Origin of the sequence: Aureivirga sp. CE67, assembly GCF_015767245.1 — a bacterium.
GTDB lineage: Bacteria > Bacteroidota > Bacteroidia > Flavobacteriales > Flavobacteriaceae > Aureivirga.
The window spans coordinates 1-54,770 of the sequence record NZ_JADOTV010000026.1 but is presented as its reverse complement, the minus strand read 5'-3'; the positions used below and the strand labels follow the sequence as shown (position 1 = coordinate 54,770).

Here is a 54,770-nt window from a genome sequence, read left to right as displayed (position 1 = left end):
GAAATTATACAGTGCAGTCTTCTGTAACTTCAACTTTACCTGATGGTGTCACAGTTATTGAAGATACATTATCAGATGATCCAGAAGATGTAACAACAGAAACGGAAGATCCGACAGTTACTATTTTAGAACAATTACCAAGTTTAGAAGTTGTAAAAGTAATTTCTGAAATTAATAATGAAGATGACGGAATTTTAAATGCTGGAGATGAAATTGTTTATACAATTACTGTTTTAAATAATGGAAATGTAACGTTGTCAAATATCAATACAGTAGATACGATTGAAGATTTCAATGGAAATCAGACAGTTTTAGATTTAACTTTTGTTTCTTCATCAGACGCAAGTGTAGAAGGAACTTTAAAAGTAAATGAAATAGCAACGTATACAGTAAGTTATATTTTAACACAAGAAGATGTTGATTCTGGTGCTATTAAAAACTCTGTGACAGTAACTGGTGAAACTCCGCTAGGAGAAGAAATTTCAGATGTTTCAGATGATGATGACGATACGGATGGAAATACGGAAGATGATAAAACAGAATTAGTAATTCCTGATACAGTAAGTTTAGATGAGCCAAGTTTAGATGTTGAAAAAACAGCAGAAATTCAAGATAATGGAGATGGTAAATTAGGAGTAGGAGATACGATTGTTTATACTATTTCTGTTGAAAATATTGGAAATGTAACTTTAGGGAATATTACTATTGAAGATATCTTCACAAATGCTCTTGGAGAAACTTTAACATTGACTTCGGAACCAGAATTTTTAGATGCTACTTTAGGAAGTACAGAGGGGATTATTCAGGTTGGAGAAATTGCTATTTATACTGCAACTTATATAATTACACAAGAAGATGTAGATGTTGGAGGTGTAAACAATGTTGCAATTGCAAGCGGAGAAACTCCAAATGGAACGAGTGTTACAGATGCGAGTAATGATGGAGATGATACAGATGGAAATATTGAAGATGATCCAACAGAAATTATTTTTGATTCTTTATTTGAAATTTCATTATTAAAAGAAGTAGATAATTTAAGTCCAGTTGTAGGAAACAATGTAATCTTTACAATTACATTAATGAATGAAGGAGATGTAACTGCTACAAATGTTACTATCTCAGAAATTATTCCTTCTGGATATGAATTTGTAAGTGCAGAAGCAACTTTAGGTACTTACTCTGAAACTTCAGGAGAATGGATTATTGAAACACTTCCTGTGACTGCTGTAGAATTCTTAGAAATTGAAGTGAAGGTTCTAGGAGATGGAGATTATGAAAATATTGCAGAAATTACTTCTTACCAAGGAGGAATGGATAGCGATTCTTCAAATAATACAGCTTCAGCAAGTACAGAACCACAATGTTTATTAATCTATAACGAATTCTCGCCAAATGGAGATCAGGTGAATGATACTTTCATCATCGATTGTATTGAAAGATATCCAAATAATAGACTGGAAGTTTACAACAGATGGGGAACAAAAGTTTATGAGAAAAACGGGTATCTAAACGAATGGGATGGAACTTCAAAAGCAGATGCTACCATCAAAGAGTCTGATAAATTACCAGTAGGAACATATTTCTATATTTTAAATTTAAATAATGGAACAGAGCCTATTAAAGGATGGTTATATATTAATAGATAAAAACGAAGAAAGCTTTGAAAACAATATTTAATACATTTAAAAAACCATCTTTTTATAAATTATTAGGATGTGTAATTATAGCATTAATCACGAATATTGAAAGTGGTTTTGCACAACAAGAGCCGCAGTATACACAATATATGTATAATACAATGGCGATAAATCCTGCTTATGCAGGGCAAAGAGATGTACTGAGTATTTCTGGATTATACCGATCACAATGGGTCGGTATATCTGGAGCTCCAGAAACACAATCTTTCGGAATTCATTCGCCGCTTAGAAATAAAAAAATGGGACTTGGGCTTACGGTTGTAAATGACAAAATCGGTCCTGCAAGTGAAATTTATGTAAATGCAAATTTCTCTTATACTTTATTACTAAATGAAAATGATTTAAAATTATCTTTTGGTGTAAAAGGAGGTTTCAATCATTTGAATATGGATTGGAACAAAGGAAAAATTAAAAACCAAGATCAGTCTTTTAGAGAAAATATTAGCCAATATTCTCCAACGATTGGAGCAGGTTTTTACCTTCATAACAAAAAATGGTATGTAGGTCTTTCAGTGCCAAGTTTTTTAACTACAAAACAGTTTAGAGAAAATGAATATGCTGTAGGAAAAGAAAGATTACACTATTATTTAATTGGTGGTTATGTGTTTGATTTAAGTGAAAATTTAAAATTCAAACCTTCAACATTCTTAAAAGCTGTAGCCGGAGCACCTTTAACGGTTGATCTTTCTGCGAACTTTTTATTGTATGAGAAATTCACAGCTGGTTTAGCATATCGTTGGGATGATTCTGTAAGCGGATTAGTAGGTTTTCAAGCAACAGAAGATTTATTCATCGGTTATGCTTATGATTATACAACTACAGATCTACAAGATTACAACAACGGAAGTCATGAAATCATGCTAAGATTTGAGTTCAGAAAAGATTCCCCTTATTTATCACCAAGATTCTTTTAATTATATTGAAAATGAAGAAAATATTTATCATAACACTTTCATTTTTCTTTTCTGTGTCTAGTTTCGCACAGAAAGGAAAAATGAAAAAAGGAAATAAAAAGTATCAAAATTTAGCCTATATAGAAGCAAACGAAAAGTATAACGAAGCTATAGAGGCTGGAGAAAATTCTCCGGAAGTATACAAAAGATTGGCCAATACTTATTATTTTAATAATAAAATGGAAGAGGCAATCAAATGGTATACAGCACTTTTTTCAAACAAAGAAGTGGAGATTGAGCCAGAATATTATTATAGAATTGCACAAGCTTACAAATATGTGGAGAACTATAAATATTCAGATTTATGGATGCAAGAATTTGTAGCTAAAAATCCTTCAGATTCTCGTGCGAAATTATATTTAGAGTCTAAAGATTATTTGTCTAAAATCGATAATTTTTCAGGACAAATTATTTTGAAAAATGCAGTTTTCAATAGTGAAAAATCTGATTTTGGAGCATTTTTATATGAAGATGAAATCTATTTTGCTTCCAACAGAAAAAATGGAAAGAAGTATAAGTGGAATAATGAGCCATTTTTAGATATTTATAAGACAGATTCTACACAAGCGAATTCTGAACTTTTCAACAAAAAACTTAATACAAAACTTCACGAATCTTCTATCGTTTTTACGCCAAATGGTGAAATTGCTTTTTTTACAAGAAATAATATTGTGAAAAATAGAGAATATGTAGATTCAACAGGAGTGAATCTTTTGCAACTTTTCAGAGCTAAAAAAGATGGTGAAGGAAATTGGGGTGAAGCAGAGTTGGTAGAAATTAATAATGAAAATTATAGTATCGCACATCCAACGATTAACAATGCTGGAACGAAGATTTATTATGCTTCAGATATGCCAGGAACACTTGGTAAATCGGATATTTTTGTTTCTACTTTAGATAGTGAAGGAAATCTTGGAACTCCAAAGAATTTGGGAGAATTAGTAAACACAGAAGGACAAGAAACTTTTCCTTTTATCAATGAAAAAGGAGATTTATTTTTCGCTTCTAACGGACATGTTGGACTTGGAGGTTTGGATAATTTTGTGATTCGCGAATTTGAATTTACAAAATCTCTAGAAGAACCTTTATATGTTGAGAATATGGGAATTCCTGTAAATAGTTCGAATGATGACTTTGCTTATGCAGAATATTTGTCAAAAAACAGAACAGGATTTGTTTCTTCAAACAGAAAAGGAGGAAAGGGAAATGATGATGTTTATACTTTTAAAGTTCCAAAATGTTACCAAATTATCGACGGAATTGTAAAAGAAAGACAAACGGATGCTATTTTGGTTGGAGCAAAAGTTGCTTTGATGAATAAAGAAAATCAAAACGATCATCAAGAAATGATTTCTAAAAACGATGGAACATTTTCTTTCAAAGTAGATTGTGAAAAATCGTTTAGAGCAATTGGATCAAAAGAAGAATATTCCCCAGATCATAAAGATGCTTATGTGCCTAGAAGAAAGAAGAAAACTTTCATTACGCTTAAATTAAATCAGTTACCAAAAATGGAAACTATCGTGATGGTGGATACAAAAGGGGAGCAGCAAATTGTGGATGTAGATTTAAATAAATTCAAAAAAGGACAAAATTTACGTGAACTTCTAGGTCTGAAACCTATCCAGTTTGATTACAATAAATCTTCAATTCGTAAAAGTTCAAGAGAAGAATTATTGAAAATAATCCAAGTTTTAAAGAAGTATCCAAAAATGCGAATCAAAGTAGAGTCGCACACAGATGCTCGTGGAAAAGCTTCTTATAATTTAAGATTATCAAAATCTAGAAACAAATCGACGGTAGATTTCTTGATTAAAGAAGGAAAAATTGATCCTAGCAGAATTGAAGGAGAAGGATTCGGAGAAACTCGAATTTTGAACAAATGTAAGGATGGTGTAAAATGTACTGACAAAGAACATGAAGAAAACCGTAGAAGTGATTTCATCGTTTTAGATAACTAAAAACTTCTCAATGAAATATCAAAAAAGACTATTTAAGCATCCATACTTAAATAGTCTTTTTTCTTTTTGGGCAAATCCCTCCATTACATTTCGGGTCGGGCTTTCCGTTTCTAGTTTTGCTTTTTTCGAAAAAGAATTTCTATGTCAGCCGTGGGCTTCCGTTGGTCGCCTCCGTTTCCAAGAAATTCTAAATTTCGAAAAAACAAAAGCTATCCACTACAATCCCTTTTGCAAATGCAACTTATTTTATTGTGTGAGACCTAATCTATCATGTAATTCTTCTAAAAAATAATAATCCTCTTCTGTTACAGAATATTGATGAGAAATTTGATTTCTTATTTCTTCTAGTTTAACCATCCACTTAGTCTTATTATTTTTACTAGCATTTTTTTTCTCTTTTGGATCAGCATACTTATATTCAAATATTTTCCAGTTATTTAACGCAATACTTCTATAGGCTATGAGAGTCAGGCAGTCCCAATTATCAACTTCATCTTCAATATTTTCAATCTTTTGATTTTTTTCAAAAGCTAAATCATTTGCTTTTTTTGCAGTCTGATGAGGTACGCCTTTTTTAAACCAATTTTCGCCAAATTCTTCTTGTAATATTTCTTTAAAATTTCTTTTGAAAGATAATTCAATATCTCCTATTAATGTAAAAGATTTTGAATTAAATTCTTTTGCTTCTTTTTTTATGTAATCATCTAAACCATCTGGAGTAAACTCTTCATGAGAATCTCTTACAGCAATTTGTAAAGTTCTCCAATATTTTAAATATCCACCTGTTCCGTATGCTTTTCGTAAAGATTCACTAGTTTCTTCATCGATGTTTTTAATGAAATTAATTGCAGTATCTAAATATGTTTTGGTTTTTTCAAAATATGTATTTGAACAATTTTCTTTACTTAGAGATTTATTATCTATTAACATATTTATAATATCATCTTGTAGTTTTATAAATGCATATATACCCTTATTAATTAAAATGATACAGTTGTCGGAGTTCCAAACTTCAGGTATACTATCTTTTATATAATTAAAAGTTAAACGTAAAAAACTAGACAAATGATCAAATGTATTATCTAAATTCCCATCATATATTGTTCCTAAAGATTCAACTTTATTTTTAGTAACTTTTCCAAGAAAATTACTTTGATTTAATGATTTATCAAAAGCCTCTTGTGTTATTGTTCTTCTATCTTCACCAATAGAAATTTTATCAAATAATGCCGAGTTTCTATTTTCACCTAATGTTATTGAAATTCTAGATCTTAAGGCTTTGTGTTGTTCTAAATAGTTTTCTGAAGTCCATAATAAATCTGCATTCAAAGTTGTTCTTAAGTTTTTCGAAACCGCTTTTTGATTTTCGTTAATTTGCATGAACAATTTAACTTGTTCTTCTCTTTCAAGATTAACAAATGCTACAACTGGTATTGAATTTTTAGACTTATATTCTGAATTTGCATATCCGTATAATCGATGTTGACCATCTATTATGAACGCTGATCTATATTTTTTAGGTAAATGTAAAATACCTACATCAGAAATTGAATTTTTAACTTGTGTATTTGCTCTGTCAAATTTCAAATCTTTTTCAGAATTAATACTGATAATAATGGAATTAGGAAAATAACCTTTTTTCTTATCAATGAATTCATGGACAGACTTTAGTCTTGACCTTTGTATAATTCTTTGATAAGTTGGCATCATATTAATATTTGCTTTATTTCTATGAAGTACATAACCTATTTTTAATAATTTTTCTGGTTCAATAGAGAAAGAAAAATATGTTTTCCCGCCCATTTTTCCTTTAATAGCAGGAATTTGATTATTTATTTCTGGAATTTCTTGCCCACTGAATAATGATCCAAGTAGTTGGTATCTAGATGAATATCCGATTTGTTTTTGCATATCTGAATAATATTTTATGATTTCATCGTCAAAATGAATACCATTAATATTATTCAAGAGCTTTTTGTCATTTTCCGAAATTGAATAATCTTCTGTAGCAAGTATAAATTTAAATTTAAGCTTTTGGTTTGGATATAAATGGTTGATTGTAGTTCTTAATCCTCCAATAATATTTTTAATTTCATTTAATTCATTTTCAAATGAACTTTCTTTATTTTTTTCGATTGAAGATTTACAAATAATCAATAATATAGTTTCATCATCTTTAGCAAAAACATCGATTTTTTTTGATAAATTTTCATCATTTTTACTATAGTTTAGCTTAAATTCGGAGTCAATATTCATTGTTTGAAAGCCAAGAGATGCAAATAAACACCAAACTTTATCTTTAAAAAGAACTACCTTTTCTTTTTCTTTTTTAAGTCTTTTGGAGTTTTTAAATTTTTTATCTAGTTCCCAGCCATCTTTTATTAAATTATTGTATTCATCAATATTTTTATTAAGAATAGATTTGTTTATGAATGTTTTTTTTCTAAGTCTAAGATTTTTCTCTAGATCTTTATCTGAAATAAGTTGTTGAAGTAATTGATTAATAATTTCTTTTTTCATAATTGAATATTTGTGAAAATAAATTCATTGACTTTTTTTCTTGAAGCTCCTTTTCCTCCAACACTACTACTTCTTTGAACTTTATATTTTTTTCCCAAATTCGAAAATAGTTCATCAACACTTTCATGAGCTGCATTAGTTAATATGTAATATGCTTTTTTATTATTTATTTCTTGTAAAAAATTTGCTAAACGTTTTTGATCTTCCCATAAAAATATCTTTTGATTATATTTTACAAAACCATTATTTTCATGAGCAACAGTATATGGTGGATCTAAAAACACTAAATCATTTGTTTTAATATTATCAATAATTGAATAAAAATCTTTAGAATGAAACTCAACATCATCTTTTAATAAAGTACTAATTTTCATAATATTTTCAAATTCAAAAAGATTTTTGGTTTTTTTATATCCATAAGGAACATTATATTTTCCTTTTAAATTTACACGATATATACCATTAAATGATGTTTTATTTAGATATATAAATCTAACTGCTTTTAAAGTAGCAGTTTTAGGATTTGAGCTTCTAATTTTATAATAATCTTCTTTTGTATTTTTAAGTTTTTCTAGCTCATTAATTATAATTTTTGGGTTAGATTGGATTTGTTTATATGCATTGATTAATTCATTGTTAAAATCAGATAAATACGATTTTCCATTTATTAAATTGTTTGATTTAAGGTAGATAAATATTGAAGCTCCTCCTAAAAAAGGTTCATGGTAATTGTTAAATTCCTTAGGTAAATATTCTTTTATATTTTTTGTTAGCCATCTTTTTCCACCAGCCCATCTTAAAAAAGGTTTTACTTTATTTTTTTCAGTCATTTTTTAATAGCATAAGCGTTTTTTTGTGTTTATATTAAGTGTGAATATAATAATCTTTTTTAGATAAAAAGAAAATATATCAACCAAAATTAAATGAATTTAAAAGAATAAAAATGTGGAAATCCGTAAAAAATAAAAATATTAATTAAAGTAGTAAAGAAGGATATTACTTTTTGGAATTTTTTTACTAAGGCTATTTTATAATATTGATATTGAAAGTTTAATTTTTTTACTCAAAAATCTTTTCCACGAAAACTATCTATAACTACACCACCAAGAAGTCGAGTTAGATTAATCCAACTTGGATCTAATGCAAATTCTGTCATATGTTTTGTAAGATGATCATATGCTTTTTGATTCGTTCTCAAAATATGACCTAAAGACATAAAATGATCTACAAGTATTGACTTTTTTACATTTTCAAAACAATAGATATTACCGAAATTTCCATTGCCAGAAACTAATTTTTCGCCATCTTCATTTCCTCCCCAAGTAAGAAAAGGCGTTAAGAAAATTAAAACAGGATTCGCGTTTACAGCAATGCTCCCATATTTTAAATCTAGCAAAGTTTTCAATAAAGCTTCTTGATGTTCTTTTTTTGTTTCTTTGTCAATCAAAATCATACAAGTCAGCGTTCCATGTAGTTTTGTATTGCAAAATTTTGTAGCTGTTTCTAAAAATATATTTACATCATCTGGGACATCTAAAACAACTTCATTCATGATTTGACAAAAAGCTTCTGTTTTTACAGCATAACTATCATGTGCAACATTTTCTATAAATATAAATTCTGAGCTTTCGCAATCACATTCAGGTTCACAATTACAATCAGCTTTTAAAATTTCAGAATCTGGATGTTCTTCCAAAAATTGCTCTTTTATTTTATCCGAATTTGGATAATAGGTCCCAGAAGCTGGAGTGTTTTTAGTAATTGCTTCTTTTAAAGTTTGTAAGAAAATAGCGCGTTGTTTCCATTTTTTAGAAGTAATAATTGTTTGTGGACGACCACACAAAGCACCTCCATTTAATTTTGCAGCAGTTGCAATATGATTTGCATGATGTTCCATTTCTTTTTTAGTCCAATCTCTTATTCCAGGAACAACAATTAACGGATTATTTCCTCCACATTCCGAAATTAGATGTGTTTCTGTAGCTCTAGAAATGATGTTTGCATTTTCGTAACCACCCGTAAAATATATTTTAGAAAGACCTTCTAATTGTGTCATGTTTTTACCTTCGCCAAAATCACAGAAAGCAATTGCTTTTTTTTGAATCAAAGGAGCAAAAACTTTGCGCCAAATTTTATCTGTTTTTTTGTTTAACTCATGTGATTTGAAGATTACAACCGAATTTTCAAGATATAAAGCTTTGATAATTTCCAGTGTGGAACTATAATTTCCGGCTCCAAGAATTGCAATAATTCCAGCTTTTTTTTCTAAAGGATTTATTTGTCTTGGTTTTCCTTCAATGTGAAGATGAAAAGTTTGTGTATTCGCTAAAAGTTTTTCTTTGATATCGAGAGGATGAACTTCCACATCATAAAAAGTATCATTGATTTGATGTATATTTTCAGGAGCAGGCATTTTTCCTTTAGACAAAGATTCGTAGAGGTGTACGCAAGCATTGATAATTGTAGCAAGTGGATAGACAATTCCAGCCAAACATTCTGGAACTCGATAATATGCTCCTTTTGCAAAATTATTTTTGTTTTCGAGTTCTAATTGCCCTAATTCGTCTGCATGTTTTTTTAAATTATCCTTGATTTCTTCTAGTAAATACAAACGTTCATATACCGAAGTTTCGCTCCATTTTTTTGCATCTACATACTCAAAAGCTTCTTTTGCTGTCATTCTTCCGAAATTTAAAATCTTCGTTTCTTAAATTTCGGAAAAAAACAGCTTAAAAACTAATTCGTTTTATTGATATTCTTTCATTTTGTTTCTTAAATATTTTAAATATATGTAGGGAGTAAGTTGAAAAATAAACTAGATTTGCGTAAATAAATAATAAAAAATCATGAAAAAATATTTTTTAACATTACTAGTTTGTTTAATAGCAAGTGTTGCTAACAGTCAAGAGTCTGGGAATTATTTTTTAGTTGTTGATAATGATACTATTCCAGTTTCTTTAGGAGAAGAGTTTAAATTTAAACCAAAAAGAGGAAAAGAAGTTTCTATGAAATTGATTCAGCCAAATGAATTAACTTTTTCAGATTCGATGATTTCTTTTAAATATCCAAAAAACGGATCTGTGTCTGTTACAGATATAGGTAGTGGAATTCAACAATTAATGTTTGCAACCGCTACAGGAACAGGATATATGGTTCAAGAATATACAACGATGGATCCTTCGAGTTTAGTTCGTTTTATGTTGATGGAAATAACAAAAGAAAGTTTGAATTATGGTTATACTAAAACTGAAAAACCATTTAAAAAAGAATTAGCAGACGGAACTATTATTGAAGGAATAGAAGCAGTCATGGAGTATAGAGGAGAAGTAGAGACATTTATTGTGGCTTCTTACGGGAAAAACAATAGTGGTCTTATGATTATGACAATGCAAATGAATGAAGGTGAAAAAGAAAGAGAAGTTATTGATCTTTTTTTAAATACATTGAAAATCAAGATATAAGTAATATTTAAATAATAATTACAATAATTTAAAAAGCATAGATATATTAACTATGCTTTTTTTTATAAAAAAAATATGAAAATAAAATTATACCTTGGACTAATTCTTCTTTGTACTATAATTCTTGGATTTTATTATTATGAGAATTATAAACAAGAAAAACACTTTCAAAAAAATAATTATGAGTTTGAATTAAAACCACTTTCAGAGGTGTTTTTGAAAAAAGGATCTTATGCATTTTATGTAAAATTAAACAATAATGATTCTTTTCTTGATGATCATATTTATCTAGAAAATAAAATAGCATCCGAAAAGAAATTAATTGTTCTTGAAGAAAAGAATACAGGATTTGGTGGGATTACTATGGAATCCATTTTATCTGGAGATTTTCAATATGTTTATAAAGGAGAACTGGAACTTGAGAATGATGAAAAATTTTTGTTAGAAACAAAAATTACAAATCCAGAAATCAAAGCTGTTAGTTTTATAAATAAAGAAAAGCTTTTTAATCCAGATGATATGAAGGATATTTCTTTGCCATCATCTATTTTAGAACTACTGTTTTATTATTCAGAATGGATTCTATATCCTATTATTTTATTTAGTCTAATCCGTATTTTAATTATCATAAGAAAATAAAAATAACCCCCATGTTTCTATATTTTAAATACAAAAAAGTAAAAATTTATACAGAAGAAAATAAACAAATAGCTTGTCCGAATTGTAATGAAAAAGGAGGAATGTTATTTAAAGTTTATAAAAAAATCTTCTCCATTTTTTGGATTCCGACTTTCCCTTTAGGAAAAATTGGAAAAGCAGAATGTTTGTATTGTCAATCGGAGTTTAAGAAAAGTAAAATGTCTCCAGAATTAATTCATGGTTATGAGTTAGTAAAAGACAAGAAAAATATAAAAGCTACAGATTTTAGTGGATTAATAATTCTATGTGGTTTTATTTCTATGGTATTTTTAATGGATGATGGTAGTTATGAAGAAAAAGAAAAATTATACTTAGAAGCTCCAAAAAAAGGAGATTTGTATAGTTATAAAATAAACGATAAACATCGATATTCTTATTTAAAAGTAGAAAGGGTAAGCGAGGATTCTATTTTTGTGATACCAAATTCAAAATATTCTTCTAGAATTATGAAAATGAGAAGGATAAATAAAGCTGAAAATTATAATCCGAATTTGAAATATGGAATTTCTAAAGATGAGGTATATAAGATGTATCAGGAGGATAAAATCTTTCAGATTTCAAGAAAAAGTGGAGAGGAATAATCTATAAAGATTCAGGAGGTTTTATATTAAAAGAACTTCAAAGTGAATATTTTGTTATCAAGTGTAAAAGATATTTACTATTTAGAATAATAACACTATATTTGCGCCATTATTTAAATACAATAAGATTTAAGAAAAATGGCAACAAATAGAACATTTACGATGCTTAAGCCTGATTCATTAGAAAAAGGACACACTGGAGCAATTTTAGAAAAAATCTCTTCTGCAGGATTCAAGATTGTAGCGATGAAACAAACGCAAATGACTACAGCAGATGCTGAAGCTTTCTATGCAATTCACAAAGAGCGTCCATTCTTTGGAGAGTTAGTTGAGTACATGACTAGAGGACCAATCGTTGCAGCGATCTTAGAAAAAGAAAATGCTGTTGAAGATTTTAGAGCTTTAATTGGAGCTACAAACCCAGAAGAAGCTGCTGAAGGAACTATCCGTAAACTGTATGCTGCTTCTATCGGAGAGAATGCTGTACACGGATCTGATAGCGACGAGAACGCTGCTATCGAAGGAGCATTCCACTTCTCAGGAAGAGAAATTTTCTCATTATAATATTAAGGAGAAACAAACATATAAGAAAAATCCATCATTAATTTGATGGATTTTTTTTGTTTGGAATCCATTTTTCTTGCATATCAAAGCTAACTAAGAATACTTTTACATTCATCTTTCCTTCAAATTCTTGCTTGATTTCCTGATACCATTTAAAAGATTGCTCATTGATACTTTCAGGAACTTCCGTGAACCAATTAATGATTACATAAGCATCGTAATTTGCATTTGCAGTTTTATTTTCAGTATAAAGAGGAGAAATTATTTTCGTCCAATTTTCTAGAGAATCAGAAGAATCCGTCTCACTTTTATTGACGTCATTAATGTCTGAAATAATATTAAAACACTCTGATAAATTTGCTCTGTTGATTACTCTTTCTTTGTTTTTATTGAAAAAATAAATTTCAGGAAAATTAAATTTATCTTCTTTTATAAGTTTATTCATCACTTCAAAACTTGCTAAAGTATACAAATCTGTATTTTGATAATTTACATTGCGTTTGTCTAAATAAGTTTTTAAAGATTCTGGTGTTTGTGGATCTGGTTTTTCAATGTTAATTTCTTTTACACCACCACAAGAAAAAATAAATAAAGAGATAAAAAGTAATAAGGTAATTTTTTTCATGTTAATTCGTTAAATTTAAAGCAAAATATTAGCAAAAATTATACCTATTTATGATTATGAAAAAGTATCTGTTTTTATTGTTTGTCTTGTGTTCTTTAGGAGTTTTTTCTCAAAAAATGAGAATACAAAATTTGTATAGTAATCCTCAAAAAGATTTTAGCTTAGTTTATGCTGTTGGAAATTATATAAAACTTTCTTTAGATGGTTACAAATGTGAGGAATTATTAGTTAAATCTGAAAATGCTGAAATAAAATCGAATGAAAATTGTCAACTGGTACTTATACCAAAACAAAAAGATTTTATCACTTTGAAGTTTTATAAAAATGAGCAGAATCAAGAGGTTTTTATTACTGAAGAAAAAATAAAAGTAAGAGAAAATGTGGAAATGACACCTATTCTAGAGTATCGTCATCAGGTGTATAAATCAAAAATTTCCTTAAAAGATTTTTACCCTAAACATTCTAAAATTTCATTTACTACTACAGATCTAGGTTGTTTAGATTTTAATCGAGATTCTTTTGTGAAAAAGTACAATATATTAATACAAAAAAAAGATGGAAAATTAATTTCTTTTGAGAATATCGGAGCAAAAATTATTCCTGAAGCTATTAATGAAATGAAAGATTTGGAAGTAGGAGATAGAATGGTATTTCACAATATTATTTTTTTATATGGCGATAAATCTAAAACTATAAAAGTACAACCATTAGAATTTGAAATTATAAATTAACTCTATGAAAAAATTACTTTCAATCATCAATTTTATAATATTTCTTTTTTTATCCTTGATTCATTTTTTTTGGTTAACAGGAAGTACGCTTTGGTTAGAATATGCTATTCCTACAAATGAGAACTACGAAAAACTCTTAGCTCCAACCAATTTTGACACTTTATTTGTTGGATTGATGTTGTTGTTTTTTGCCATTATATATTTGTGGAAATTTCAAGGAAAAGAAATTCAAAACAAAGTAATCAAATTCTTTTATTGGTTTGTTCCGATTATTTTTATTATTCGCTCTATTGGAGATTTTAAATATTTAGGATTTTTTAAAACAGTGACAAATACATCTTTTGCAAAAGCAGATTCTTTTCTTTTTGCACCACTATGTTTGTTTTTAGGAATTTCAGGTTTGATAATTGTTTTAAATAAAAGAAAATATGCGAAATAAATTAATTCTGATTTCCGGGATTGTATTTCTTTATTTATTAAGTTGTTCGAATAAAACTGAAGAAATAAAGAATTTGACTGACTGTAAAAATACTCAAGAATTATTGATTGTTTCAGATACAATTCCAAAAGTAAAACTAGATTTTTCGCAAACAAAAGATTCTATTTATAAAAATATTGAAAGGAATTTTGGTCGTGCTATTTGTTCTGAAAATGTTTTTTTTCAAATAAAATCTAGAAAGGAGTTTATAACAGCAAATTTGTTTCAAAATTGTAAAAAATCATTAGCGCATTCTAGTTTTAATACGATTAATCTTAGTAATAAAGATGAGGTTTTAGTTAATGAAAGTTTTTATAATTCGATAGATTCTATTCCGAATTGGTTTCCTAAATATTATGAAAATAATTTAAATATACATTCTTCAAAATTCTCTTTAGAATGGGAAGATGATATAAAACTAGAAACGATTGAAAAAACAATTTCCTATTTAAAAAATGGCTATTTAGAGTTTATTGAAGATTATGTGAAAAGACATTTTCCGGTTTCTCTTTGTGATTTAAATGAAAATGAACTTTCTAAAATAAAAGAACAATTTCCATTTTATATTAGGTTTGAAGATTTAGCAAGTTTTAAGAAAAAAACACTTCAAGATTATAAACTTTCAGAGGATAAAAATAAAAGCTATAAAACAGTAAAAATAGAAATAAGAAAAGAAAGAACATCTCTGAAAAATCAAAATTTAGATAGTATTTCAAATCAATTTCAAAAAGTACTTTTAAATCGAATTTTTCCATTTTGGGAAGGAACTCCTTGGTCTTTTGAAGGACATACTTCTGTTCCGAATGAAGGAGAAATTGCTTGTGGATATTTTGTTTCTACAACACTTCGAGATCTTGGTTTAAATTTAAACAGATATAAATTGGCGCAACTTTCTCCAGAAAATGAATCAAAAAATCTGGCGATAGAAACAAAAGTTATTGAAATAGAAGCTGATGATACACAGTCTAAAATTGATAAAATCCAGAAAGCCTTACCTGTTGGAATTCATTTTATTGGATTTGATACTGGGCATGTAGGTTTTATTTTAAAAGAAAATGAATCGCAACTTTTTTTAATTCATTCTAATTATTTGGATGGAAATGGAGTAGGAATCGAAAATGTTTGGGATTCTGAAGTTTTTGATGCTTTTTCAAAATTTTATTTTGTTGAGCTGAGTTCAAACGAAAAACTTTTGCAGTATTGGGTAGAAGGGAAGGAGATATTGATAGATAAGATGTGAAAAACAGAATTCTTAAAAAGAAAATATTTTTAATAAAAAATTTTGAAAACCTTTAGAATAACTACTTTTTTGGGATTAAAAGAAAGTTAATCGAATTGATAAATTAGTAATTGTTGCTAATTGTTTTTACCTTGAAAACATGATGAAAAACTACACTTTTTTAATTTAAATAGTTTGGTTATGAAGTATGCGGTCATCATTTGTTTTCTTTTTGTTTTTTCAAGTTTCACTCCAATAGAAAATCAAAAAGAAGAAGTTAAGAAAGTCGAAAATGTCGGTTTTGTTAACTGTAAAGAAGGAAATAATGCTGTTTGGTCCAAAGTTTTTGGAGATAAAGCGACAGAAAATTTATTTGTTCAACAATGTTTAAACGAAGGACGTAATCCAGTAGTTGTTTATGTCAATTAAAAATTCAATTTTATAAAAAAAAATCCAGAGATTAAACTCTGGATTTTTTAAGAATAGTTGATTTGATTGTGACTGCTTAAAGCATTTATTTAATAATTAATTTTTCTGTTTTAAACTTTTTGTTTTTTGCTATAACATTTACATAATATACTCCTTTTGAAATACCATCTAAATCAACTTTATGATCTGTTTTTAGTTTTTGTTTTAATACAATTTTTCCTGTCATATCATAAATGAAAATATTTTCAACTTCTAAATCTGATTGGATTAAAATATAATCATTAGCAGGATTTGGGAATATGTTGATTTTTGAAATACTTTCATCAGTTATAGATAAGTCAGTTACTACATTTAGAATAAATTCACAAGTGTTTTGATTTCCGAAGCTATCTTCAATTGTGAATGAAATAGTGTGTGCACCAATTTCTAATTCAGTTGTTGCTTCAGGAGATTGAGTTACGATTTCTTCACCACAACCATTTAAAATATTTAATTCAGAAGTAAAATCTTCTAAAGTGTAAGTAGTATTTTCATCTACTAAAATATTTTTTGTTTCAGGACAAGTAATTTCTGGTGCCTCAGTGTCTATTATTTCAAAATCAAAATTGAAGCTAGACGTGTTTCCTTTTTCATCTGTAAAAGAAATTTCTATAGTTGTTGTTTCAGTGATGATAGTACCTGGACTAGGGTTTTGAGAAATGATTATTTCAGAACTACAATTATCAGATTCTTCAAAATCCATAATATTTGTAAAGTCTTCTAGTACTGTTTCACAATTTGTTACTAAATCAAATGTTGAATTTAAAATACTATGCTCAAAAGTTGGAGCTTCGGTGTCTTCAATATAAATTGTTTGTGTAGCCGTAGAAATATTTCCACTTTCATCTTCGAAACTCCAAGTTATAATGTGTATTCCTTGCGTATCAAAAATTAAATCATCTTGATTATGTGTTACAGTTACAAGATCACTACAAAAATCAACAGCAGAAGGTATTGTTGTAATTTCAACTTCACATTGTGCGTAAACATCTTCAATTACTGGCGCATTTGGACCATCAATATCCTCTATAATTACGTTTTGTATTGTTGTAGTTATATTACCATTTTCATCTTGAAAAGACCAGTTAATAGTATATTCTCCTACTTGATTAAATACTAAATTATCTTCTGTTGTTCCAATAATTTCACCAGAACAATTGTCATTTGTTGATGGATAAGGAATTTCAAAAGCACAATTTCCAGTAAGAGTTTCTAATTCTGGAACTTCTGGAGCTACATTGTCTTCAATGTTTACTTGTTGTGTTGCTTGTACAGTTTCACCATTACCATTATCAAAAGTCCAAGTAATTATTCCAGATTGGTTAAATTCTAAAGAATCTTCTGTAGTTGCTGTAATAGTTCCGAAACAATCAGTATCTAAAGTAGGATGTTCAGTAACAGTTAATGAACAATCCGCTTGTAAATCTGCTAGAGTTGGCGCAACCATTTCTTCAACATTAATAATTACTTGCTGAGTAGCTTGTACAGTTTCACCATTACCATTATCAAAAGTCCAAGTAATTGTTCCAGATTGGTTAAATTCTAAAGAATCTTCTGTAGTTGCTGTAATAGTTCCGAAACAATCAGTATCTAAAGTAGGATGTTCAGTAACAGTTAATGAACAATCCGCTTGTAAATCTGCTAGAGTTGGCGCAACCATTTCTTCAACATTAATAATTACTTGCTGAGTAGCTTGTACAGTTTCACCATTACCATTATCAAAAGTCCAAGTAATTGTTCCAGATTGGTTAAATTCTAAAGAATCTTCTGTAGTTGCTGTAATAGTTCCGAAACAATCAGTATCTAAAGTAGGATGTTCAATAACAGTTAATGAACAATCCGCTTGTAAATCTGCTAGAGTTGGCGCAACCATTTCTTCAACATTAATAATTACTTGTTGTGTTGCTTGTACAGTTTCACCATTACCATTGTCAAAAGTCCAAGTAATTGTTCCAGATTGGTTAAATTCTAAAGAATCTTCTGTAGTTGCTGTAATAGTTCCGAAACAATCAGTATCTAAAGTAGGATGTTCAGTAACAGTTAATGAACAATCCGCTTGTAAATCTGCTAGAGTTGGCGCAACCATTTCTTCAACATTAATAATTACTTGCTGAGTAGCTTGTACAGTTTCACCATTACCATTATCAAAAGTCCAAGTAATTATTCCAGATTGGTTAAATTCTAAAGAATCTTCTGTAGTTGCTGTAATAGTTCCGAAACAATCAGTATCTAAAGTAGGATGTTCAATAACAGTTAATGAACAATCCGCTTGTAAATCTGCTAGAGTTGGCGCAACCATTTCTTCAATATTAATAATTACTTGCTGAGTAGCTTGTGTAGAGTTTCCATTGTCATCAGTAAAAATCCAATTAATAGATCCAGATTCGTTAAATTCTAAAGTATCATCTGTAGTTGCAGTTATTGTTCCACTACAATCATCTAAAGTTGTTGGAATATCTGTCACAGTGATTGAACAATCAGCAATAATATCAGATAAAGTTATAGTAGAAGGAGCTGTAGTATCAGTTAAAATAATTTTTTGAATGATTTCTATAATATTACCGTTGCTTTCTTCAAAATTCCATTGAATTTCATTTTCTCCTAACATTGAGAAACTAGTACTATTAGTTGTAGTTCCTGTTAATTCTTCACCTAATAATGTAGTAATAGTGGGAGGTGTAGTATATTCATAAGTACATTCTGATGTAATATCTTCTAAAGTATATTCATGAGGAGGAATTTCAGTAGTATTTTTAAACACTTCGATTTTACCTACACGTGAATAATTTCCACCAGGCTGTTGTTCCCAATCATAACCAGTAATAATTATATCATTTTGAAAATTTCCATCAAAATCTGCAATATGTAGGAAGTTGGCATTGCTCACATAATCAAGTTGAACATTTGGAGCGTTATAGTATTTACCATTAATTTTTGTGTAAAACTCATTAATTGCATATTGATATCCATTTGAAGGAGTTACATAGTAACCCATAAAAAGAATCTCCAAATTACCGTTATTGTTAAAATCACCAACTTCAATTTTTGCTTTACTATCACTAATAGAACTATCTTGATTTAGAGAAAAATTTCCATTTCCATCATTTTCATATAAAAATAATTTTGAAACATTTTCATCAGATAAAGCAGTAATAATAAGATCATCTGATTCTTCACCAACTAAATTTCCAATAGCAATATTCGCTTCTTTGATGGTTGTAAATTCGATATTAAAAGATGTTTCTGAAAAAGTTTCATCACCATTATTTATGTATAATTTTATATCAATATCTCCATCATTATTAGTTTTTCCTTTCATTAAAATATCAATATCATTATCACCATCAAAGTCACTAAATTCGAAATCACTATCAAAGACATTCATAAGATTTGTATTCATTATCTCTGAATAATTTCCACTTCCATCATTTCTATAGATTTTTGTAGTAAATACGTCGTAATTTTGTTTACCAGAAAGCATAATATCTAAATCTTCATCTCCATCAATATCTATAAATTTAACAGTACCAGAATAGATATCTTGAAAAGGTGTTCCTGTTACTTCAGAGAAATTTCCATTTCCATCATTTTGATAAAGAATTGTATTTCCACTACTTCCACCTAAACCAGTTATGATCAAATCTTGATCGTCATCGCCATCATAATCACCAAATGAAGAACTAGATAATCTTAAATTAGTAATAGATGAGGTTGTTTCTGTAAAATTAGCATTTCCATCATTTAAATATATTTTAGAATGACTTTGCCAGTTTTCATCATTTCCAGAAATAAATAAATCTAAATCATTATCACCATCAATATCTGCTGAACTTATGGTATTTTCATATAAACCAATAAGGTTATTATCTTCAACTTTTTCTAAAACAATATCTAATTGAGCTTCCATAGAACTAGAAATATTATCTACGCTCAAAGAGGCTTTTCCATCTGTTGCTTCCCAGAAATTATATGTAACATCATTACCATCATCTCCATTTAAAGCAAATTTTGTAATTTGATAATCAAAAGTAAACCACTCTTCATCTGTCAGAGGAGTGTCTGTAAGAACTACAGTTAAAATTCTAAATTCTTTTTGAGAGTTTTCATAATTTGGAATTCGAGCGCCATTTTCATTTGCAACAGAAATTCCATTATGAGTTGTTTTGTTTGATGAAGTAAACGATACTTTTTGAGTGTTTGCATCATAAGAAACATTTGATAAATCATTAAAAACATCAAAATCTTCTACTTCTGAAGCTGAAATTAATCCCATTAAATACAATTCTAAATTCGAATACTTAACTGAGTTTCCTCCATTTGCATTTTCACCAAAAGAATCAACAGAATAATTATTATTTCCATTATCAACTAAAGTGCTTTGTTCAAAACCACCTAATTGACCACTGCTGTTTCCTCCCGTAAATCCCCAGTGACCAGGGAAAGAAGTTTCAATAACAAAATTACCCCAATTATGCATTAATTCGTGAAGAGCAGGCCCAGAAAGAATTCCATTTTTTTTAGCAAATTGAATTACACCCTGAAGTTTACCATTTGATCCATATTCAGAAGAATCATCAAAAATTGATTTTCCTAAACCTTCAATATCATTTGAAACATCACGGAATTTTCCAGAATAACCAATGTTTTCAGGAGCTGTTTGTTCATTTAAAACAAAAAAGATAAAATCAAATTCATCATCAAATTCTTGATAAAGTTCTTGAGTAATTTCTTGAAGCTTTGCATTATTGTAAGAAAATTGATCTTCAGATTTCCAAGCTTCATAATCTGAAGAAGACATTTGTAAGGAAGCCACCCTATTATTTGGGTGTACTTCAATAGTATTTTGCGCTTTCATGTTGTATGCAAATAATACTATAAGTGTGAGGATGATATTTTTCATTATAATAAATGTGAAAATTTTAGCAAAAATAATTTATTGTGCTTTTTTATTTTGAAAAATATACTTCTATTTGGTTAAAATATTGAAAAACACTCAATGAGTACTCAAAATATTGCTGTTTAAGGTTTTGAATTAATAGTTGATTTGTGAATATGATTTTAAATTGTAAGTAATCTATTTTTTTAAAATGGGGATTTAATAAATAAAAAAAGCTGAATTCAATTAAGAATTCAGCTTTTTAAATGAAAGGAAAATATTATTAGTCTCCATCTGTATCATTAAATGTTACAGTAGTTTTTGTAGCAGCTGCCATATCAATTTTGACAACTAATAATAAATCTTTTATTTTTTGAACTAAAGTATTGATTTTTGTATCTCCATTTTCAATAGAAGAATTCAAAGAGCTAATGTCGTTTGCAGCAGTGATACAAAGATCAAACTTGTTCTTAATATCACTTGATAATTCACCTTCGTTTAAGATGTTTAAATAATTATCAAAAGCTAAGAAAAGTTGTTTTGTAGCCTCCAATTCCTTTTGGATAATTTCTATGGAATAATCGCTATAAGGACTTTCTGCTTCTTCTAATCCTTGAAAAGGTTTTTCTAATTTTTTTACTTTAATAATCTCTAAAGCAGTAATCATATTATTGATAACCTGACTTTGCATACTTGTTACACCAGTACCTTTATCTCCAATAAAATCGGCTTTAAAAAACATCCATTTATTTTTAATTTCCGTGAACGTATTTTTTAGCTCTAAAATAGTTTCTTTTAAGAAAGTAACTCTTCTTTCCGCTTTTTCTGCTGTTGTAAAATCAGAAATTAAAGCAGTATTATCTTCACTAAAAAGAAGGTATTCTAAAGAAGTAAAACCTTTAGCATTTGAACCTAAACTTTTAATTAAAGCATTGTCAATAGTTTCAGTACCTAAGATTTTTTCTTCAATGATAGAATGATTTACTGGAGCAAAATGCACATTATAATAAGTTACAGTAAGTCCTAACTGTGTAATATTATAAACTTCTAATTGCTTCCAATCTGCAATTGCATTTTTCCATTCAGCTTGTAAAGATTCTAAGTTTTGAACCGTTCTATTTTCTATAAATGTATTTGCTGAAACTTCTAATTTATTGATTTCTACTTCTACTTCTTCAACAAGAGTGGAAATGTTATTTTCATAAATATTAGTCAATAAAATAGCTCTTTCATTAGTCAATAATGTTTCTTGAGAAACAGAATCATCTTCACTACAGCTGATAGCTAGGGTTAAAGCAAATAAACTAAAAAATGCTATAAATGTTTTAGAGATATGTTTAAGTTTCATTTTATAATGAATTGATAAATTTTAATACTTGTTCTCTTTCTTCTTCTGTAAAGTTCATGAATTCTTGCTTCGAATTTTCAGCTTCTCCACCATGCCATAAAATAGCTTCTTCGATGTTTCTAGCTCTACCATCGTGCAATAAATTCGTGTGCCCGTTTACAGTTTCAATTAAACCAATTCCCCAAAGAGGTTGCGTACGCCATTCGTTTCCTGTAGCATCAAAATCTGGTCTATTATCTGCTAAATCGTCTCCCATATCGTGTAATAATAAATCTGTATAAGGACGAATCGTTTGATTTGATAATGCAGCGATAGAATGATTTCCAGTTTCAAATTTCGCAGTATGACAAGCTGTACAGTTTGCTGTTTTGAATAATTCTTTTCCAGCTAAAACATCTTGATCTTCCCAATTTCTTCTAGCAGGAACTGCCAAAGTACTTGAATAAATTACAGTTGAAATTAAATTTTCATCAGTAATTTCAGGACTTCCACCATTTGGAATATCATCACATTCTACATTTGGAGGACAGTTTTCATCTGGAAACAAATAAGAAGTAATTCCCATATCTCCATTATATGCTCCTGCAACTTGTTGTAATAAACTAGGTTGGTTCGACTTCCATCCAAATCGACCTAATTTTAAACTTTGACTTTCTACATCCCAAACTTGGTTAGCTTTTCCTGAAACTCCGTCTCCATCAGCATCTGTTAAATCAACATTTGCTAAAACATCTGCTTCTGGAATTGCCTCTAAAAGTCCAAGACCAATAATTTGATTTCCAACTCTTGGAGATAACATCACATTATCTGAAATTTCTCCTTGTGTTAAATTTGTAAGCGCATAAGTTGGTTTTCTTAAAGTAACACTTTTTCCATCAGGATAGGTCACTACTTTGTCAGTATAAGATATTTCAAAAGCTCCCTCAGTTTCTAAATGATGAATTGACTGATCTTGTAATTGACCACCATAATTTGGCTCCGCTAAAGGACCTCCGTGTGCATCAACACCAGGAATACTTAAACGAATTAATAAACCATGATTAATTTCTCCGTTTGCTAAAGGTGCTCTTCCTCGTCCGTCTTTAAAGTGACAAGTAGAACAAGCTTTTGCGTTGAATAATGGTCCAAGTCCGTCTCTAGCTGTTGTAGAAGCTGGTGCTGTTACCCAGTTTTGTTTGAATAAAGAGTTTCCAACAAAAAAATCAGCATCTAAATGTGAAGCTAAATTTGGAGCAGGCTTACTAAAAGCATCTAAAGATTCGTCAAAAATGGTAGTTTCACCACCTAATAATTCTTCACCAGGTTCTGCAGCGTACTGTGGTGAATTTGTATCATCATCTGAGCAACTTAAAAATGAAATAAGAGTAGTTAGTAGTAGTAGTTTTCCAGTTTTAAAAAAGTGTTGCATAATTGTTTATAAGGTTTGGTTTGATAGTTTATTTTAATCGGAAAAAGCCGTAATAAAAATTACGGCTCTTCCTCTGCAAATACTAATTAAAATATATATTATAGCTTGTAAGCAGCTTGCGCAGCAGTAAATTGATCTCCTAATGCTTTCAATTTATCGATTGCAGCTTGTACTTTTGCGTTTTCAGTTGGAGCTTCACTTGAAATAGCATAATCAAATGGGTTTGAAATTGCCTCCACTGCTGTATCAGTTTCAGAAATTAAAGTTTGGATTTCTGAAGCTAATGTAGGATTCTTTTGGTTTAATAAATCATATAAAGATCCACCGTTGATTCCTTCATAATTACCATAGAATACGTTTTTGATTCCTTGGTAGTTTAAAATAATATCATTGTGTGTGTTATCACTGAAACAAGAATGTTCATCTTCTTGATCGTGGTTTGTTAAAGCAACTTGCATACGCTCTCCTGCTAACTCAGATTTAGATAACTCAGCGATAGAAGCGATTACATTATCAATAGCTTTATCTTTATCCATAGCGATGAAAGTAGTTCTATAAGCTCCACCATCTTTCCACTCGTCTAACATTAATTGTAAGTGATCTACGATTAATTCAGCACAAATGTTTAAGTAAGCTCTTCTTCTAGTTTCTGTAGCTCCATCACCAACAAAATCAGTGTAAGCTCTTTGTCCAGGAATCTTCATTGATGGTGCAGTATCATCTTTACCCCATAATAAATACTCAATTGCGTGGTAACCAATACTAATGTTTGCTTCTCCACCAACTTCGTTTAATCCTTCTAAATAAGACTTACTTAAATCATCAGTAGTAGCGATAATATTATCGATATACTCCTCATCTAATGGCCAAGCATTTAATAATCCTTCTGGTCCATCTTCATCATCAATTGGTCCTTCAGCAAAACGGAAAGCTTCAGTTTGTCCGTAAGGTACACGAGAATCTAACCAAGCTTGCTTAGCAGTTTCTAAAGTAGCTTCTGATGGATTTGCTGTAAAAGCTTCTAAAGCAACTCTTAATTCTTTTGCTTTAGTATGAGAATCTGTGTAGTTTTTGAATACTACATCAGCGTAGTTTACTACTACTTCTTCTTGAGTTACTGTTTTTGAGCTATTGTCATCATCTGATGAACATCCAATTGCTGCTGTCATTAACATTGCAGCTAGAGAAACGCGAATGATATTTTTTTTCATGAATATTTTTATTAAGACTAATTCTAAATGAGCAGCAAATGTAAAATGATTCTAAATAAAAAACAATATTTATTTAGAATAATTTAAAATAAAGTAAAATAAAAATGGGAAACCGTTGAAGATTCCCCATTTTTTTATAAAGCGTTAAGTTTTTAACTTATTGAAATTTAATTATTTGAAATAACTAAAAGTTTCTCCAGCTTCAATTTTTTGAATCGTTTTAAAGATAAGTTTGATCACATTTTCTACATCTTCTTTACGAACCATTTCTACAGTAGTGTGCATGTAACGTAGTGCTAAAGAGATTAATGCAGAAGGAACTCCACCATTACTATAAGCAAAAGCATCCGTATCTGTTCCTGTAAATCTTGAAGAAGCTAATCTTTGGAAAGGAATATCATTTTCTTCCGCAGTTTCGATGATCAATTCACGTAAATTATTCTGAACTGCAGGAGCATAAGAAATAACAGGTCCGTTTCCAGATTTTGTTTCTCCTTCCACTTTTTTATCAATCATTGGCGTCGTAGTATCATGACAAACATCTGTTACAATTGCAACATTTGGCTTGATCGTTTGTGTGATCATTTCCGCTCCACGAAGACCGATTTCCTCTTGTACAGAGTTTGTGATGTATAATCCGAAAGGAAGTTTGATATTGTTTTCTTTTAAAAGACGAGCAACTTCTGCGATCATAAATCCACCAATTCTGTTGTCTAAAGCTCTACAAACAAAGTTATTATCGTTTAAAACAAAAAACTCATCCGGATATGTGATTACACAACCAACATGAACTCCTAAAGCTTCTACTTCTTCTTTTGAAGTACATCCTACATCCACAAAAATATTATCCAATTTTGGAGCTTCTTCTTTCGCACCACCTTTTCTTGTATGAATTGCTGGCCATCCGAAAATTCCTTTTACGATTCCTTTCTTTGTGTGAATATTTACTCTTTTTGATGGAGCAATTTGGTGATCACTTCCTCCGTTACGGATAACATAAATTAATCCTTCTGGAGTTATATAGTTTACATACCAAGAAATTTCATCCGAATGTCCTTCAATAACTACTTTAAAATCAGCTTCAGGATTGATAACTCCAACTGCAGTACCATAAGTATCCGTGATGAAAGTGTCCACGTATGGCTCTAAATATTCCATCCAGATTTTTTGTCCTTCACTTTCGTATCCTGTTGGAGAAGCGTTGTTTAAATATTTTTCTAAAAACGCTATAGATTTTTTATTCAATATAGATTCTGTACTCATATTTATTTTGTCATTTTCTACAAAAATAAGGAATGTTTTTGTGAAAATCTTTGTTTTGATTTTTTTGTTTTAAGAGCTATTATAAATAAATTATAAAATTAAAAATCGTTGTGAATAAAATTTGTTTTTGGTTTTAAAAACTATCTGATAAACACCATTTTTTAACTCAGAAACATTGATCGTTTTAGAAATAACATTTTCTTTAGACAAAATTTCTTTACCTAAATTGTCATAGATTTTAAAGCTTTCTACTTCTTCAGGTTTACTAATATTTAGAATATCTTTTACAGGATTTGGATAAAACATTACATCTTGTAAATCATAAGCTTCTATATCTAATTTTGCTTCTAAGTTTAAATAAAAATAACAAGAAGTAGCATTACCATAAGAATCCTCTACGATTAATTCAATTCCATGAGACCCAATTTCTAATTGTGTACCAGCTTGTGGAGTTTGCGTAATTGTATAATCAGAACATTCTTCAATTGGTAAAATATGAGAAGTATAATCTTGTAAAGTATAAGTTTGATCTTCTTCAATTTTAATTGTAATATCTTCTAAACAATTGAAAACAGGATCTGTATTATCAAAAGGCATCACTATAAAAGTATAAGAAGCCTCATTTCCCTCTTTGTCTGTAAAGAGAATCGCAACTTCTGTATCTTCAAAAATAATCGTATTTGGTGCAGGGGATTGTGAAATTATTATTTGTTCTTCCGAACTACAATTATCAGTTGCAGTCAACAGATTTAAAGCTAGATAATCAGTAAGAGCAAATTTACAATCATCAGTGTGATGTAATGCATGATCTGTTATAAATCCTTCAATAGTAGGTGGAGTTACATCATTTTCACAAGGATCATTTTCCTGAGAAAAAACATTTTTAGTAAAAAATAGAAGACAAATTATATAGATAGTTAGATGTAAGTTTTTCATAGTTTATTCAATTATTATTTGTTGTTGTATTTTTTTATTTTTTTCTTCGATAATAATTTGATATATACCTTTTTCTAGACTAGAGATGTCTACTTTTTCATTAAAATTAGATTTTTTGTTTAAAACAATTTTTCCTAACGAATCATAGATTTTAATTTCTTTTATGTTTTTAGAATCTTTTACAGAAAAATAATTTTTTGCAGGATTTGGGTAAATATGATTTTGGTTTAAAGTGAATTCTTCCGTAGAAAGTGTTTCAACAAAAGAAATATCAAATTCACATGTTACAGAGTTTTCAAAAGAATCTTCTACAGTAATTTCTATTGTTTGTGTTCCAAGTTCTACAACAGTTCCAGTAGGAGGATTTTGCGTAATAGTATAAGTAGAACAATCTTCCACATTTGTTATTTCAGTTGTATAATCTGCAAGAACTGTAGTTGACCCGTCGATATATTCTGTTTTATTTTCTAAACAATCAAAAATAGGTTCATCTTCATCTACTGCAAAAACCATAAAGGATTTTGAAGCTTTATTTCCAGCTTCATCTTCGAATGTTATAGATACTTCAGTATCCTCAGTAATTACTGTTCCAGGTTCAGGAGTTTGATAAACTTCTAATTCTTGACTACAATTATCTGTACCAATAAATATATTTAAGTTAATATAATTAGGAAGAGCTAAAGAACATTCGTCATTTAGTTTTAATGAATGATCAGCTATATAACCATCAACTACTGGTGGAGTTTCATCATTTTCACAAGGATCTGTTTCTTGTGCATAAAAATTTTGAGTAAAAGATAATGTTAATGATAAAGATGCAATTTTAAGTAAATGTACCATAATAGTTTTAATTTTTAACAAAATTACATGTTAAAATATTAAAATAAAATGATAAATGTTTATTTTTAATTGAACATATATCAATTAAACTGGTTAAAAAAGTTAATTAATTGTATTTAAAACAATTAAAGAAACGTTTGATGTAAAATTATTTTTAAACAAATAAAAAGAGAAGAATAGAAGTAGAGGAGAGTGAAAATAAAAAAGGATTAGATCAACTCTAATCCTTTTTTGTGTTTTTTAGTAAAATAACTGCTCAGGGTCAATAGAAAGTTGTTCTATAAAACGAACAGCATTTTGAATATCTTTATGCATCACTCTGTCATTTTCAACAACAGGAACTTCTTGACGGAACATTTGTATAAATGAATCTAAGAAATCCGATGATTTTAATGGTTCTCTAAATTTAAGAGCTTGAGAAGCGTTGAATAATTCGATTGCTAAAATAGTTTCTAAATTATCAACAATTCTTTTCAATTTTGTAGCTGCATTAGCTCCCATACTCACGTGATCTTCTTGCCCATTACTTGAAACAATACTATCAATAGAAGCAGGAACTGCTAATTGTTTGTTTTGACTTACGATACTTGCTGCAGTATATTGAGGAATCATAAATCCTGAGTTTAATCCAGGTTTTGAAACCAAGAAAGCAGGTAAACCTCTTAATCCTGAAACTAATTGGTAAGTTCTTCTTTCAGAAATATTTCCTAATTCTGCCATTGCTATTCCTAAGAAATCTAAAGCATAAGCTAAAGGCTGTCCGTGGAAGTTTCCTCCAGAAAGAATTCTATCTTCGTCTACAAAAATATTAGGGTTATCCGTTACAGAGTTGATTTCTGTAATGAAAGTTTTACTAGCGTAGTGTAATGTATCTTTACTAGCTCCGTGTACTTGTGGCATACAACGGAAAGCGTAAGGATCTTGAACGTGATCTTTTGGTTGTTGGATTAATTCACTTCCTTTTAAGAATTTACGAATTCTCTTCGCAGTTTTTAATTGTCCTTTGTGTGGTCTAATTAAGTGAATTACTTGTTCGAATGGAGAAGAAATTCCATCAAATCCTTCTAAAGAAACAGCTCCTACTAAATCTGCTAAATAAGATAATTTATAAGATTTTATTAAAGAATGGATTCCGTATGCACTCATAAACTGTGTTCCGTTTAATAATGCTAATCCTTCTTTAGATTTTAGAGTGATTTTTTTCCAGTTATTCGTTTGTAATAAAGCGTCACCAGACATTCTATTTCCACCACAAATAACTTCTCCTTTTCCAATAAGAGGTAAAGAAAGGTGTGCTAAAGGAGCTAAATCTCCAGAGGCTCCAAGAGAACCTTGTGTGTAAACAACAGGAATAATATTGTTGTTGTAAAATTCAATCAATCTTTCAACAGTTTCAAGTTGTACACCTGAATGTCCGTAACTGATAGATTGAATTTTTAAAAGTAGCATGATTTTCACGATTTCTGTAGGAACTTCTTCACCAGTTCCACAAGCGTGACTCATTACAATGTTTTCTTGTAGTTGATTTAACTCTTTGTCATTAATTTTTACATTACATAAAGAACCAAAACCAGTATTTATACCATAAATAGGCTCTTTTTGTGTAGCCATTTTTTGGTCTAAATAAGCTCTACATTTTAAAATTCTTTCTTTAGAATCATCTGATAGAGCAAGTTTTTTGTCTGAATAAATAATGTCGTAAATAGTTTCTAAATCTAGTTGATTAGAACTTATTAAATGAAAATCTTCCATGAACCTAATTTTGAGAACGCAAAATTCTGCATTCAAAACAAGATTTCCAAATATTTGAGCCTCTATCTACTTGTTAAAATAATGTTATATTTTTAAGATATGTATTTATAATAACAGTAATTAAAAATGAGAGTAGTCAAGGTTTATTAATTAAATCTGTTGATATATAGTTGATTAATGAAAATATGTTAAAGTTTTATTTGAAGATGAAATTTAATTTTTACTTTGAAAATTAAACTCACAGTTATTATATACATTTTTTTGTATAATTAATTTTATATTTGAGTAGTAAAAAACAAATCACAAATAAACTGATCATGAAAAAACTAACCGTTTTGATAGCAGCTTTTGCTGTTTTTGCATGTAGTAAGGAAACGAAAGATTATACAACGTTAAAAGGAAAGATTGAGAATAAAAACAGTGATACTATAGTTGTACGTGGAAAAGATTATGAAAAGAAGATTTTGCTTGATCAAGATGGAAGTTTCATGGATACTTTACATGTAAAATCAGCTGTTTATACTTTATTCGACGGAAAAGAAGCAACACTAATTTATTTAAAAGATGGATATGATGTTCAGGTAAATATTAATGCTAAAGACTTCGTCGAGTCTGTAAAATATACAGGAGAGGGAGCAAATGCAAATAATGTTTTAGCTGAAAAAATCAGAATTCAAAAAAAATATTTGAACGATGATTCAATATTTGATTTAAATAGAGATGATTTCGATAAAACAAAATCAAAAATTAATTCAGAATTATCAGCATTGATTGTTGATGGAGCTGGATTAGATAGTGCATTTATCGCTGATGAAAAGAAGAATAATGCGCAGTTAGGTAACTATTTAGAGGAGTTTTATAAACAAAAAGAACATTTCCGTTTAAAGTTTCCAAAAGGATCAGAATCTCCTCAGTTTGTAGATTATGAAGATTTTAAAGGAGGAAAAAAATCTTTAGAAGACTTCAAAGGAAAATATGTTTATATCGATATTTGGGCAACTTGGTGTGGACCTTGTATCAAAGAGATTCCTTCATTGAAAGAAGTAGAGAAGAAATATCATGATAAAAACATTACATTTTTAAGTATCTCAGTAGATTCTGAAAGAGATTATGAAAAATGGAAAAAAATGGTAGCAGATGAAAATCTTGGAGGAGTTCAGTTAATCGCAAATCCTTCAGATCAAAAATTCTTACAAGATTATATGGTAAGTTCTATCCCAAGATTCATTCTTTTAGATCCTGATGGAAATATAGTTTCAGCTGATGCACCAAGACCTTCAAGCGAAAAACTAATTGAAATATTTAAAAATCTAAATATTTAATAATATTGTCATACATTTGATGAGACTGTTTTGAACTCCAAAATAGTCTCATTTTATTTTAGAATTACTTTTTTAATATCATTATGAAAAAAATTTTACTTACAGGGTTGGTTTTATCTACATTGTTTGCATGTAATAAATCAAACGAAAAACACGATTATGTTCATTTAACAGGTAAGGTAGCTAACGCTTCAACTGATAAAATAACAATTACAGGAAGAAAGGGTTATAAAAAAGTTATCACAATCAAGGAAGGTGGAGCTTTTGACGATACGTTAAAAGTGAATGAGCCAGGATTCTTTACTATCATGGAGGCAAACAAAAAAATGCCTATTTATCTTGCCAATGGTGTAGATTTAGTAATGAATACAGATGAAAATAATTTCAATGATGGTGTAACTTTCTCTGGGCCAGGTTCTGTTTCAAATAATTATGTTGTAGAGAAAATTGCTTTAATGAAATCTAAAGAAGCAACACCACAAACTTTATTTAAATTAGAAAGAGCTGAGTTTGAAAAGACTTTTGCTTCTACTAAAAATAAAATGGAGGATATGCTTGAAAAAGCAAAAAAGAATGGTTTAGATTCACTTTTATATGCGCAAGAGAAAAAAGGTATTCAAATGTATTCTGATTATATTCAAAAGAATTATGACAGAAACCATTTAAATGCTACAAAACTTACAAAAGGAAAACCATCTCCAAAGTTTGAAAACTACGAAAACTATAAAGGAGGAACAGTTTCTCTAGATGATTTAAAAGGAAAATATGTGTATATCGATGTTTGGGCAACATGGTGTGGACCTTGTAAAAGAGAAATTCCTCATTTAAAAGATTTAGAAAAAGATTTCCACAACAAGAATATTGAGTTCGTAAGTATTTCTGTTGATAAGAAAAACAACCATGAAAAATGGAAAAACATGGTAAAATCAAAAGAGTTATCAGGATTACAGTTATTTGCGGATAATGATTTTAACTCAAAATTCATGAGAGAATACGGAATTAACTCTATCCCAAGATTTATTTTATTAGATCCAGAAGGAAATATTGTAGATTCTAATGCTCCAAGACCTTCTAACAAAAAGACAATCACAAAATTATTCCAAGATTTAGGAATTTAATTTTAGACATAAAAAAAAGCTCGCGATGAACTCGTGAGCTTTTTTAACTAACCAAAAAATTAACCAAATTAAATTACAGGTTTTCTAATAGTTTCAATATTTGAAGTATCATAACCTGCAAATTTTTTCATATATACATAAATAGAAGTTCCGTATGCATCTTTAAAGTTATTGCTTCCTCGACTTCTAAGATATTTCTTTACATTTCCAGCACCACCTAAGTGAGCTGCTGCTAAAATACCAGATTCTGTTACTTCAATTCCGTTGACTTTTTTACCAACCCATTGTTTTATTTCTTTTCTCAGAATCCATTTATTTACAGAACATAGTGCTATAAAAGCTTTTTCCTGTAGAACAGGATCGTTTAGGAATTTTTGAGTATCATTTATTTTGAAATGCTTTAAAGCAGTTTTTCCAAATTGATACTTTCCAACATATCCTAAAGAGTTCACCATATTATAATTCCCTCTAGATTCTTTAAAGGCAATTGCCTCTCTAAATCCGATGAAAGATTTTCCTAAATATGGAATTTCGATGAAGTTCTTAACTTCATCTTCACTAAGAACAGTTACCATTTTGGTTCCCGTTTCTTTTTCCTTAAATACTTTGTCGTTTAAATCCGAGTCCGTTATAAAAAATGCTGGTCTTCCATACATCATCGAAAAAAACAACAAAAACAGAACGTATAGTGTTTTTCTTCTCATAAATTTAGCATTAAATTAAACTTCTTACGTCGTTTATTTTATTGCGATGCAAACGTACGACATATTTTTAAATTAGCAATAAGTTTAAATATTTGAGGTTCTTTTTAAGGATTGCATAATAAAAATACGAAATATGTAATTATATTTCAATATCGAAAATGTTAATTTTAAATTTTAACGAAAAGAAGGCTAAAAAAATGTTAATGTGATTTTTCTAAAAATGTTAAAAAAATGTTAAATTTGATAAGAATCATAGTTTTTGTCTAAGATTCAGATAATCAGCTAAAAAATTACCTAATATTTTGTTTTCTTAACCAATTACGATATTTAGAAGCATTTCTAGAATGTTGTGCATTTGTTTTTGCAAAGTTATGCTTACCACTATAATCTGGTTTTGCACACATAAATAAATAATTATGCTTCTCATAATTTAAAACAGCTTCGATTGAAGAAATATCAGCCATTGTAATCGGACCTGGAGGAAGTCCTGAAATCATATAAGTATTGTATGGAGAATCGAATTCAATATGTTTAAAAAGAACTCTTTTAATTACAAGATCATCTCCATGATGTTTTTTGTAACCAAAGACAGCAGTAGGATCTGCCTCTAATCTCATTCCTTTTTGTAATCTATTTAAATAAAGACCAGCAACAACTGGTTTTTCAGATTTTGCTTTCGTTTCTTGTTGCACGATAGAAGCTAGAATAATTACTTCTTCTTTAGTTAAATTTAACGCTTTCGCTTTTTCCAGTTTTTCTTTTGTCCAATATTTATTATATTGTTGTAACATCTTTTTTCTGAAACCTTCTGGCGAAATATCCCACTTTACAAAATAAGTATTTGGAATATACATGCTTAAAGCATTTGTAGCATTAAAATCATTTTCAGTCAAAAATTTTACATCTTTCATAGAATGAAGAAGAGAAGTAGAATCAGCTTGTATTTGTTGTGAAATTCTTCCAGCTAATTTTTCTAAAGAATTTTGATTATTAAAAGTCAAACGGACTGCATCTTGATTTCCAATACGAAGTTTATTGATCAAATCATTAGAGCTAGTTCCTTTTTTAATAATATATCTTCCTGTTTTTATTTTTTTCGGATATCCTTTTAATTCAGAAACAAATGTAAAACTTGTCACATCATTTAAATGTGGTTTTATTTCTTCCACTAAAGTTTCGTAAGAAGTATTTTCTGTGATATAAAGTTCAAAATTTTCTTTGACGTTAGATTTGTAAACTTTTTGATACATTACAAATCCAAAAATTCCACCACCTATAATAAGAATTGCAATTACTGCAAGAATAACTTTCTTTAACATTTTTCTGAAATTAATTGAAATAATAATTCGTCCTTAAAATTATTATTTACAGAATAGATCCAATCTTTTTTGGTTCCTGTGTGTTTAAAATTACATTTTTCAAATAAGAAAATACTGTTTTGATTGTCCTCTGTGATATTGGCATAAAGTTGATGCAATTGTAAATAAGTAAAACTATAATTGATTACTAAATTCAAACTTTCTGTTGCAAAACCTTTATTTTGTTCTGACTGTACAATCATGATGCCAATTCCAGCTCTTTTATGAAAAGGATCAAAATCAAATAAATCAATAAATCCAATTGGCGCATCCGAATCATTTCGAGCAATTACCAAACGAAGTTGTTTTGCTTCATAAATATCCAGATGAGCATTTTCCAAATAATTTTTAAGAATAAACTTAGAAAAAGGAGTAATCGTATTACTAACTTCCCAGAAATCTTCGTCATTTTCTATTTTATGTAGAAAAATCAGATCTTCAGCTTCCAAAGCTCGTAAATGAATATGTTCTCCTTTTAAAACTTTCATCCTAAATTTCTATAGTTCCTTCAAAAACAAATTTGGCTGGTCCTTCTAAAAAGACATTTTTATAAACTCCTTGTTCTACATTAAAAGAAACTGTCAAATCTCCTCCAAGAACTTTTGTGTTTATTTTAGTTTCTGCGTTTTTTACTTGTTCTGTTCTATGCATTGCAATAGCAACTGCAGTTACTCCAGTTCCACAAGCCAAAGTTTCATCTTCTACACCTCTTTCGTAAGTTCTAACTTTAAAAGAAGCTTCACCAGTTTTTTCTACAAAATTGACATTTGAACCTTCTTCAAAATATGGAGCTCCATTTCGAATTTCTTTTCCTTTATTAAAAACAGGAAATTTATCAATGTCCGAAACTAACTGAACATGATGTGGAGAACCTGTATCTAAAAAACAATGTGTATCATGAATTTCTACAGAATCTACATCAATCATTTGAAGCGAAACAATATCATTTTCGATAGAAGCATAATGCAAACCATCAATCGCATCAAAAGTTGTTTCTTTATCAAAAATATTTAGTTTTTTAGCAAAAGCAACCAAACATCTTCCTCCATTTCCACACATCGTACTTTCATTTCCGTCTGCGTTGAAATAAACCATTTTAAAATCGCTTGTTTCAGAATTTTCTAGAAGAATCAAACCATCTCCTCCAATTCCAAATCTACGATCACAAAGTTTGTTGATTAAAGCTACATTTTCTTTTGGGAAAAAATCAGAACGATTGTCGATCATGACAAAATCGTTTCCTGTTCCTTGGTATTTATAAAAGTGTAAATTCATGATAAATGCAAAAGTACATTATCTAGTTGTTGTTTACAAACTAAAAATTCGAAGAAAATCATTCCTTTTTATTTTAAAAATAAATATAATGTTTTAAGCTTTTTTTGAATGTTGGTAAAATAAAAATTTCGTTAAAAAAAAGGAATATGAAGAAAACGTTAACAATTAATTCTTAAAACGCTTATTTAAAATTTTGAATTTCAGAATATACTTGTAAGCTCTTTAATGCTTTGACCTTGATGGAATTATTGTTTTCTTAATGTTAAATAATTTCATGGATTATATATTTGTATACTACTAATACTAACTTACAAAACACATTTAAAATGAAATCAAAATTACTAAAATTAACATTTCTATCTATTCTCACTTTATCTTTAATGAGTTTCATGATTCAACAAGATTGGTATCAATTTCAATCGGAAAAATTTGGATATAAAGTTCTTTTTCCGACTGAACCAATCAAGGATTCTAAAATTATTGAAACAGATATAGGACAATTGGAAACAGATTATACGATGCTTACGGATTCAAATTTGGAAGCAGATAATTTGGTCTATATGGTGGTGAAAACAAAATATCCTAAAAAAGAATTAAATTCAAATGATAAGAAAATTGTGATGAATTTTTTTGAAAAAGCTATCAATGCAGCTATCAATAAATCAAATGGGGAATTATTGTCAGAAAAAGTGATTACTTATGGAGATTATCCTGGTAGAGAAATTAAAATTGCAAGTCAAAATGGAATTACAAATACAAAAATGAGAATTTATCTAATAGAAAATACTTCATACATTGTAGAAACTACTTATAAAAAAGAAAAAGAATTTAATGCATCTTCTATGAAATTCATGGATTCTTTTGAGTTGTTGGAAGAGTAAAGTTTATAGTCTTTTCAAGATTTGAAAAAATGTACTGTATATTTACAGCAAATATTTTTTAATAAAAACACTTAGAAAATGAAAAACAAATTACTTAAATTATCTTTTATTCCTGTGATTGCATTATTATTTATGAGTTTTGTAATTCAGGAAGATTGGTTTCATTATACTTCTGAAAAATTTGGTTATGAAGTAGATTTTCCACAAAAACCTTTAGAACAAAATACAACTTTAAATACTGAGATTGGACCTCTGGAGATGAATTATTCTATGGTTCAAGAGACGGATTTAAATGCGGATAATATGGTGTATATGGTAAATTATACAGTATATCCTTCAGATAAAATTAGCTCTGATAATAAAGAAATGATAGATGGTTTCTTGCGTGGTGCTGTTGATGGAGCCGTTAGAAATGTTGGAGGAAAATTACTTACAGAAAAAGAACTTTCTTATAAAGGATATCCTGGAAGAGAAATAACAATTGATTTTCAAAATGGAACAGCAGTAATTAGAATGCGTGTTTATTTAGTTAATAACGTAAATTATATTTTACAAACAATTTCTAAAGCTGGAAAAGCAGATAATCCAAATGCGAATAAATTTATGAACTCATTTGAGTTGATAGAAAAATAAAAAAATGAAAACAGCATTCTCTTTTGAATGCTGTTTTTTTATGAATTTTTACCATTTTTCGATAAAATTAGTTTTATAATTCTCTCCAATTGGTAGTTTTTCATTCTCCAAAACTACTTGATTTCCTTCGATATACTTGATAAAAGAAGTATTCACAACAAAAGATCTATGAATTCGAAAAAAATAAGATTCTGGTAGTATATCTAAAGCATTTTTAATTCGTTCATAAACCAGAATATTTCCATGATTTTTAGTGTGATACATCACATATTCTCCATTAGATTTTAGATAGATAATTTCTGAAAGTGGAATTTTATATATTTTTTTATTAGATTTTAATTGAATATTATTTTCCAAAATATTTTCTTTTTTTAAAGTTGAATTCTCATTTTTGACTTTGTTTACAGCTTTTAAAAAACGAAAAAATTCTATTGGTTTTAAAAGATAATCTGAAACCTCTAATTCAAAACCTTCTAAAGCATAATCTCTATAGGCTGTTGTCAAAATTACTTTAGGTTTTTTGTGTAAAGTTTTTAAAAAATCGATTCCAGAAATTTCAGGCATGTTGATATCTAAAAGTAAAAGATTGATTTCTTTTTTTTCAATAAAATCTATACAATCTAAAGGAGATTTAAACAAACCAAGAACTTCCAAATTCTCAATTTTTTCACAATAATCCTTCAATAATAATCTTGCAGGTTCTTCATCATCTATGATAATACATCTAATCATTTAATTTCAGTTTTAAAGTAACTAAGAATTCATTTTTTTCTTTTTCAATTTGTAAATCAAAATTTTTAGCATACAAAAGCTCTAATCTTCTACTGACATTTTTAATTCCAATTCCGTGTGTTTTGTCTACTATTTTATTTGGATTAAAAGTATTCACGCATTGAAAAATCAATTCGTTTTCAACGGATTTTAAATTTATCTTGATAAAACTATTTTTTGAAGTTTCAATATTTCCGTGTTTAAAAGCATTTTCTATAAAAGGAATCAGTAGGAGAGGGGCAATTCTTTTTTTAGAATCTACTTTTGAATAATCAAATTGAATAGAATCTAGCGAGCTATCTTTGAGTTTAAAAAGTGAAATAAAATTATTGATATATTCAATTTCATCACTAATAGTAACAGATTCTAAATTTTCTCCATGTAGAGAATAATCCAACATTTTTGAAAGCTGCATAATAGCTTCTGCACCTTTTGGAGCTTTTTTATATGTCAAAAAATAAATATTATTTAAAGTATTAAACAAAAAATGTGGGTTGATTTGTTGTATCAAAAAAGTTTTTTCTGCCGAAATAATTGCCAATTCTTTTGCATCTTGTTGTTGTCTTTTTTGGAATGCAAATAGGAAAAAACTAACGAATACGACCAAAATAACGGAAATTACATTGGTGTACATATTTTCAATATTAATTGAATTTAATTCAAAACGATGAAACGCATCATTGTGCTCTAAATAATGAGGTGTAAATTTTTCTAAAAAAGAATTAAAATAGAAACTAATTGCAATTAAAATCAAATTTAAAAAAACATATAGTGCATATCTTTTATTCTCATATATTTTAGGTAAAATCCATAAAAGATTGACATAAAAAACAATTATTTGAGAACTTACAATGTAGAATGTCCTGATAATGGAAGTTTTAAAATCAGAAAATAAATCAAAAATAAAGAACAAAAATATGCTATATAAAATCCAAAAAATAATATGTTTTATCCAGTTTTTCATAGATTAAAAGTACAAAAACTAGAAGTGATTTTATCTAAAATTCATTAAAATGACTTATAAAACCATAAACAGAGGAGTTATTCAATTAAACCTAAAAGACTTCAATAAAGTAATTGTTTGTGCTTTTTGTTTAAAACTTTTCCTCTTTGTTTAATTTATTATTTTTTTACATAAGCAGCTTATACTTTTGAATCATAATTAAATAAATGTTTAACTTAAAATTATATAAAGATGAAATTCTTAAAGTATTTGGCAGTTGTTCCTTTTTTAGCCTTTGGAACATATTTTTTAAATGCACAAACAAATGATGTGAATAAACAATCAGAGAATCCGGTTGAAAATCATGGTCCAGATTGGAATCATGAAAATCATTCGGATGAAGGTGATGCGCATGAAGACCACGATTTTGATGTACATTCAGAAAATAATTTTTCACATAAGAACCATAAAGAGGATGGACACACGCATCCAGGTCATAAAAATGACGGACATAAAGGCCATGTAAATGATTCTCATACACATGATTGGGAGTAATTAAAATTTTGATTTCTCTCAAAAAATATTAATCTTTGAGAGAAATCATTATTAAAAATTTATGATCGAAATTTCATTAGAATATTGGAACAAACTTGCAAATCAGATTATTTTAATTTGTTCTTTACTGACAGGTTTTACAATTGCTGTAATTGCGAATATTGTAGTTTCAAAAATAGAATCTAAAATTGTTAATAGAATTTTGCGATTTGCTACACTAGCCGCTTGTTTGTTCTTAATTTCAATGTTTGGAATGACAAAAATTCTGATGATGACTACAGAAGGTTTTCCTTTTGAAGTAAGCAATGATAAAATAACATTTCCAAGAATTATCTCGACACTTTCTTTCTTTTTTGGAATTATTTCTCTTTTAGTTGTAATTGCACTTTCTGGTTTTACAAAATCGAAAAAACTAGGAAGATTTACATTAATAGTAGGAATTTTAACTTTAATATTAATTTTGTGGATGGCGATTTAAAAAAGAAAAGGAGATTGAGAATAATCTCCAAATTCAATTAGGCTTTTAACAATTTTCGATTGAAAAAATAAGAACTAAGAGCTAAAATTAATACGATAGCAGAAGCAAAATATTCATTATCATTTACGTTTAAATGTGCTGAAACAGCAAGAAGTAAATTTAAAACAAATCCTGCATAAGCCCATTCTTTTAAAGTCTGAGATTTGCTAAACCAGATTACTAAAATTCCGATTATTTTTGCAATTCCCATTGGGTAAATTAAATAAGTAGGGAAATGTAAATTTTCAAACATTCCTTTAACAACTTGATGATTGAAGAAATATTGAAAAACTCCCATTAAAATAAGAGCAGAAAATAACCCAGTAATTATTCGATAGATAAGTAAGTTTCTTTTTTCCATGATTTTAGTTTTTTTCGATTACAAAATTTTCTAATGCTTTACGAACTTTTGGTAGTCCAGCCATCATTTCTTCTTCCGATCTATATCCGATAGGAAGTACCACAACTGGAAGTAAGTTTTCTTCTTTCAATCCTAACATTTCTTGATATTTTTCTGGATCAAAACCTTCCATTGCACACGAATCAATTTTTAAATCTGCAGCAGCTGTCATCACTGTTCCAAGAGCGATATAAGCTTGTTTTGTAGCCCAAGTTTTTTTAGTTTCTTCATCCATCATAGAAAGATAATTACTCATAGAGTTTTTATAATTTTCCAAACTTGAAGCTTCCACATTTCGCACTTCTATGTGTCTTTCCAAATAATTATCAATAGTTTGTTGGTTAACATTTGTTTCAATTGCAAAAATCAAAACATGTGAAGCTTCTCCAACTTGCTTTTGATTATAAGAGTACGGAATTAGCTCTTTCTGAATCTCTTCATTATGTAAAACAATAATTTTAAAAGGTTGTAATCCCATAGAAGTTGCAGTCAAGTTTCCTGCTTCGACTAGCGCATTTACGTTTTCAGTACTTACTTTTTTTGAAGAGTCAAAGTTTCTTACTGCTGCTCTCCATTTTAATGATTCAATGATATTCATATTTTTTGGTTTTAATTTTTATTACACATGAAAATATTTTACATGTAAAATATTATTGTAAAATTTTTTTATTCTCTCATTCGGTCCAAAACGTCACTAAACATTTTTGCTTCTTCTTCTGTCACTTTGTTCATAATATCTAAATGTTCTTGATTATCGCTTTCATCGATTTCTTTTAATAATTCCAGACCTTTTTCTGAAATTTTTAAATAAACAATTCTACGATCTGAGTCGCTTCTTCTTCTTTCAATTAATTCTTTTTCCAATAATTTATCAGATAGGCGAGTGGCATTTGGAAATTTATCAATCATCAAACTTTTAATATCATTCATCGTCACCCAATCTCCATTTCCACGAAGAATTCTCAGAATATTAAATTGCTGTTGCGAAAGTTGAAATGGCTTTAAGAATTCATCAAATTTTTTCATGAACCAATTAGACGTAAACACCATATTTGTGATAAAACGGTGTCTATTGTTTATGAATTTTGTTTTTACTTCGTCGTCTATTTTTGCCATTTGTTTTAATCTTTCTTTGGCAAATATATAAATTTATTTTTCATGTAAAATATTTTTTTGAAAATTAATTTAAAAAAGAGAAAATAGAATTTTAAAAGAACTTATAAAAACTGTTATTTTGTAGAAAAGGAATTATGATGAAAAAAGTATTAAAAATTGCATTTCTAGTTGGAGTTTTTCTATTTATTGCTTTAGAAATTAATATTGTTATTGATGGACTTTCAGATGATCCGATTTCAGAAAATGCAACTATTGTAGTTTTAGGAACAACTGTACATGAAAATGGAGAAGTTTCAGATCGATTAAAAGCTAGGTTAGATGAAGCTTTTTCTTTGTTTCAAAAATATAAGACCAATACAATTATAGTCAGTGGAGGTTTAGGAAAAGAAGGACATTATGAGGGAACTATGATGAAAAAATATTTAGTTCAAAAAGGAATTGATTCTGATAAAATAAAAGTTGATAATCAAGGAAATACTACAAGATTAACAGCTGTAAATTTTGCTTCAAATAATGAAAATTTAAATCAAGAAATTATGGTAGTTTCTCAGTTTTTTCATGTGAAAAGAAGTAAGTTAGCTTTCGAAAAATTAGGTTATAAAAATGTAAAAGGAAGTCATGCAAAATATTTTGAAATAAGAGATTTTTATTCTCTTTTTCGAGAGTTTTTCGGTTATTTGAAATATTATTTTGTGTATTAGATATTACACAATTCATTTGTATAAAACTTTGTAAATAATCAAAGTTCCCTCTAGAGAAGGGTTAGAGATGTGTTTTAAAATAAATAAATAAAAATGAAAATAGAATTAATAAAAGGCGATATCACAAAGCAATAAGTTGATGGAATTGTAAATGCAGCAAACACATCACTACTTGGTGGAGGAGGAGTAGATGGAGCAATTCATCGTACTGGCGGAAAAGAAATTTTAGAGGAATGTGTAAAAATTAGAAATAGGCAAGGAGGTTGTAAAGTTGGAGAAGCAGTAATTACAAATGCAGGAAAACTGAAAGCTAAGAAAGTGATTCATACGGTTGGACCTAGATGGAATCAAGGGAAATCGGAGGAAGAAATAAAACTGCGAAATTGCTATGTAAATTCGATGAAGCTTGCTGAAGAAAATCAGTTAGAAACTTTGGCTTTTCCAAATATTAGCACAGGAATTTATCGTTTCCCAAAACAATTGGCAGCTGAAATTGCTGTTGAAACAATAAAAAATATAGAATTAAAATATGTGCAAAAAGTTATTTTCGTTTGTTATGACGATGAAAACTTTAAGATTTATGAAGATTTGATTAAAGAATAAATAGCCTTGCAGAATTTGATATGTGTTTTTTATTCCTCTCTTGAGAGGGGTTAGGGGTGTGTTGTTTGTATGGTATTGATTTTTAAGTGGTTAAAAAAATGCTTTTTAGTAAAATACATGATTATTTATTCAAGAGTGCTTAAAATTTTAATAAAGCACATTTCAGATTTTATTTGAAATGTGCTTTTTCACTTTATTGATTTTTTAAAATTTCACCAATTTCAATTAGTTTTATAAACTCACTACGATATCCTTCTTCATCTGTACCTTTTCCTTTTTTGGCAAGTTTTTTAGCAGATTCCCAAGTCGAATTCTTTTTAAATTCCGAATCTCTTAATAACATTCCAACTTCTGCAACAGCTGCAGAGAAATTAAAATTATTGCTTGTATTTTCACTAGCAATAGGATTGTTTTTTACGGTAGTTTCAATTAAAATACTTTTATCTTCTTTTGGTTTTTTATAGCGAAGTTTTAAAGTAATCAAATCATTACTTTTTAAAGCTTCTTCTGTAAGATTTGCTTTTTGATATTTTAAATTGGATTTAATTTCTTTTTCTGTATTTGGAACAATTTCATAAAGTGCAGTTACTGTATGTCCAGAACCAATTTCTCCAGCATCTTTTTTATCATCTTCAAAATCTTCATCGTTTAATAATCTATTTTCATAACCAATCAAACGATATTTTGAAACAAACATTGGATTGAATTCTAATTGAAATTTCACATCTTTTGCAATCGTATGAAAAGTTCCTCCAAATTCTTTGACTAAAACTTTTTTAGCCTCTAAAATATTATCGATATATGCATAATTTCCATTTCCTTTATCTGCAATGATTTCCATTTTATCATCCTTGTAATTTCCCATTCCAAAACCAAGAACAGAAATAGCAATTCCTTTTTCTCTTTCCTTTTCAATCAATTTTTCCATTGCATGATTACTACTTTCTCCAACATTAAAATCTCCATCTGTTGCAAGAATAATTCGATTATTTCCTTTTTTGATAAAATTTTCTTCTGCAATTTTATAAGCCAAACGTAAACCTTCTCCACCTGCTGTCGAACCACTAGCATCAAGACTTTCCAAAGCTTTTAATATTTTATCTTTTTTCTTACAAGAAGTAGAAGGAAGTACTACACCAGAAGAACCAGCATAAACTACTATAGCTACTCTATCTTCTGGACGAAGAGTTTGTAATAATAGTTTTAAAGAAGATTTTAAAAGGGGTAATTTATTAGAAGCAGACATAGAACCAGAAACATCTAAAAGAAATACGATATTAGAAGGAGCTAAGTCTTTTGTTTCAATCTTTTTTCCTTGTAAACCAATGTGTAATAAAAGATTTTCTTCATTCCAAGGTGCTTTTGAAAGTTCTGTATTGATACTGAAAGGTTGCTCTCCTTCAGGATTTTTATAATCATAATTAAAATAATTAATCATTTCTTCAATTCGAACTGCATCTTTTGGAGGTAGTTGATTGTCATTTAAATGTCTACGTACATTACTATAAGAAGCAGCATCAACATCTACCGAAAAAGTGGAAAGTGGGTTTGTTGTTACTTTTTTGAAACTATTTTCGGAGATCGAAGCGTAATTTTCATCTGTTTCTTGAGGGCTATGAGATGAATTAGTTATAACTATTCCAGATGCCTTTCCTTGAAGCATATTTGCGATATTGTTAGTTCTAACTTTTTTTTGAATATCTTTTGCAGAAACTGTAGGAATTCCAGCACAGTAGGTCCTTTTTTTCTTAACATAACCTAAATTTACTTCTTCTAAAGAAGAACTTGATTCTGTTAGAAAAGCATTAATTATACTTTGTTTTTCTACGAGAATTTCTTTGTCTTCATATCCTACAAAGCTAAATACTAAAGTTTGTCCTCTATTGACATGAATAGTATATTTTCCATCGAAATCTGTTTCGGTACCTTTATTAGTACCTTTAATTAATACAGTTGCTCCTGGTAAAGAGCCTGTTTCATCTGAGACTACTCCTGAAATAGTTATTTGTTGTGCTAAAATTATATTGGTAATAAACAATAAAGAAATGAATAGTAATTTTTTTAATTTCATAAAAGTTTTTTTATTAAGATTAATTTTAAGAATTAATTAACAAAAGTCATTCCATCATGAATAATAAATATAATTTAAAAAAAAATCTGAACCTATAGATTGAGATTCAGATTTATATAACGATTTTTATGTTAAAATTATTTCTTTAAAATCTTAATAGTTCCAGATTTATTAGAAGTAATAATATTCATGAAATACATTCCTTTTTCTATTTTATCAAGATGGATATTTTCTTGAGGATTTGCACTTCCTTTTAGTATAGATTTCCCTTTGATATCGAAAATTTCATAAGAGAATTTTTCTGTAGTATTGATTTGAATAAAATTCTCTACAGGATTCGGATAAGCATTAATATTAAAGCTATTTTCAGAAAAATCATCAACATCTAAAACTTTTGCTTCACAATCAGAACCATCGAATGTGAAATCTAAATAATAGTCATGTGCATTGGTATAGTTTATACTCGCATCAGAATAACAACGGATAGGCTTGTTTATTATTGGATTAAAGTCATCAGCTATTTCAGAACTGTCTTCATCAAGAAAAAGAGGTTCCTCAATAGTTGCTCCTAAACCAGAAATATAAGTACCTGTATAATAAATTCCATAGCCATCATCTGGGTAATTTTCAACATCTAACCATTTTCCTTGAATTTTCATTTTAATTCTTTCTTCACCTTCAATTGTTATAGTTTCTTTTTCAAGAACTTTCATAACAACAATATCTTCTCCTTCCATTGTGTTAGCAAGTGGAAAGTCCATGTTAAAAGTATCATCAACTTCTAGACTGAAATCAACCACCATTTCCCAAGAACTTGTACTTTCTTCATAATAATAAAGCTTATTATTTTCTTCATAAGTATACTTGTATAAAGATTCATTTCCATCAGAATCAATTTCCATGATTTTCTTACAAGTTTGACCTTGATATTCTAGTTCTTCAGATACTTCAAATTTTGTATAATGAACTTTTGTAATTTCATAATCATCACCATTATCGATAATTTGATAATCAGCATTGGAATAATACCAATTAGCGCCAACAGGAGCAAATTCTTGGGCAGTCATGCTACCTGATAAAGCAAAAATAGAAGCAATAGCTAAAGTAATTTTTTTCATAATAGTTAATTTTAGAGATTCATATTTAATTTTTGGAATGAACCAAATTTATAAAATATTATGTTAAAAAAATAATTATATATTAATTATTGTAATGCTTTTCGTGCTTTTAATATGTATTTAGCAGTATCTAATGGGCTTATTCCTCTATATTCTTGCTCGATTCCTAATTTATCTTCACATTTTTGATAACCGTGGAATTGACTTGAGAAAATAGCTTTCCCTTTGGATAAGGAACTCAATTTGATTGGAAAATCTAAAGAAGTTGCTACGGGTAAAGTTCCGGTTAATGTAAACTTTTCTCCTTCTATCTCAGGAGATTCCAAAGTTCCTCGCATCTGAACAATTTCACTGGTGATTGAGCCTAAAAATTCTTCAGGAGCAGTGATTTTATAAGAAATATAAGGTTCTAAAAATGTTGTTCCTATTTCTTTCAATCCTTCCATAATTCCCATTGGTGTAGCAATAGTAAAATCTCCAGCTCTAGAATGCACATTATGATCTTCTCCTTCTACCAAAGTTATTTTCAAATCCGTAACTTCCCAACCTTTAATTCCTTGTTTTAAAGCAAAAGGAATCGTTTTTTCTACTTCATTCTGATATTTTTGTAAAACATCATTCACACCAATTTTACTTTCATAAGTTACACCACTTCCAGTTTCTGCTGGTTCTATATGAAATTTCAAAATTGCCCAACAAGGTTTTGGCATCCAATATCGAACAAAACTAAACCCAGCTTTAGAAGGAGTTTCTTTATAAATAACAGTAGGATCTTCAAAAACGGCTTCCACATAATATTCTTTTTCAAGAATATTTTGTAGAATTTCGATCTGCATTTTCCCTAATATTTTAATGTGTAACTCTTTTTCTTCTTTTAGCCATTCTAGATCAAGCGTTGTATCTTCGGAAGAAAGTTTAGTAAGAGCAGCAACCAATTTTGGAAAATCTTTTTCTTCTTTGGGTTTTACTTGTACGGTCAATAACGGTTTGTTTAATTCAATGTTTTCTTGATGATGTAAAGGTTTCGAACCTAAATAATCTCCAATTTTTGCTTGCTCAAATCCACAAATAGCTACTATTTCATTTGTGAAAGCTTCCTGAGAATTTTCAAATTTTGCTCCAGAATTAATTTTTAATTGCCCAACTTTTTCTTCTATATTCTGCGAAATATTTTTGAGAACAGATCTATTTTTAATACTTCCAGAGAAAATTCTAGCAAAACAAATTTTACCTAAATCTTTATGGTGTGAAATTTTAAATATCTGAGCAGAAAGTGCTTCATTTTTTTCTTTATTTAAAGGTAAATATTGAATTACTGCATCCAAAATATTTTCAATACCCATTTGTAATTTTGCCGAACCAAGAAGTATAGGAAGTAAATTTTTATTTCTAGTATTTGTTTTTAATTCTTCTTCTAAATTTTCTTTTGAAATCGTATTTCCATCAAAATATTGCTCCATCAAATCATCATTGAAAGAAACAATTTTTTCTAAAAATTCTGTAGAAGGATTTTCTAATTCATCAAAAATAGCAACAGCATCCAAACCTTCATTTTCTATTTTTTGTAGACTAATATAGTTAGAAGTAAATGTTTTTTCTATTTGTTGTAAAAGAGCGTCAATATCCGCTCCAATTCTGTCAATTTTATTAATAAAAATAAAAGTTGGAATATCTAATTTTTTTAAAGCGTTCCAAATAGTTTCTGTGTGTCCTTGAATTCCTTCAACAGCAGAAACTACCAAAATTGCTCCATCAATAACAGAAAGCGATTTTTCTACATCAAATGCAAAATCCGTATGTCCTGGAGTATCGATAATGTTGATAGTATAATCTTTCCATTCCAAAGTAGAAATAGATGATTTTACGGAAATTCCTCGTTCTTTTTCAATTGCCAAAAAATCGTTATGTGTGGTTCCTTGATCCACATTTCCTAAAGTTCTGATTTTCCCAGCTTTGAATAATAAATTTTCTGTTGTTGAGGTTTTTCCGGCATCTACATGTGCGAAAATTCCAATATTGATGATATTTTTCTGCATTTAATTTGATTTCAAAAGAAGTGCAAATTTAAAATTTATCTTGAAAAATGAAGTCTGAAAGTAATAGAAGAAGTAAGTTTTAACCAAAAAAGAGAAGATCAACTTTTGAAAATTATTGCTTATAAGGTAAAATCCCAAGAACCCATTTATTTAAACATAATTTACCGTAACGTTTTCATTTTTACTTTAAGAGATCTTCTCAATCCTTTAATTTGATGTAAATGTAAATATTTTTTTTTAAGATAATTAATTTTTTTGGAGAAAATTTCGGGTAAAATAAAATGTAAATATCTGTGTATTAATATATTATATTTTAATCTAACCTAAGTTTATGAAAAGGTTTTGATATGTTTATATAATTATATATTCGGTTGATTTATCTAATAAAATAAAATGTTTTTAGTTTTATATTGTAATCTTTTGAAGTAATCAAATATTAATACATGATAGTATTTTAACATGTTATTTATGTTAAAATACTATCAGTTTTAATTATTTGTAAAAATATTTACCGAAAAAAAATATTTTTTGAAAGTTAAATTTGGGTTATTTCTCGGAAAATTCAGGATATAGTAAATAGTTTTTCCTTATTTTTTTAAACTGTCTAGTTTTTACAATCCATGAAGCTCGAATGTCAATAACTGCATCTTGATCTTTTATTTGTTGCATCAAGATATCATTACCAGCTAATTTGTTGAAGAAATTATTTTTTAAGAAAAATGTCTCTTTATCTTCTGTTTCATTATAAGCGTCCGTTAGCCAGTTTAAGTTTATTTTAGAAAGCATTTTTCGATCCGATAGATCTTTTCCAAAACAAACTTTTCCATTATGTTTAGGATATTTTGCTCCTTCGTTTGGTCTTGGTTCAAAAGAGAAAGGATATTTATCAGCTGGTAAGAATGGAGAACCATAAATCTGAAATTGCTCATTAGTTCCTCGTCCGCAACTTACATTAGTTCCTTCAAAAAAACATAAACTAGGATAAAGATTAATAGCTTTTGCATTTGGTAAGTTTGGCGAAGGTTTGATCGGTAATTCATAAATAGAATCACGATTATAGTTTTGTAAAGGAATCACCGTTAAATCACATTTGTATTCACTATCCATCCAATCTTCACCATTAATCATATTTGCATATTCTCCAATCGTCATTCCATAAACTACAGGAACTGGATGCATTCCTACAAAAGATGAAAACCCTTCTCTCAAAACAGGTCCATCAATATAATGTCCGTTCGGATTTGGTCGATCTAATACAATTACTTCTTTTTGCAAATCTGAAGCAGCTTCCATTACATAATGTAGTGTAGAAATGTAGGTGTAAAAACGAACTCCCACATCTTGAATATCAAAAAGTAAAATATCGATATCTTCTAAATCTTTCGCTGAAGGTTTTTTGTTTTTTCCGTAAAGAGAAATAATAGGCAAGTTGGTTTTAGTATCTATACTATTCGAAACTTTTTCTCCAGCATCTGCTTTTCCTCGAAATCCATGCTCTGGAGCAAACACTTTTTTCACATTTATATGTAAACTCAAAAGCGTATCGACCAAATGAGTGTAACCTCCATTTTGATTTTTTACAACCGAAGTTTGATTTGCGACAACAGCAATGTTTTTCCCTCGAATTTTAGACATATACGCATCCAGATTACTGGCTGCAATGACTAATTCTGGTTCTTTATTTTTTTTATTTTGGGCATTACATGAAATCAGTAAAAAAAATAGTGTTGTAACCAACAAGAAATATGTATTTTTGAAACTAAATTTAAGCATTATAAAAATTGAATTACGAGTTATTTTTAGCAAAACGAATAATAAAAGATAAAAAGTATAAAAATAGTGTATCTACACCAATTATAAAAATTGCAATCCTTGCAATTATACTAGGAATGGTGATTATGCTAATCTCAATTGGAGTTACACTTGGTCTTCAAAATAAAATCCGCGAAAAGCTTTCTGGATTCAATGGTCATATTCAGATTGTTAACTTCGATGCGAATAATTCGGATATTACATTGGTTCCTATTTCAAAAAATCAAAACTTTTTTCCAGAATTTGAGAATGTTGAAGGAATCAATAGAATTCAACCGTATGCTACCAAACCAGGAGTGATTCGCACAGAAACAGATTTCGAAGGAATTTTAGCTAAAGGTGTGGATAGCACATATAATTGGGATTTCTATAAAGATATTCTGGTAGAAGGAAGATTACCAGATTATTCTACAAAAAGATTAAACCAAGAAGTGCTTATTTCAAAGAAAATATCAGAAAGACTTGGTATCAATTTAGGAGATAAATTCAGCACATTTTTTGTAAAGAAAAACTTGAATAAGCCTCCAAATATTAGAGCATATAATGTAGTTGGAATTTACGAAGCAAATCTAGAAGAATTAGACAAAAACATCATCATTACAGATTTACGAGATATCCAAAGAATGAATAAATGGAAACCAGATCAAATTGGTGGTTTCGAAGTTTTTATTGATGATTTTGATCAAATTCAACAAAAGAACAGTGAGATTTATGATCAAATCAGTTCAGAGTTAAATGCGATAAGTATTGTAGATAAATTTGCAAATATAATTGACTGGATAGTTTTAATAGAGAAAAACACAATTGTAATTATCTGTATCATGATTCTTATTGCAGGAATCAACATGATCACAGCCTTATTAGTTCTTATTTTAGAAAAAACAAATATGATTGGAGTTCTAAAATCACTTGGAGCAAATAATACAAGTATCCGAAAAGTCTTCTTATATAATGCGACATATTTGATTCTAATCGGACTTTTCTGGGGAAACCTTATCGGGTTAGGAGTTTTATTTTTACAACAAAAATTCAACATCATTACATTAGATCCGAAAACATATTACGTAAAATCGGCTCCAGTATTTATAGAATGGTACCATGTTGTATTTTTAAATATCGGAACACTAGTTCTTTGTTTCATAATGTTACTTTTACCATCCTATATTATTACAAAAGTAAATCCGGTAAAAGCTATTAAGTTTCAATAAAAAATATTTAGAATCTGTTTAAATTTATATCAAAAAAATTTAAACAGATTCTAAGACATAAAAGGTTCTGTTTTATCATTCTCAACAGAATCTTTTAAAACATACATAAGATGTCCCCAATCTGTGTTGCATTTCGCAACACTTGGGCTGTCTTCTTTCCAATTCGTATGTTCCAATCGTACCAACGTTTTTCCGTCTTCAATAGTTTTTAATTTAAAATACAAATACGTATCTGTCCATTCCGCATTCTCCCCAATACATCGAAATTTCACAATAGTATGCTCTTCCTTTTCAATTATTTTTAGCAGAAAAATCACTGAATGATTATTAAATCCAAGCGTGAAAACATGATTGTTTACAGAATAACTAACATCACTTGTCCACCAAGATTTAAAACCATCAATCGTCGTAATTTTATTGTAAACAATATCAATATTCCCTTTAATTATAATCTGATGTTTTAGAGTTCTCATCGAAAAAGCATTTTAAATTAAATATACTTGAAGTTAAGGAATATTTTCCTCAGACTCTAGTCTCCAAATAAATTTTAAGAATACTTAAAGAATCAAAAAATAAATAATCACATTTCTTTTGATAAAGTTCCTTACTCAGCTTACAGGATTGCTACATAATTATTGAATTGAAATTTATTTTTAATCGATTCATTTTCTTCGAACTCAATATTATTTCCCCTCTCGAGAGGGGTTAGGGGTGTGTTCATTAGACTAAACTAAATCCACACAACAGAATTCAAACATGATAATATTTTATGAATTATTAATAATTTGGGCAAAACCCTATCGGGTCGGGCTTTCCGTTTTTAGTTTTGTTTTTTTAGAAAAAGAAATTCTAAGAAAATCCGTGGGCTTCTAAGGTCGCCTCCGTTTTTCAAGAATTTCTAATTTTCAAAAAAACAAAAGCTAACCACTACAATCCCTTTTGCATAAAAATATTTCCAAAAAGACGAATTGAAAATTTATATATTATCACGATTAATTTTGTATTTAGATTTACAGATTATCAAATTCCCCTCTTGAGAGGGGTAAGGGGTGTGTTATAAAATAATTAATACTCTCTCATAAGATCTCAAACACGGTAATTTCTATTAAAGAAAAAACGACAACCCTTCCAATCCACAAAACTAGCGCAAACCAACAAAAACCCGTATCTTCGTAGCGTTAAAAACTACCAGGAAAAGAATGAATACATATTCAGCAAAAACATCTATTGGATATTTAAAAGGAATTGGAGCAGCAAAGGCAGAATTACTAAATTCTGAACTTAGAATATTTACATTTGGAGACTTATTAAACTTTTTCCCAAATCGATATATCGATCGAACAAAGTTTTTTAAAGTAAACGAATTGCAACCCAATACTGCAGAAATCCAACTGGTAGGAAAAATTATTCGTGTACAAGAAATAAAACAAAAAAGAGGAAGTCGTCTGGTAGCAACTTTTCAAGACGAAACAGGAAATTTAGATTTAGTTTGGTTCCGTGGTGCAAAATGGTTGAAAGATAGTATCAAAACAAATACACCTTATGTGATTTTTGGAAGAATCAATTTCTTCAAAGGAACTTTCAGTATGCCACATCCAGAAATGGAATTGCTTTCTGAACATAAAAATAAACTAGGTTCGGCTATGCAAGCGATTTATCCTTCTACAGAAAAACTTTCTTCGAGAGGAATTTCAAATAAAGTAATCTCGAAATGGATTCATCAATTACTTTCTGATATTGGTAATAAAATTCAAGAATCTTTACCAGAAGAAGTAATTAAGAACAATAATCTTTTAGAAAAAAAACAAGCTTATTTAAATGTTCATTTCCCAAAGAACTACGATCTTCTTACAAGAGCACAATTCCGATTAAAGTTTGAAGAACTTTTTTATATCCAGATGCAATTATTGCTGAAGAAAAGTACAAGAAAAGCCAAAAATAAAGGATATTCTTTTGATAATATTGGAGATAATTTTTTAGGATTTTACAATAATAATCTTCCTTTCGAATTAACAGGAGCACAAAAACGTGTTTTGAAAGAAATTCGAAAAGATATGTCAAACCCAATCCAGATGAATCGTTTGTTGCAAGGTGATGTAGGTTCTGGAAAAACAATCGTCGGACTTTTAACAATGCTAATTGCTTTGGATAATGATTTTCAAGCTTCCCTTATTGCTCCAACAGAAATTTTAGCAACACAGCATTTTCAGTCGATCCAAGATTTATTAAAAGAAACAGATATTAAAGTTCGTTTACTTACTGGTTCAACTAAAACCAAGGCCAGACGAATAATTCATGAAGAAATCGAGTCGGGAGAAACACATATTTTAATAGGAACACATGCTGTTTTGGAAGATAAAGTTAAATTCAAAAATCTAGGATTAGCTATTATCGACGAACAACACCGTTTTGGAGTAGAGCAACGTTCAAAAATGTGGATGAAAAACGAACTTCCTCCACATGTTTTAGTGATGACAGCAACACCAATTCCAAGAACACTTGCAATGAGTGTTTACGGAGATTTAGATGTTTCAGTTATTGACGAACTTCCTCCAGGGCGTAAAGCAATTGTTACAGCGCATCGTTATGACAATCACCGATTGAGTGTTTTTAAGTTCATGCGTGAAGAAATAGAAAAAGGAAGGCAAGTTTACGTTGTGTATCCACTGATCGAAGAATCAGAAAACATGACTTACAAAGACCTGATGGATGGTTACGAAAGTATTGTTCGTGAATTTCCTCTACCAAAATACAGTGTGAGTATTGTTCATGGAAAAATGAAACCACAAGACAAAGATTACGAAATGCAACAATTTTCAGAAGGGAAAACACAAATCATGGTTGCAACCACCGTAATCGAGGTAGGAGTAAATGTACCAAATGCATCTGTGATGGTTATAGAAAGTGCCGAGCGTTTCGGTCTTTCACAATTACACCAGCTTCGCGGGCGTGTTGGGCGAGGAGCAGAGCAAAGTTATTGTATCCTGATGACAGGAAGTAAACTTTCTAGCGATGGTAAAGTTCGTATGGAAACGATGGTTAAAACAAATGATGGTTTCGAAATTGCTGAGGTAGATCTTAAACTTCGTGGACCAGGAGATTTAATGGGAAAACAACAAAGTGGTGTATTAAATCTAAAAATAGCAGATATTGTAAAGGATAATCAAATTTTAATGCTTGCACGTCAAACAGCTCAAGAAGTTCTCCAAGACGATTACAATCTTCAAAAAGAAAAAAATCGAATCTTAGTAGCAACCCTTTCAGAAATTATGAAGAAAAAAACACTTTGGGCAAACATTAGCTAGAAAACAAAATAGGTGTAAAGCTTATCAAATTCCTTTCACTAGAGTAGGGGTGTCATATACTTTAAATAATAATAGCCTGGCGCACTTTTATAAAGTGTGCCCATTGGTTCTATTATTTTTGTGTAGTCAAGATTTATATAATCACGCCAGCTAACATCTAATTTATAAAAATAGCAGAATTTAATGACTCTACCTTTTCGAAATAAGGTCAGGCATGTGTTTTCAAAATAATTAAAATATTCTCACAAAATTTCAATCACAATAACACCTTTATTATATATAATTAAAATTAGGGCGTTCCCCTTCGTCAAAACTTCGGGTCGGGCTTTCCGTTTTTAGTTTTGTTTTTCAAAAAAAGAATTTCTAGGTCATCCGTTGGCTTCCGTTGGTCGCCTCCGTTTCCCAAGAACTTCTAATTTTTGAAAAACAAAAGCTAACCACTCCAATCCCTAACGCAAAAAACAAATACATTATAATAGTATTACCTACTATATATAATAGGTACATAATTCAAAACAAAACGGTGGTTGAGCGTAGTCGAAACCAAAAAACTCCCCTCCTTTAAAAGGAGGGGTAGGGGGTGGTTAAATTTTTTCACACCCAACTCACTGAAAACCAAACCCTCTCCAAAAACAATCAAAAATAAATGCAAAAACTTCATAAAAACACTTGCAGGAACGAATAATTCACGTACATTTGCATCCGCTAAAACAAACAAAGGTAACGGCGTTT

General features: G+C 29.0%; 48 protein-coding genes. 21 read left to right on the top strand and 27 right to left on the bottom strand.

Annotated features, from left to right (window positions below; all coding sequences use genetic code 11):
* The 3 genes from I0K12_RS19910 to I0K12_RS19900 all read left to right on the top strand — a co-directional run.
* The coding region (locus I0K12_RS19910) for a gliding motility-associated C-terminal domain-containing protein (protein ID WP_196889934.1) at window positions 1–1,646 on the top strand (1,646 nt) is incomplete at its 5' end.
* 14 nt (window positions 1,647–1,660) lie between these two features.
* Window positions 1,661–2,611 (top strand): type IX secretion system membrane protein PorP/SprF, encoded by a 951-nt coding sequence (locus I0K12_RS19905; RefSeq protein ID WP_231372816.1) that lies wholly within the window; start codon window positions 1,661–1,663, stop codon window positions 2,609–2,611.
* A gap of 11 nt (window positions 2,612–2,622) precedes the next feature.
* Window positions 2,623–4,611: an OmpA family protein gene (locus I0K12_RS19900; protein ID WP_196889933.1), complete on the top strand. Its 1,989-nt coding sequence runs from the start codon at window positions 2,623–2,625 to the stop codon at window positions 4,609–4,611.
* A 246-nt stretch (window positions 4,612–4,857) separates the two neighbouring features.
* Here I0K12_RS19900 and I0K12_RS19895 read toward each other — a convergent pair whose 3' ends face one another.
* The 3 genes from I0K12_RS19895 to I0K12_RS19885 all read right to left on the bottom strand — a co-directional run bounded on the left by I0K12_RS19895 (window position 4,858) and on the right by I0K12_RS19885 (window position 9,811).
* The gene (locus tag I0K12_RS19895; RefSeq protein WP_196889932.1) at window positions 4,858–7,131 is read right to left on the bottom strand and encodes a DGQHR domain-containing protein; all 2,274 of its coding nucleotides are present in this window, start codon (window positions 7,129–7,131) and stop codon (window positions 4,858–4,860) included.
* Window positions 7,128–7,961, bottom strand: coding sequence for a DNA adenine methylase (locus tag I0K12_RS19890; protein WP_196889931.1), 834 nt, complete (start codon window positions 7,959–7,961; stop codon window positions 7,128–7,130). The genes I0K12_RS19895 and I0K12_RS19890 overlap by 4 nt, the downstream gene beginning before the upstream one ends.
* A 233-nt stretch (window positions 7,962–8,194) precedes the next feature.
* Window positions 8,195–9,811 (bottom strand): aldehyde dehydrogenase family protein, encoded by a 1,617-nt coding sequence (locus tag I0K12_RS19885; RefSeq protein WP_196889930.1) that lies wholly within the window; start codon window positions 9,809–9,811, stop codon window positions 8,195–8,197.
* 166 nt (window positions 9,812–9,977) lie between these two features.
* Between I0K12_RS19885 and I0K12_RS19880 the strand changes: the two genes are divergently transcribed.
* The 4 genes from I0K12_RS19880 to I0K12_RS19865 all read left to right on the top strand — a co-directional run bounded on the left by I0K12_RS19880 (window position 9,978) and on the right by I0K12_RS19865 (window position 12,436).
* The gene (locus I0K12_RS19880; RefSeq protein WP_196889929.1) at window positions 9,978–10,592 is read left to right on the top strand and encodes a hypothetical protein; all 615 of its coding nucleotides are present in this window, start codon (window positions 9,978–9,980) and stop codon (window positions 10,590–10,592) included.
* Window positions 10,593–10,667: 75 nt separating this feature from the next.
* Window positions 10,668–11,231 carry a hypothetical protein gene (locus tag I0K12_RS19875; protein ID WP_196889928.1) on the top strand — a complete coding sequence of 188 codons (564 nt, stop codon included), beginning with the start codon at window positions 10,668–10,670 and terminating at the stop codon, window positions 11,229–11,231.
* An 11-nt stretch (window positions 11,232–11,242) separates the two neighbouring features.
* Window positions 11,243–11,872 (top strand): hypothetical protein, encoded by a 630-nt coding sequence (locus tag I0K12_RS19870; RefSeq protein ID WP_196889927.1) that lies wholly within the window; start codon window positions 11,243–11,245, stop codon window positions 11,870–11,872.
* A gap of 138 nt (window positions 11,873–12,010) precedes the next feature.
* Window positions 12,011–12,436 (top strand): nucleoside-diphosphate kinase, encoded by a 426-nt coding sequence (locus tag I0K12_RS19865; protein WP_196889926.1) that lies wholly within the window; start codon window positions 12,011–12,013, stop codon window positions 12,434–12,436.
* 37 nt (window positions 12,437–12,473) lie between these two features.
* Here the strand turns inward: I0K12_RS19865 and I0K12_RS19860 are convergent, their stop codons facing one another.
* Entirely contained in the window at window positions 12,474–13,061 is a 588-nt protein-coding gene (locus I0K12_RS19860; protein ID WP_196889925.1) for a hypothetical protein, read from the bottom strand.
* A 116-nt stretch (window positions 13,062–13,177) separates the two neighbouring features.
* On the opposite strand from I0K12_RS19860, the gene I0K12_RS19855 reads away from it, so the two are divergent.
* The 4 genes from I0K12_RS19855 to I0K12_RS19840 all read left to right on the top strand — a co-directional run bounded on the left by I0K12_RS19855 (window position 13,178) and on the right by I0K12_RS19840 (window position 15,918).
* Entirely contained in the window at window positions 13,178–13,792 is a 615-nt protein-coding gene (locus I0K12_RS19855; RefSeq protein ID WP_196889924.1) for a hypothetical protein, read from the top strand.
* 4 nt (window positions 13,793–13,796) lie between these two features.
* Window positions 13,797–14,231, top strand: a complete 435-nt coding sequence (locus I0K12_RS19850) for a DUF3995 domain-containing protein (RefSeq protein WP_196889923.1) — start codon at window positions 13,797–13,799, stop codon at window positions 14,229–14,231.
* Window positions 14,221–15,510, top strand: a complete 1,290-nt coding sequence (locus I0K12_RS19845; protein WP_196889922.1) for a hypothetical protein — start codon at window positions 14,221–14,223, stop codon at window positions 15,508–15,510. Before I0K12_RS19850 ends, I0K12_RS19845 begins: the two co-directional genes overlap by 11 nt.
* A 180-nt stretch (window positions 15,511–15,690) precedes the next feature.
* Window positions 15,691–15,918, top strand: coding sequence for a hypothetical protein (locus I0K12_RS19840; protein WP_196889921.1), 228 nt, complete (start codon window positions 15,691–15,693; stop codon window positions 15,916–15,918).
* A gap of 85 nt (window positions 15,919–16,003) precedes the next feature.
* Here I0K12_RS19840 and I0K12_RS19835 read toward each other — a convergent pair whose 3' ends face one another.
* The 8 genes from I0K12_RS19835 to hutH form a co-directional block, all read right to left on the bottom strand.
* The gene (locus I0K12_RS19835; protein ID WP_196889920.1) at window positions 16,004–20,857 is read right to left on the bottom strand and encodes an FG-GAP-like repeat-containing protein; all 4,854 of its coding nucleotides are present in this window, start codon (window positions 20,855–20,857) and stop codon (window positions 16,004–16,006) included.
* 259 nt (window positions 20,858–21,116) lie between these two features.
* The gene (locus I0K12_RS19830; RefSeq protein ID WP_196889919.1) at window positions 21,117–22,181 is read right to left on the bottom strand and encodes an imelysin family protein; all 1,065 of its coding nucleotides are present in this window, start codon (window positions 22,179–22,181) and stop codon (window positions 21,117–21,119) included.
* 1 nt (window position 22,182) lies between these two features.
* Window positions 22,183–23,589: a di-heme oxidoredictase family protein gene (locus I0K12_RS19825; RefSeq protein WP_196889918.1), complete on the bottom strand. Its 1,407-nt coding sequence runs from the start codon at window positions 23,587–23,589 to the stop codon at window positions 22,183–22,185.
* A gap of 98 nt (window positions 23,590–23,687) precedes the next feature.
* Entirely contained in the window at window positions 23,688–24,800 is a 1,113-nt protein-coding gene (locus I0K12_RS19820; protein ID WP_196889917.1) for an imelysin family protein, read from the bottom strand.
* Window positions 24,801–24,971: 171 nt separating this feature from the next.
* Window positions 24,972–26,063 carry a M42 family metallopeptidase gene (locus I0K12_RS19815; RefSeq protein WP_196889916.1) on the bottom strand — a complete coding sequence of 364 codons (1,092 nt, stop codon included), beginning with the start codon at window positions 26,061–26,063 and terminating at the stop codon, window positions 24,972–24,974.
* 90 nt (window positions 26,064–26,153) lie between these two features.
* The gene (locus I0K12_RS19810) at window positions 26,154–26,999 is read right to left on the bottom strand and encodes a T9SS type A sorting domain-containing protein (protein ID WP_196889915.1); all 846 of its coding nucleotides are present in this window, start codon (window positions 26,997–26,999) and stop codon (window positions 26,154–26,156) included.
* 3 nt (window positions 27,000–27,002) lie between these two features.
* Window positions 27,003–27,839, bottom strand: a complete 837-nt coding sequence (locus I0K12_RS19805; protein WP_196889914.1) for a T9SS type A sorting domain-containing protein — start codon at window positions 27,837–27,839, stop codon at window positions 27,003–27,005.
* 240 nt (window positions 27,840–28,079) lie between these two features.
* On the bottom strand, window positions 28,080–29,591 hold the full coding sequence (gene hutH / locus I0K12_RS19800; protein WP_196889913.1) for a histidine ammonia-lyase: 1,512 nt from the start codon (window positions 29,589–29,591) through the stop codon (window positions 28,080–28,082).
* 317 nt (window positions 29,592–29,908) lie between these two features.
* Here hutH and I0K12_RS19795 point away from each other — a divergent pair, with 317 nt between their 5' ends.
* Both I0K12_RS19795 and I0K12_RS19790 read left to right on the top strand, forming a co-directional pair.
* Window positions 29,909–30,913 carry a TlpA family protein disulfide reductase gene (locus I0K12_RS19795; RefSeq protein WP_196889912.1) on the top strand — a complete coding sequence of 335 codons (1,005 nt, stop codon included), beginning with the start codon at window positions 29,909–29,911 and terminating at the stop codon, window positions 30,911–30,913.
* An 83-nt stretch (window positions 30,914–30,996) separates the two neighbouring features.
* On the top strand, window positions 30,997–32,031 hold the full coding sequence (locus tag I0K12_RS19790; protein ID WP_196889911.1) for a TlpA family protein disulfide reductase: 1,035 nt from the start codon (window positions 30,997–30,999) through the stop codon (window positions 32,029–32,031).
* Window positions 32,032–32,099: 68 nt separating this feature from the next.
* Here the strand turns inward: I0K12_RS19790 and I0K12_RS19785 are convergent, their stop codons facing one another.
* The 4 genes from I0K12_RS19785 to dapF all read right to left on the bottom strand — a co-directional run bounded on the left by I0K12_RS19785 (window position 32,100) and on the right by dapF (window position 35,368).
* A complete protein-coding gene (locus I0K12_RS19785; RefSeq protein ID WP_196889910.1) occupies window positions 32,100–32,735 on the bottom strand; it encodes a peptidoglycan-binding protein LysM in 636 nt (211 codons plus the stop codon).
* Window positions 32,736–33,025: 290 nt separating this feature from the next.
* A complete protein-coding gene (gene mltG, locus I0K12_RS19780; RefSeq protein ID WP_196889909.1) occupies window positions 33,026–34,054 on the bottom strand; it encodes an endolytic transglycosylase MltG in 1,029 nt (342 codons plus the stop codon).
* Window positions 34,048–34,581 carry a GNAT family N-acetyltransferase gene (locus I0K12_RS19775; protein ID WP_196889908.1) on the bottom strand — a complete coding sequence of 178 codons (534 nt, stop codon included), beginning with the start codon at window positions 34,579–34,581 and terminating at the stop codon, window positions 34,048–34,050. The genes mltG and I0K12_RS19775 overlap by 7 nt, the downstream gene beginning before the upstream one ends.
* 1 nt (window position 34,582) lies before the next feature.
* Window positions 34,583–35,368: a diaminopimelate epimerase gene (dapF, locus tag I0K12_RS19770; protein ID WP_196889907.1), complete on the bottom strand. Its 786-nt coding sequence runs from the start codon at window positions 35,366–35,368 to the stop codon at window positions 34,583–34,585.
* A gap of 326 nt (window positions 35,369–35,694) precedes the next feature.
* Between dapF and I0K12_RS19765 the strand changes: the two genes are divergently transcribed.
* Entirely contained in the window at window positions 35,695–36,249 is a 555-nt protein-coding gene (locus tag I0K12_RS19765) for a hypothetical protein (protein ID WP_196889906.1), read from the top strand.
* 78 nt (window positions 36,250–36,327) lie between these two features.
* The gene (locus I0K12_RS19760) at window positions 36,328–36,882 is read left to right on the top strand and encodes a hypothetical protein (protein ID WP_196889905.1); all 555 of its coding nucleotides are present in this window, start codon (window positions 36,328–36,330) and stop codon (window positions 36,880–36,882) included.
* Between the two features lie 48 nt (window positions 36,883–36,930).
* Here I0K12_RS19760 and I0K12_RS19755 read toward each other — a convergent pair whose 3' ends face one another.
* A complete protein-coding gene (locus I0K12_RS19755; RefSeq protein ID WP_196889904.1) occupies window positions 36,931–37,614 on the bottom strand; it encodes a LytR/AlgR family response regulator transcription factor in 684 nt (227 codons plus the stop codon).
* On the bottom strand, window positions 37,607–38,617 hold the full coding sequence (locus I0K12_RS19750) for a sensor histidine kinase (RefSeq protein WP_196889903.1): 1,011 nt from the start codon (window positions 38,615–38,617) through the stop codon (window positions 37,607–37,609). The genes I0K12_RS19755 and I0K12_RS19750 overlap by 8 nt, the downstream gene beginning before the upstream one ends.
* A 231-nt stretch (window positions 38,618–38,848) precedes the next feature.
* Between I0K12_RS19750 and I0K12_RS19745 the strand changes: the two genes are divergently transcribed.
* Complete coding sequence (locus I0K12_RS19745) at window positions 38,849–39,151, top strand: hypothetical protein (protein WP_196889902.1); 303 nt, start codon at window positions 38,849–38,851, stop codon at window positions 39,149–39,151.
* A gap of 61 nt (window positions 39,152–39,212) precedes the next feature.
* Window positions 39,213–39,629 (top strand): hypothetical protein, encoded by a 417-nt coding sequence (locus I0K12_RS19740; protein WP_196889901.1) that lies wholly within the window; start codon window positions 39,213–39,215, stop codon window positions 39,627–39,629.
* A 37-nt stretch (window positions 39,630–39,666) separates the two neighbouring features.
* Here I0K12_RS19740 and I0K12_RS19735 read toward each other — a convergent pair whose 3' ends face one another.
* The 3 genes from I0K12_RS19735 to I0K12_RS19725 all read right to left on the bottom strand — a co-directional run bounded on the left by I0K12_RS19735 (window position 39,667) and on the right by I0K12_RS19725 (window position 41,184).
* Window positions 39,667–40,029 (bottom strand): DoxX family protein, encoded by a 363-nt coding sequence (locus tag I0K12_RS19735; RefSeq protein WP_196889900.1) that lies wholly within the window; start codon window positions 40,027–40,029, stop codon window positions 39,667–39,669.
* Window positions 40,030–40,033: 4 nt separating this feature from the next.
* Window positions 40,034–40,666, bottom strand: coding sequence for an NAD(P)H-dependent oxidoreductase (locus tag I0K12_RS19730; protein ID WP_196889899.1), 633 nt, complete (start codon window positions 40,664–40,666; stop codon window positions 40,034–40,036).
* A gap of 68 nt (window positions 40,667–40,734) precedes the next feature.
* The gene (locus tag I0K12_RS19725) at window positions 40,735–41,184 is read right to left on the bottom strand and encodes a MarR family winged helix-turn-helix transcriptional regulator (protein WP_196889898.1); all 450 of its coding nucleotides are present in this window, start codon (window positions 41,182–41,184) and stop codon (window positions 40,735–40,737) included.
* A gap of 137 nt (window positions 41,185–41,321) precedes the next feature.
* On the opposite strand from I0K12_RS19725, the gene I0K12_RS19720 reads away from it, so the two are divergent.
* Window positions 41,322–41,885 carry a YdcF family protein gene (locus tag I0K12_RS19720; protein WP_196889897.1) on the top strand — a complete coding sequence of 188 codons (564 nt, stop codon included), beginning with the start codon at window positions 41,322–41,324 and terminating at the stop codon, window positions 41,883–41,885.
* Window positions 41,886–42,029: 144 nt separating this feature from the next.
* Entirely contained in the window at window positions 42,030–42,488 is a 459-nt protein-coding gene (locus tag I0K12_RS19715) for a macro domain-containing protein (RefSeq protein ID WP_317194451.1), read from the top strand.
* Between the two features lie 193 nt (window positions 42,489–42,681).
* Here I0K12_RS19715 and I0K12_RS19710 read toward each other — a convergent pair whose 3' ends face one another.
* The 4 genes from I0K12_RS19710 to I0K12_RS19695 form a co-directional block, all read right to left on the bottom strand.
* On the bottom strand, window positions 42,682–44,559 hold the full coding sequence (locus I0K12_RS19710) for a vWA domain-containing protein (protein ID WP_196889896.1): 1,878 nt from the start codon (window positions 44,557–44,559) through the stop codon (window positions 42,682–42,684).
* A 137-nt stretch (window positions 44,560–44,696) separates the two neighbouring features.
* Window positions 44,697–45,677 carry a T9SS type A sorting domain-containing protein gene (locus I0K12_RS19705; RefSeq protein ID WP_196889895.1) on the bottom strand — a complete coding sequence of 327 codons (981 nt, stop codon included), beginning with the start codon at window positions 45,675–45,677 and terminating at the stop codon, window positions 44,697–44,699.
* A gap of 86 nt (window positions 45,678–45,763) precedes the next feature.
* The gene (locus I0K12_RS19700; RefSeq protein ID WP_196889894.1) at window positions 45,764–47,713 is read right to left on the bottom strand and encodes a GTP-binding protein; all 1,950 of its coding nucleotides are present in this window, start codon (window positions 47,711–47,713) and stop codon (window positions 45,764–45,766) included.
* Window positions 47,714–48,259: 546 nt separating this feature from the next.
* Window positions 48,260–49,486 carry a DUF1343 domain-containing protein gene (locus I0K12_RS19695; protein ID WP_196889893.1) on the bottom strand — a complete coding sequence of 409 codons (1,227 nt, stop codon included), beginning with the start codon at window positions 49,484–49,486 and terminating at the stop codon, window positions 48,260–48,262.
* A gap of 8 nt (window positions 49,487–49,494) precedes the next feature.
* Between I0K12_RS19695 and I0K12_RS19690 the strand changes: the two genes are divergently transcribed.
* Window positions 49,495–50,733, top strand: a complete 1,239-nt coding sequence (locus I0K12_RS19690) for an ABC transporter permease (protein WP_196889892.1) — start codon at window positions 49,495–49,497, stop codon at window positions 50,731–50,733.
* A 50-nt stretch (window positions 50,734–50,783) separates the two neighbouring features.
* Here the strand turns inward: I0K12_RS19690 and I0K12_RS19685 are convergent, their stop codons facing one another.
* A complete protein-coding gene (locus I0K12_RS19685) occupies window positions 50,784–51,206 on the bottom strand; it encodes a hypothetical protein (RefSeq protein ID WP_196889891.1) in 423 nt (140 codons plus the stop codon).
* A gap of 726 nt (window positions 51,207–51,932) precedes the next feature.
* Between I0K12_RS19685 and recG the strand changes: the two genes are divergently transcribed.
* Window positions 51,933–54,038 carry an ATP-dependent DNA helicase RecG gene (recG, locus tag I0K12_RS19680; protein WP_196889890.1) on the top strand — a complete coding sequence of 702 codons (2,106 nt, stop codon included), beginning with the start codon at window positions 51,933–51,935 and terminating at the stop codon, window positions 54,036–54,038.
* 481 nt (window positions 54,039–54,519) lie between these two features.
* On the opposite strand, the gene I0K12_RS22050 is transcribed toward recG, so the two are convergent.
* A partial coding sequence (locus tag I0K12_RS22050; RefSeq protein WP_231372814.1) for a hypothetical protein occupies window positions 54,520–54,770 on the bottom strand: 251 nt, incomplete at its 5' end.

Coding starts and splice junctions, on each gene's coding strand:
- I0K12_RS19775 (WP_196889908.1), bottom strand. CDS start 34,581: ATGAAAGTTTTAAAAGGAGAACATATTCATTTACGAGCTTTGGAAGCT.
- I0K12_RS19685 (WP_196889891.1), bottom strand. CDS start 51,206: ATGAGAACTCTAAAACATCAGATTATAATTAAAGGGAATATTGATATT.
- I0K12_RS19735 (WP_196889900.1), bottom strand. CDS start 40,029: ATGGAAAAAAGAAACTTACTTATCTATCGAATAATTACTGGGTTATTT.
- I0K12_RS19725 (WP_196889898.1), bottom strand. CDS start 41,184: ATGGCAAAAATAGACGACGAAGTAAAAACAAAATTCATAAACAATAGA.
- I0K12_RS19850 (WP_196889923.1), top strand. CDS start 13,797: ATGAAAAAATTACTTTCAATCATCAATTTTATAATATTTCTTTTTTTA.
- dapF (WP_196889907.1), bottom strand. CDS start 35,368: ATGAATTTACACTTTTATAAATACCAAGGAACAGGAAACGATTTTGTC.
- I0K12_RS19710 (WP_196889896.1), bottom strand. CDS start 44,559: ATGAAATTAAAAAAATTACTATTCATTTCTTTATTGTTTATTACCAAT.
- I0K12_RS19720 (WP_196889897.1), top strand. CDS start 41,322: ATGAAAAAAGTATTAAAAATTGCATTTCTAGTTGGAGTTTTTCTATTT.
- I0K12_RS19845 (WP_196889922.1), top strand. CDS start 14,221: ATGCGAAATAAATTAATTCTGATTTCCGGGATTGTATTTCTTTATTTA.
- I0K12_RS19815 (WP_196889916.1), bottom strand. CDS start 26,063: ATGAGTACAGAATCTATATTGAATAAAAAATCTATAGCGTTTTTAGAA.
- I0K12_RS19890 (WP_196889931.1), bottom strand. CDS start 7,961: ATGACTGAAAAAAATAAAGTAAAACCTTTTTTAAGATGGGCTGGTGGA.
- I0K12_RS19790 (WP_196889911.1), top strand. CDS start 30,997: ATGAAAAAAATTTTACTTACAGGGTTGGTTTTATCTACATTGTTTGCA.
- I0K12_RS19740 (WP_196889901.1), top strand. CDS start 39,213: ATGATCGAAATTTCATTAGAATATTGGAACAAACTTGCAAATCAGATT.
- I0K12_RS19820 (WP_196889917.1), bottom strand. CDS start 24,800: ATGAAAAAAAATATCATTCGCGTTTCTCTAGCTGCAATGTTAATGACA.
- I0K12_RS19765 (WP_196889906.1), top strand. CDS start 35,695: ATGAAATCAAAATTACTAAAATTAACATTTCTATCTATTCTCACTTTA.
- recG (WP_196889890.1), top strand. CDS start 51,933: ATGAATACATATTCAGCAAAAACATCTATTGGATATTTAAAAGGAATT.
- I0K12_RS19840 (WP_196889921.1), top strand. CDS start 15,691: ATGAAGTATGCGGTCATCATTTGTTTTCTTTTTGTTTTTTCAAGTTTC.
- I0K12_RS19880 (WP_196889929.1), top strand. CDS start 9,978: ATGAAAAAATATTTTTTAACATTACTAGTTTGTTTAATAGCAAGTGTT.
- I0K12_RS19810 (WP_196889915.1), bottom strand. CDS start 26,999: ATGAAAAACTTACATCTAACTATCTATATAATTTGTCTTCTATTTTTT.
- I0K12_RS19900 (WP_196889933.1), top strand. CDS start 2,623: ATGAAGAAAATATTTATCATAACACTTTCATTTTTCTTTTCTGTGTCT.
- I0K12_RS19830 (WP_196889919.1), bottom strand. CDS start 22,181: ATGAAACTTAAACATATCTCTAAAACATTTATAGCATTTTTTAGTTTA.
- mltG (WP_196889909.1), bottom strand. CDS start 34,054: ATGTTAAAGAAAGTTATTCTTGCAGTAATTGCAATTCTTATTATAGGT.
- I0K12_RS19805 (WP_196889914.1), bottom strand. CDS start 27,839: ATGGTACATTTACTTAAAATTGCATCTTTATCATTAACATTATCTTTT.
- I0K12_RS19870 (WP_196889927.1), top strand. CDS start 11,243: ATGTTTCTATATTTTAAATACAAAAAAGTAAAAATTTATACAGAAGAA.
- I0K12_RS19760 (WP_196889905.1), top strand. CDS start 36,328: ATGAAAAACAAATTACTTAAATTATCTTTTATTCCTGTGATTGCATTA.
- I0K12_RS19795 (WP_196889912.1), top strand. CDS start 29,909: ATGAAAAAACTAACCGTTTTGATAGCAGCTTTTGCTGTTTTTGCATGT.
- I0K12_RS19785 (WP_196889910.1), bottom strand. CDS start 32,735: ATGAGAAGAAAAACACTATACGTTCTGTTTTTGTTGTTTTTTTCGATG.
- I0K12_RS19865 (WP_196889926.1), top strand. CDS start 12,011: ATGGCAACAAATAGAACATTTACGATGCTTAAGCCTGATTCATTAGAA.
- I0K12_RS19750 (WP_196889903.1), bottom strand. CDS start 38,617: ATGAAAAACTGGATAAAACATATTATTTTTTGGATTTTATATAGCATA.
- I0K12_RS19860 (WP_196889925.1), bottom strand. CDS start 13,061: ATGAAAAAAATTACCTTATTACTTTTTATCTCTTTATTTATTTTTTCT.
- I0K12_RS19700 (WP_196889894.1), bottom strand. CDS start 47,713: ATGCAGAAAAATATCATCAATATTGGAATTTTCGCACATGTAGATGCC.
- I0K12_RS19835 (WP_196889920.1), bottom strand. CDS start 20,857: ATGAAAAATATCATCCTCACACTTATAGTATTATTTGCATACAACATG.
- I0K12_RS19895 (WP_196889932.1), bottom strand. CDS start 7,131: ATGAAAAAAGAAATTATTAATCAATTACTTCAACAACTTATTTCAGAT.
- I0K12_RS19755 (WP_196889904.1), bottom strand. CDS start 37,614: ATGATTAGATGTATTATCATAGATGATGAAGAACCTGCAAGATTATTA.
- hutH (WP_196889913.1), bottom strand. CDS start 29,591: ATGGAAGATTTTCATTTAATAAGTTCTAATCAACTAGATTTAGAAACT.
- I0K12_RS19730 (WP_196889899.1), bottom strand. CDS start 40,666: ATGAATATCATTGAATCATTAAAATGGAGAGCAGCAGTAAGAAACTTT.
- I0K12_RS19855 (WP_196889924.1), top strand. CDS start 13,178: ATGAGAATACAAAATTTGTATAGTAATCCTCAAAAAGATTTTAGCTTA.
- I0K12_RS19885 (WP_196889930.1), bottom strand. CDS start 9,811: ATGACAGCAAAAGAAGCTTTTGAGTATGTAGATGCAAAAAAATGGAGC.
- I0K12_RS19705 (WP_196889895.1), bottom strand. CDS start 45,677: ATGAAAAAAATTACTTTAGCTATTGCTTCTATTTTTGCTTTATCAGGT.
- I0K12_RS19875 (WP_196889928.1), top strand. CDS start 10,668: ATGAAAATAAAATTATACCTTGGACTAATTCTTCTTTGTACTATAATT.
- I0K12_RS19695 (WP_196889893.1), bottom strand. CDS start 49,486: ATGCTTAAATTTAGTTTCAAAAATACATATTTCTTGTTGGTTACAACA.
- I0K12_RS19745 (WP_196889902.1), top strand. CDS start 38,849: ATGAAATTCTTAAAGTATTTGGCAGTTGTTCCTTTTTTAGCCTTTGGA.
- I0K12_RS19825 (WP_196889918.1), bottom strand. CDS start 23,589: ATGCAACACTTTTTTAAAACTGGAAAACTACTACTACTAACTACTCTT.